The sequence below is a fragment of the Caballeronia sp. GAWG1-1 genome, assembly GCF_023631465.1.
In the GTDB taxonomy this organism is placed as follows: domain Bacteria; phylum Pseudomonadota; class Gammaproteobacteria; order Burkholderiales; family Burkholderiaceae; genus Caballeronia.
Genome location: NZ_JALQDB010000026.1, coordinates 57,672 through 108,715 on the forward strand (window position 1 = coordinate 57,672; position 51,044 = coordinate 108,715).

The 51,044-nt window shown below is 61.3% G+C and carries 44 protein-coding genes, 1 tRNA gene and 1 CRISPR repeat array (1 of these 46 only partly in view); of the genes, 23 read left to right on the forward strand and 22 right to left on the reverse strand.

All coding sequences use genetic code 11. From position 1 onward, the window contains the following. Both glgA and NCT03_RS16060 read right to left on the reverse strand, forming a co-directional pair. Positions 1 to 623, reverse strand: partial view of a glycogen synthase GlgA gene (glgA, locus tag NCT03_RS16055; RefSeq protein ID WP_250493122.1) — the start only. It extends 1,009 nt beyond the left edge of the window; 623 of the gene's 1,632 nt are visible here — the first part of the coding sequence; its start codon is at positions 621 to 623; its stop codon lies beyond the left edge, outside the window. A 326-nt stretch (positions 624 to 949) separates the two neighbouring features. After that, the gene (locus NCT03_RS16060; RefSeq protein WP_244829153.1) at positions 950 to 1,603 is read right to left on the reverse strand and encodes a DUF1345 domain-containing protein; all 654 of its coding nucleotides are present in this window, start codon (positions 1,601 to 1,603) and stop codon (positions 950 to 952) included. A gap of 175 nt (positions 1,604 to 1,778) precedes the next feature. Between NCT03_RS16060 and NCT03_RS16065 the strand changes: the two genes are divergently transcribed. Next, a complete protein-coding gene (locus NCT03_RS16065; RefSeq protein ID WP_250493123.1) occupies positions 1,779 to 2,516 on the forward strand; it encodes a metallophosphoesterase in 738 nt (245 codons plus the stop codon). Between the two features lie 72 nt (positions 2,517 to 2,588). After that, positions 2,589 to 3,917, forward strand: coding sequence for a DNA topoisomerase IB (locus tag NCT03_RS16070; RefSeq protein ID WP_250493124.1), 1,329 nt, complete (start codon positions 2,589 to 2,591; stop codon positions 3,915 to 3,917). Positions 3,918 to 3,921: 4 nt separating this feature from the next. Here the strand turns inward: NCT03_RS16070 and NCT03_RS16075 are convergent, their stop codons facing one another. From NCT03_RS16075 to NCT03_RS16085, 3 genes are all read right to left on the reverse strand, one after another. Next, on the reverse strand, positions 3,922 to 4,653 hold the full coding sequence (locus NCT03_RS16075) for an RES family NAD+ phosphorylase (RefSeq protein ID WP_370652224.1): 732 nt from the start codon (positions 4,651 to 4,653) through the stop codon (positions 3,922 to 3,924). Next, on the reverse strand, positions 4,653 to 5,090 hold the full coding sequence (locus NCT03_RS16080) for an MbcA/ParS/Xre antitoxin family protein (RefSeq protein ID WP_250466503.1): 438 nt from the start codon (positions 5,088 to 5,090) through the stop codon (positions 4,653 to 4,655). The genes NCT03_RS16075 and NCT03_RS16080 overlap by 1 nt, the downstream gene beginning before the upstream one ends. Before the next feature lie 67 nt (positions 5,091 to 5,157). Further along, positions 5,158 to 5,427, reverse strand: a complete 270-nt coding sequence (locus NCT03_RS16085; protein WP_250493125.1) for a DUF2866 domain-containing protein — start codon at positions 5,425 to 5,427, stop codon at positions 5,158 to 5,160. Positions 5,428 to 5,701: 274 nt separating this feature from the next. Between NCT03_RS16085 and NCT03_RS16090 the strand changes: the two genes are divergently transcribed. Continuing rightward, positions 5,702 to 5,926 (forward strand): hypothetical protein, encoded by a 225-nt coding sequence (locus tag NCT03_RS16090; protein WP_250466504.1) that lies wholly within the window; start codon positions 5,702 to 5,704, stop codon positions 5,924 to 5,926. Between the two features lie 17 nt (positions 5,927 to 5,943). Beyond that, the gene (locus NCT03_RS16095; RefSeq protein WP_250493126.1) at positions 5,944 to 6,279 is read left to right on the forward strand and encodes a hypothetical protein; all 336 of its coding nucleotides are present in this window, start codon (positions 5,944 to 5,946) and stop codon (positions 6,277 to 6,279) included. Between the two features lie 137 nt (positions 6,280 to 6,416). On the opposite strand, the gene NCT03_RS16100 is transcribed toward NCT03_RS16095, so the two are convergent. Further along, on the reverse strand, positions 6,417 to 6,575 hold the full coding sequence (locus NCT03_RS16100; RefSeq protein WP_244829161.1) for a DUF3309 family protein: 159 nt from the start codon (positions 6,573 to 6,575) through the stop codon (positions 6,417 to 6,419). A gap of 324 nt (positions 6,576 to 6,899) precedes the next feature. Continuing rightward, on the reverse strand, positions 6,900 to 8,486 hold the full coding sequence (locus NCT03_RS16105) for an inorganic phosphate transporter (protein ID WP_250493127.1): 1,587 nt from the start codon (positions 8,484 to 8,486) through the stop codon (positions 6,900 to 6,902). Between the two features lie 194 nt (positions 8,487 to 8,680). Between NCT03_RS16105 and NCT03_RS16110 the strand changes: the two genes are divergently transcribed. Beyond that, complete coding sequence (locus NCT03_RS16110; protein ID WP_250493128.1) at positions 8,681 to 9,505, forward strand: TOBE domain-containing protein; 825 nt, start codon at positions 8,681 to 8,683, stop codon at positions 9,503 to 9,505. A 34-nt stretch (positions 9,506 to 9,539) separates the two neighbouring features. Here NCT03_RS16110 and NCT03_RS16115 read toward each other — a convergent pair whose 3' ends face one another. Then, on the reverse strand, positions 9,540 to 10,229 hold the full coding sequence (locus NCT03_RS16115; protein ID WP_244829164.1) for a phosphatase PAP2 family protein: 690 nt from the start codon (positions 10,227 to 10,229) through the stop codon (positions 9,540 to 9,542). A 335-nt stretch (positions 10,230 to 10,564) separates the two neighbouring features. Between NCT03_RS16115 and NCT03_RS16120 the strand changes: the two genes are divergently transcribed. Together NCT03_RS16120 and NCT03_RS16125 are read left to right on the forward strand one after the other, a co-directional pair. Continuing rightward, positions 10,565 to 11,734 (forward strand): extracellular catalytic domain type 1 short-chain-length polyhydroxyalkanoate depolymerase, encoded by a 1,170-nt coding sequence (locus NCT03_RS16120; RefSeq protein WP_250493129.1) that lies wholly within the window; start codon positions 10,565 to 10,567, stop codon positions 11,732 to 11,734. A gap of 140 nt (positions 11,735 to 11,874) precedes the next feature. Continuing rightward, on the forward strand, positions 11,875 to 12,048 hold the full coding sequence (locus NCT03_RS16125) for a DUF3563 family protein (RefSeq protein WP_244829166.1): 174 nt from the start codon (positions 11,875 to 11,877) through the stop codon (positions 12,046 to 12,048). Between the two features lie 121 nt (positions 12,049 to 12,169). Here NCT03_RS16125 and NCT03_RS16130 read toward each other — a convergent pair whose 3' ends face one another. From NCT03_RS16130 to NCT03_RS16150, 5 genes are all read right to left on the reverse strand, one after another. Next, a complete protein-coding gene (locus NCT03_RS16130) occupies positions 12,170 to 12,589 on the reverse strand; it encodes an organic hydroperoxide resistance protein (protein ID WP_250466510.1) in 420 nt (139 codons plus the stop codon). A 153-nt stretch (positions 12,590 to 12,742) separates the two neighbouring features. Beyond that, positions 12,743 to 13,195, reverse strand: coding sequence for a MarR family winged helix-turn-helix transcriptional regulator (locus tag NCT03_RS16135; RefSeq protein ID WP_250493130.1), 453 nt, complete (start codon positions 13,193 to 13,195; stop codon positions 12,743 to 12,745). A 78-nt stretch (positions 13,196 to 13,273) separates the two neighbouring features. After that, positions 13,274 to 14,095, reverse strand: coding sequence for a BPSS1780 family membrane protein (locus tag NCT03_RS16140; RefSeq protein ID WP_244829169.1), 822 nt, complete (start codon positions 14,093 to 14,095; stop codon positions 13,274 to 13,276). A 15-nt stretch (positions 14,096 to 14,110) separates the two neighbouring features. Beyond that, positions 14,111 to 15,079, reverse strand: coding sequence for a homoserine kinase (locus NCT03_RS16145; protein ID WP_250493131.1), 969 nt, complete (start codon positions 15,077 to 15,079; stop codon positions 14,111 to 14,113). Positions 15,080 to 15,192: 113 nt separating this feature from the next. Continuing rightward, a complete protein-coding gene (locus tag NCT03_RS16150; RefSeq protein ID WP_250466513.1) occupies positions 15,193 to 15,591 on the reverse strand; it encodes a hypothetical protein in 399 nt (132 codons plus the stop codon). A gap of 219 nt (positions 15,592 to 15,810) precedes the next feature. Here NCT03_RS16150 and NCT03_RS16155 point away from each other — a divergent pair, with 219 nt between their 5' ends. After that, on the forward strand, positions 15,811 to 17,337 hold the full coding sequence (locus NCT03_RS16155; protein WP_250493132.1) for an AMP nucleosidase: 1,527 nt from the start codon (positions 15,811 to 15,813) through the stop codon (positions 17,335 to 17,337). Positions 17,338 to 17,586: 249 nt separating this feature from the next. Here NCT03_RS16155 and NCT03_RS16160 read toward each other — a convergent pair whose 3' ends face one another. Further along, positions 17,587 to 18,336 (reverse strand): LOG family protein, encoded by a 750-nt coding sequence (locus tag NCT03_RS16160; RefSeq protein WP_244829174.1) that lies wholly within the window; start codon positions 18,334 to 18,336, stop codon positions 17,587 to 17,589. A gap of 1 nt (position 18,337) precedes the next feature. Here NCT03_RS16160 and polA point away from each other — a divergent pair, with 1 nt between their 5' ends. The 3 genes from polA (at position 18,338) to NCT03_RS16175 (ending at position 23,690) form a co-directional block, all read left to right on the forward strand. Further along, entirely contained in the window at positions 18,338 to 21,076 is a 2,739-nt protein-coding gene (gene polA, locus NCT03_RS16165) for a DNA polymerase I (RefSeq protein WP_250493145.1), read from the forward strand. A 180-nt stretch (positions 21,077 to 21,256) separates the two neighbouring features. Further along, positions 21,257 to 22,630: an NAD(P)/FAD-dependent oxidoreductase gene (locus NCT03_RS16170; RefSeq protein ID WP_250493133.1), complete on the forward strand. Its 1,374-nt coding sequence runs from the start codon at positions 21,257 to 21,259 to the stop codon at positions 22,628 to 22,630. 184 nt (positions 22,631 to 22,814) lie between these two features. Continuing rightward, entirely contained in the window at positions 22,815 to 23,690 is an 876-nt protein-coding gene (locus tag NCT03_RS16175) for a dienelactone hydrolase family protein (protein WP_244829177.1), read from the forward strand. Positions 23,691 to 23,706: 16 nt separating this feature from the next. Here the strand turns inward: NCT03_RS16175 and NCT03_RS16180 are convergent, their stop codons facing one another. Both NCT03_RS16180 and NCT03_RS16185 read right to left on the reverse strand, forming a co-directional pair. Further along, positions 23,707 to 24,576 carry a sulfurtransferase gene (locus NCT03_RS16180; RefSeq protein WP_250493134.1) on the reverse strand — a complete coding sequence of 290 codons (870 nt, stop codon included), beginning with the start codon at positions 24,574 to 24,576 and terminating at the stop codon, positions 23,707 to 23,709. A 178-nt stretch (positions 24,577 to 24,754) separates the two neighbouring features. Beyond that, the gene (locus NCT03_RS16185; protein ID WP_244829179.1) at positions 24,755 to 25,861 is read right to left on the reverse strand and encodes an aromatic ring-hydroxylating oxygenase subunit alpha; all 1,107 of its coding nucleotides are present in this window, start codon (positions 25,859 to 25,861) and stop codon (positions 24,755 to 24,757) included. Between the two features lie 309 nt (positions 25,862 to 26,170). On the opposite strand from NCT03_RS16185, the gene NCT03_RS16190 reads away from it, so the two are divergent. From NCT03_RS16190 to folE2, 4 genes are all read left to right on the forward strand, one after another. After that, positions 26,171 to 26,506 carry an exodeoxyribonuclease VII small subunit gene (locus NCT03_RS16190; protein WP_250493135.1) on the forward strand — a complete coding sequence of 112 codons (336 nt, stop codon included), beginning with the start codon at positions 26,171 to 26,173 and terminating at the stop codon, positions 26,504 to 26,506. After that, on the forward strand, positions 26,503 to 27,390 hold the full coding sequence (locus NCT03_RS16195) for a polyprenyl synthetase family protein (RefSeq protein ID WP_250493136.1): 888 nt from the start codon (positions 26,503 to 26,505) through the stop codon (positions 27,388 to 27,390). The genes NCT03_RS16190 and NCT03_RS16195 overlap by 4 nt, the downstream gene beginning before the upstream one ends. A gap of 79 nt (positions 27,391 to 27,469) precedes the next feature. Next, entirely contained in the window at positions 27,470 to 29,386 is a 1,917-nt protein-coding gene (dxs, locus tag NCT03_RS16200) for a 1-deoxy-D-xylulose-5-phosphate synthase (protein WP_244829182.1), read from the forward strand. Between the two features lie 147 nt (positions 29,387 to 29,533). Continuing rightward, a complete protein-coding gene (gene folE2 / locus NCT03_RS16205; RefSeq protein WP_244829183.1) occupies positions 29,534 to 30,337 on the forward strand; it encodes a GTP cyclohydrolase FolE2 in 804 nt (267 codons plus the stop codon). An 8-nt stretch (positions 30,338 to 30,345) separates the two neighbouring features. Here folE2 and NCT03_RS16210 read toward each other — a convergent pair whose 3' ends face one another. Further along, positions 30,346 to 31,263 carry a LysR substrate-binding domain-containing protein gene (locus tag NCT03_RS16210; protein WP_250493137.1) on the reverse strand — a complete coding sequence of 306 codons (918 nt, stop codon included), beginning with the start codon at positions 31,261 to 31,263 and terminating at the stop codon, positions 30,346 to 30,348. Positions 31,264 to 31,369: 106 nt separating this feature from the next. Here NCT03_RS16210 and NCT03_RS16215 point away from each other — a divergent pair, with 106 nt between their 5' ends. Both NCT03_RS16215 and NCT03_RS16220 read left to right on the forward strand, forming a co-directional pair. Next, the gene (locus NCT03_RS16215) at positions 31,370 to 32,614 is read left to right on the forward strand and encodes an MFS transporter (protein WP_250493138.1); all 1,245 of its coding nucleotides are present in this window, start codon (positions 31,370 to 31,372) and stop codon (positions 32,612 to 32,614) included. Between the two features lie 31 nt (positions 32,615 to 32,645). Next, positions 32,646 to 33,272, forward strand: coding sequence for a glutathione S-transferase family protein (locus NCT03_RS16220; RefSeq protein WP_250493139.1), 627 nt, complete (start codon positions 32,646 to 32,648; stop codon positions 33,270 to 33,272). Between the two features lie 205 nt (positions 33,273 to 33,477). Here NCT03_RS16220 and tsaD read toward each other — a convergent pair whose 3' ends face one another. Continuing rightward, positions 33,478 to 34,506: a tRNA (adenosine(37)-N6)-threonylcarbamoyltransferase complex transferase subunit TsaD gene (gene tsaD, locus NCT03_RS16225; protein ID WP_244829187.1), complete on the reverse strand. Its 1,029-nt coding sequence runs from the start codon at positions 34,504 to 34,506 to the stop codon at positions 33,478 to 33,480. A 69-nt stretch (positions 34,507 to 34,575) separates the two neighbouring features. Between tsaD and NCT03_RS16230 the strand changes: the two genes are divergently transcribed. The 5 genes from NCT03_RS16230 to NCT03_RS16250 all read left to right on the forward strand — a co-directional run bounded on the left by NCT03_RS16230 (position 34,576) and on the right by NCT03_RS16250 (position 41,139). Continuing rightward, positions 34,576 to 35,787 (forward strand): BaiN/RdsA family NAD(P)/FAD-dependent oxidoreductase, encoded by a 1,212-nt coding sequence (locus tag NCT03_RS16230; RefSeq protein ID WP_244829188.1) that lies wholly within the window; start codon positions 34,576 to 34,578, stop codon positions 35,785 to 35,787. Positions 35,788 to 36,104: 317 nt separating this feature from the next. Next, positions 36,105 to 36,551, forward strand: coding sequence for a GatB/YqeY domain-containing protein (locus NCT03_RS16235; RefSeq protein WP_244829189.1), 447 nt, complete (start codon positions 36,105 to 36,107; stop codon positions 36,549 to 36,551). 19 nt (positions 36,552 to 36,570) lie between these two features. Beyond that, positions 36,571 to 38,460 carry a DNA primase gene (gene dnaG / locus NCT03_RS16240; RefSeq protein WP_244829190.1) on the forward strand — a complete coding sequence of 630 codons (1,890 nt, stop codon included), beginning with the start codon at positions 36,571 to 36,573 and terminating at the stop codon, positions 38,458 to 38,460. Positions 38,461 to 38,876: 416 nt separating this feature from the next. Continuing rightward, positions 38,877 to 40,937 carry an RNA polymerase sigma factor RpoD gene (rpoD, locus tag NCT03_RS16245; RefSeq protein WP_244829191.1) on the forward strand — a complete coding sequence of 687 codons (2,061 nt, stop codon included), beginning with the start codon at positions 38,877 to 38,879 and terminating at the stop codon, positions 40,935 to 40,937. A 125-nt stretch (positions 40,938 to 41,062) separates the two neighbouring features. Next, positions 41,063 to 41,139, forward strand: a tRNA-Ile gene (locus tag NCT03_RS16250). A gap of 180 nt (positions 41,140 to 41,319) precedes the next feature. Here the strand turns inward: NCT03_RS16250 and NCT03_RS16255 are convergent. Continuing rightward, positions 41,320 to 42,270, reverse strand: a complete 951-nt coding sequence (locus NCT03_RS16255) for a M23 family metallopeptidase (RefSeq protein ID WP_250493140.1) — start codon at positions 42,268 to 42,270, stop codon at positions 41,320 to 41,322. A 575-nt stretch (positions 42,271 to 42,845) separates the two neighbouring features. Here NCT03_RS16255 and NCT03_RS16260 point away from each other — a divergent pair. After that, entirely contained in the window at positions 42,846 to 44,558 is a 1,713-nt protein-coding gene (locus NCT03_RS16260) for an OmpA family protein (protein WP_250493141.1), read from the forward strand. A gap of 433 nt (positions 44,559 to 44,991) precedes the next feature. Here the strand turns inward: NCT03_RS16260 and ompA are convergent, their stop codons facing one another. The 3 genes from ompA to NCT03_RS16275 all read right to left on the reverse strand — a co-directional run bounded on the left by ompA (position 44,992) and on the right by NCT03_RS16275 (position 50,880). Next, complete coding sequence (gene ompA / locus NCT03_RS16265; protein ID WP_250493142.1) at positions 44,992 to 45,657, reverse strand: outer membrane protein OmpA; 666 nt, start codon at positions 45,655 to 45,657, stop codon at positions 44,992 to 44,994. 310 nt (positions 45,658 to 45,967) lie between these two features. Further along, complete coding sequence (locus NCT03_RS16270) at positions 45,968 to 46,327, reverse strand: putative hemolysin (RefSeq protein ID WP_350030151.1); 360 nt, start codon at positions 46,325 to 46,327, stop codon at positions 45,968 to 45,970. Positions 46,328 to 46,871: 544 nt separating this feature from the next. Next, positions 46,872 to 49,966: direct repeats of the CRISPR family, unit length 28 nt; unit sequence GTTTGCTGCCGCGTAGGCAGCTGAGAAA. 455 nt (positions 49,967 to 50,421) lie between these two features. Beyond that, positions 50,422 to 50,880 carry a hypothetical protein gene (locus NCT03_RS16275; RefSeq protein WP_250493143.1) on the reverse strand — a complete coding sequence of 153 codons (459 nt, stop codon included), beginning with the start codon at positions 50,878 to 50,880 and terminating at the stop codon, positions 50,422 to 50,424. Positions 50,881 to 51,044 lie beyond the last annotated feature (164 nt).

The window sequence follows — 51,044 nt, forward strand, 5'->3', positions numbered from 1 at the left end:
TTCATCAGACTGAGCGCGCCATAGAACTCGATGCTTTGCGGATCGGTCAACGCATTTGCCAGCCACTTTTGCGGCACGCCGAGCGACGCACCAAGCGAGAGCGCGTAATTGCCCTGGAATGCCAGATTGTGGATCGTGAATACGCTTTTCGCGTGCACGCCCGCATCTTTCATCAAGAGCGGCGTGAGGCCGGTGTGCCAGTCGTGCGCATGGACGATATCGGGCTTTTTCACGCCCTTGATACCCTGCGCGATACGCACGGCGGCGGCCGAAAGCGTCGCGAAGCGCACGGCGTTGTCGGGATAATCGCGGCCTTGCGCGTCCTGATACAGACCCGTGCGGGCGTAGAGCGCGTCGCAGCGCAGCATCAAAACCGGCACGCCGGTGTCGGGCATGCGGCCACGTATGAGCGTCGCGTCGCCACCAGGCAAGCCTGTGAGCACCGCGACGCGGACGAGATCGGTCGCCTGGGCGATGGCGTTTGGATAAGCGGGCAGGAGAATGGTGGCATCGACGCCGGCTTCACGCAGCGCGGCGGCGTAAGCGCTGACCATGTCGCCGAGACCGCCGGTTTTGGCGAGTGGCACGGCCTCGGAGGCGACCAGCAGAACGTTCAAGGGCAAAGTGGGCTCCAGTGCGGAAGTCGCGTGGCGATGGCCTCGCGCTCTTCGATGCCAGAGCGGGATACCGGGCCGCGCATTCGCGGTGCTGATCAGGGTTTCTATCTAATTCACTGGCGCAGTGCAGCAATCGCCGTGCCATGCGCGCACGAAACGTGTGCGTATGGCCACGATCATTTCCGCCTTTGTCGCGAATGAGCAGACTTGAAGGCGCCCGAAGCCCTGGATTTCGAGCCGTGTAAAAGTGACAGCGCCGCGCGCCGCGTTTTTACATGCGGCGTGCGGTCAGCTTATTTGGAAGGTGTGACAGTCGCGTTGCGTGGATGCGTTCAGCCGCCGACCATGCTCGCCGCGATATTGACCGAGAGGCCGAGCACCGCGAGATTGAAGAAGAACGAAAGCACCGATTGCGCGAGCGCCGTCTTGCGCGCGCTCTTCGAGCAGACGACGACATCCGAAGTCTGCGATGCCACCGCAATGGTGAAGGAGAAGTACAGCAAGTCCCAGTAGTCCGGCTTCAGATGCCGGTCGGGAAATCGGAGCGCGGGTTCGCCTTCGGTCGAGCGATAGTAGTGGCGCGCATAGTGCAGCGTGAACATCGTCGGAATGAGGAACCACGCGCCGAGCATGGTCGCGCCCGTCAGCAAATACTTCGGCAGCCCATGCGAGCCCATGCTCTTCGCCGCCGATAGTTCCACGACGATGGCGACCAGACTCGCCAGCGCCGCGACGCTCACGATCATCAGCACGGCGGCCGCGTTTTCGTCTTCGCGCTCGGCGAGTTGCTGCACGTTACTCTGGTCCGCGGTCGCCATCTGTATCCAGATGAGCAGCAGATAAAGCCACACGGCCGTGTCCCAGCCAATCAGGACTCGCACGGTCGGCGTGACGTCGAGGGGAATCAGCGCGCTGACCGATATGCCGACCAGAAGGCCGATCAGGGCGCGCGGGCGGTTGCGCAAAACGGTTGGGAGAATGATCATTGTCTTTTTGCGTTGGCGTGAGCGCGGGCGACTTTCGCAGCGATTATTGCCGATGCGCCTTTCAGCCAGCCTTGGGTGACGCAGATTCCGGGAACCGGTATTCCAACCGTCATTTGCGTGATGAAAGCGACCCACGCCGCACACGCCCCGTTTAACTGACGCTAAGATCGCTCGAATGAATGGTCCTACTTTACCTGCCGTTTGCCGGCACCCAGCCAACGAGACTGGCCGCGATTTCGTGGTCGGCGACCTGCACGGCTGCGTGGACGCGCTGCGCTATCTCCTGCGCGAGATAGGCTTCGACGGCGCCCGCGACCGGCTGTTCTCGGTCGGCGATCTGATCGATCGCGGCACGGATTCGCTCGCCGCCATCGACCTGATCGACAAGACGTGGTTCTATCCGGTGATGGGCAATCACGAGGAATCGCTGATCGCGGTTGCCACCGGCACCATGCGCCGCGAGGCGTGGTATGCCATTGGCGGGGCGTGGGCGCAGACGCTCGGGCACGATCAGCTCGAAGCGCTCGCGATTCGTTTGGCGAGGCTGCCGCTCGTGCGAATAGTCGGCAGCGGCGCGCGGCGCTTCAACGTGCTGCACGCGGAATTCTTCGGCAGCGACGCCGATCTCGACACCGCCGATTTCTCCGACCAGGCGCGTACCGACATGCTTTGGGGCCGCGGCCTGGCGCTCGGCAGCGTGGACCCGGCGCGCCAGCGCGGACTTTCGCCCACGTACTGCGGACACACGCCGCAGCGCGTGGTCAAGCAAGTCGGCGCGCAGATCTTTATCGATACCGGCGCGTTCGCATCGGAAGGGCGGTTGACCATCGTCCAGCCGGGCACCGATGAACGCTGGTCGGTCAAAGAGCGCTGGGCCGCCTCCGAAGGCGCGCGGGAGCTGGCGCTGCCCTGATCGCGCACGTGCCCGAGGCACGCACGTTGCTCGATAGCCTGCCATCGACATGAGCAGACAAGCGAGGCAGACGTGGCGCGGATTGCGAAAAGTAATGAAGCAGGCGGCGGCGCGAGCGTCGCCGAAGTGCTTTCGGGCAGCGGCGCGCAAGGCTGTCCCGAAGATCTGCCGCCCGGACTTCGGTATGTGGACGATTCGCGTCGCGGCTACACGCGCGAATGGATCGACGGGAAATTCGCCTTCTTCAACACGCAGGGCAAGCGTATCGACGATGAAGCGGAGATCCGCCGCATCAGCGCACTGGCCATTCCGCCCGCTTATATCGATGTCTGGATCTGTCCGGACGCGCACGGCCACTTGCAAGCCACCGGCCGCGATGCGCGCGGTCGCAAGCAATATCGCTATCACCCGCAATGGCGCGAAACGCGCGATGCCACCAAATACGAGCGCATGCTCGCGTTCAGCGCGGTGCTGCCTAAGCTGCGCGCCCGCGTCACGCGCGATCTTGCCCTCGACGGCATGCCGCGCGACAAGGTGCTCGCGACGGTCGTGCGCTTGCTCGATACGACGCTCGTGCGCGTTGGCAGCGAGGAATATGCGCGGGAAAACCAGTCGTATGGACTGACGACGCTGCTCAAGCGCCATTTGAAGGTGTCGTCGGGGACGCTGCGCTTCCGGTTTCGCGGCAAGAGCGGGATCGAGCACGACGTTTCCGTCAGCGATGCGCGCGTGGCCAAGATCGTGAAGCGCTGCATGGATTTGCCGGGGCAAGACCTTTTCCAATACCTCGATGCCGATGGCGAGCGCCACGCGGTGAGTTCATCAGATATCAACGATTATCTGCGCGAGATCACCGGCGCGGATTTCACGGCGAAGGACTATCGCACGTGGGCCGGCAGCGTGTTCGCGCTCGCGGCGCTGCGGCGGCTGCAATGGGAAACGGTGACGGAGGCGCGCAAGCACATCGTCGGGACCATCAAGGAAGTGTCGCAACTGCTGCGCAATACGCCGGCGGTGTGCCGTAAGTGCTATGTGCATCCGGCGGTGATCGAGGCGTTCGAAGCGGGCGAACTGGCGGAATCGATGCCGCCTTCGCGTCGCCACGGCCTCAAGACCGACGAAGCTGCGCTTGCCATCTTCCTCGAAAAAGATGCGAAGCGTCGCGCCCGCGAAGCCGCGCGCAAAAACCGCAAGGGTACCGTTCCGAACGATGCGCGGCTGACCAACCTTCTCGCCGAATCGAGCAAAAAGGCGCGTGCGGGCGGCTTGAAGGCGAGCGGCAAGAGTGCGGCGGCGCAAGCGGTATCTACCGTGGCGCGCAAGACTCGGCCGAAAGCGGCGCGGCCGGCCGCGAAGAAGCTAGCGCGTACGCGGTCGCCGGCCGCCGTGGCGATGAGTTGATTCGCTAGCCCACTTGATTCAACTCGAACACATAGTCGACTGTCTCGCCGTTCCAGTTGTATTCCAGGTACGCCGCGTGATGACAGTCGCGCAGCATCGTGGTGTGCAGCGCGGCGAGGCATTCGCCCTGCGTATCCCGCACGGACGGATACGCAATGCCCGGCACGCCCGCCGCCCGGATAGCGCGTCCGAGCGCCTTGCCGGGCGCGTAGTCGTCGGGATCGAGGATGCGCGCATCGAGTCCCGCTTCCGCGATGCGATTTCCACGCAGATCGACCACTTCGCCATGCGCGATCACCGTGTACAGGCGCATCTGCTGACGAAGCGGCGCTTCCTTGGTTGCAGCGAGAAATAGCCCCGAGTGATAGCGCGTCTCCGCAATAGCCGTCTGCCGTTCGCGTCCGCAATAAAACACGCCGTAGCTGCCGTCGGAAAAGCGGCTGCCATTGGGGTTCAGATGCGTGAACGCGGCCATGATCGGCCCGCAGCCCGGCCCGAAGCAGCGCTCGTCGGGCGGAACGAGATCGAGATCGCCGACTTCGGTACGCAGGCGGTCGTTCGTCATCGCTTCCAGCGCGTAGAGCGCTTCGAAGTCTTCCGGGCGCGCGACGCGATCGAACAGATTGACGGCGGGAAACCGCGTGGGAATTACCCGATATGCCGGCGACCAGTCCAGTTGGCCGTGCGGCCAGCGTGTGCGCCAGTCCGCGGCTTGAATCACATCCTTGTTTTCGATCACGCCCATCCGCCTCGCATTGCATCCAGATATTGCCGAACCGCCAGAAGGTCGCTGATATTGCCCGCCAGCATGCGAGCAAGCGCAGGTCTGCCGCCGAACGGCGGCGCGGTATTGGGGCGTTTGATCCAGGTATCGGCGGCGGCCGGCTCAGGAAGCAGAATCTGCAGCGCCTTGTAGATGCCGAGAATCAGCGAAAGGCGTTCGAGTGTGTCGCGCGTGAGCCGCGCCGAGTCGGGCGCATTCTTCCATTTGAAGAAGGTCGAGCGGCCCGGCGAGCCGAGCAAAACGATCTGCTCTTCGATGGATAGCGACCAGTCCCGCGCGATGTTCAAAAAAGCGCGCAGACCGGCAGCGGATAGCTCGCCCAAGCCGGGAGCCAGACGCGGCGGCGGAAGCCCACTCTCCGGCGAGGCGATGCGTGCAGCAGATGGCATTATCTTTGAGTCTCTAAAGGAACTTGAGACTCATAATAGTCCATTTATGGATTAGTACAAGGCGTTTTTAGTCTTCGTCCGATGGACCGTAGCACCGGCCGGGCACGTGCGACCGTAGTGTTTCAGCCAATTCGGAGGCGGTGCAGTCGGCCGGAACCACCCGTCGCTGCACGCGCGGATCGCTTTTCAGCGACCATTCGATCGTCCGATACGCCGTTCCCCACGGCGGTTCGACCGGCTCCGACAGGCGGCATTCCTGAAGCTTGAGCGCGGACTGCTTGCGCATCGTCGATGCAATGTTGGCAAATGACTGACGCGCGGCGTTATTGGCGGGCATGGCACATTCCTCATCTGATCGGCTCGTCGCCTAACGGTTGAAGGCGGCGCTGGTTCGGGCGCGATTGGAGTTTGTGCGTCGAAAATTAAGCGCGGCTTAACGCGAATGCTTGTCGACATGCACGCGGCGAAATGCCGTCTTCAAACGTGAGAAACGGCGGCCGCGCGCCGGTCAAGCGATGTTTGGCATTTTTGCCACGCCGCGTGCGGAGTGTTTTGCATCCCGCCGGGTTACTGTATATTCGTACAGCTTGTCCGCAACAAGGAGTTTGCCGATGAACCCACGCAACGAGTCGCTCGAAGCCGCCGCGCTCGAACGTTTCATGCGCGCGACACGCGCCGTCAACGCGGCTTTCGACGCCACTCGCGTCGAACCGGACGACCAACAAGACGGCCAGTTCGCCGCCCGCGCGCTCGACCGACTGGACGCCGCGCTGCTGGAACTGGACACTTCCGAGCGGTCGCTCGACGCCATCCTCTCGCGCAGAGCGGATCACTAATTCACGGAGCGGACCTCTTGAAGCTCGCATTGCTTACCATCGCTGTCTTGCTCGGTTCATCCACGGCTATTGCTGCCGAGCGTTACACGGAAGTCTGGAATCCGCCTGAGGTCCAGGCCACGAAGTCCAAGAACAAGGTGCGTGTGCCGACGCAGAACACCGCGCAGAGCACGGCGAAGAAGAAACGCAAAGGCGCCACGGCCGTCAAGCAGGTGGCGGATAAAGGCACGGTCGAATCGTCGGGCGCTGCTGCGGTTCCAAGCAGGCCGTCGGCGTCATCGTCATCGCGCAAGCCGGCAGAACCGGTGATTCCGCGCAAGATCGAACCAAACGGACAGGTCATGCGGGTTTGAAACGCGAGTTTTAATCGCGGGTTTAAGTCGCGGGTTTAAATCGATTCGCTACAAAAGCAAAGGGGCGCTCAACATTGGTTGAGCGCCCCTTTTGTTTGCGGTCTGTCTCGAACGTTGTTTGCAAACCGTTCAGGCGGTTATATGCGACCCATGAGCAACAGCACGATGACCACGATCAGCACGATGCCCAAGATACCGCTCGGCCCGTAACCCCAGCTACGGCTGTGCGGCCACGACGGGATTGCGCCCACCAGCAGCAAGATCAGGATAATCAGCAGTATGGTTCCGATCGTCATTTTGTCTTCTCCTTATCGAAAGATCGCCTTGAACCGGCCCCGCCATGGTCTCCCACGCAGCGACACGTCGAGTGGCGGCTTTCGGCCGCCAGCCGGTCGGGTTGCGATCGACGAGTGGTGTATAGCAATAGCTGTGCCGCAGCGGCTCAGGCTTATGGATAAAGGCTAGGCGCGCAATCGAACGGTTGCGCGGTTAAGGCGGATTGTCGAAAAGGGAGTCGATGCAGATGGGGGTGGGCAAAACTTGCACGGCGCGGATCGAACTCTGCGCCGTGCAATTGCGTGGGATGCGAAAGGGATGCGAAACGGATGCGAAACGAACGCTTAGAAGATACCGCGGAAGGCCCAGAAAAGTCCGCCCGCGAGGACGATCGACACCGGCAAGGTCAGCACCCAAGCCAGCGCGAGACTACGCACGGTGCGCCATTGAAGACCGGAGCCGTTCGCGGCCATCGTGCCCGCGACGCCCGACGACAGCACGTGTGTCGTGCTCACCGGCAAGCCGTAAACGTCGGCGGCGCCAATGGTCAGCATCGCGACCAGTTCCGCCGAAGCGCCTTGTCCATATGTCAGATGCGTCTTGCCGATACGCTCGCCCACCGTCACCACGATGCGCTTCCAGCCGACCATCGTGCCAAGCCCGAGCGCGACGGCCACCGCAACCTTCACCCAGGTCGGGATGAACTTGGTGGCGTGATCGATCTGCGCCTTGTAGTTGGTGAGCACGGCGGAATCGTCATTCGTGAAGGCCGGCGCTTTTTGCTTTTCCATCAGACGCAGCGCTTCCGATGCCACGTACATGTCGTTACGCACGTTGCGCACCGTTCCCTGCGGCAAATTGGCGATGGTTTCGCTCGGACGCACTTTCGCATCGATGGAATCGATCAGATTTTTCAGCGACGGAACCGTGTCCGGCGCAAGCGTCTTTGTCTGCACGTAATGCTCGACGGCGCCGCGTGAATCCGTGGCGGCGGGCTTGCCATCGGCGTAACGCTGCAGCACTTCGGATGCGTTATGGCTAACCGAGAGGAAGGTCTGCGTTTCCTCGGCCGTGACGGCCTTGTTGAGCGCGTAGGCGGTCGGCACCGTGCCGATCAAAATCAGCATGATGAGGCCCATGCCTTTCTGGCCGTCGTTGGAGCCGTGCGCGAACGAAACGCCCGTGCAGGTGAGAATCAGCAGGCAGCGAATCCAGAAGGGCGGCGGCGTGTTCTTTTCCGGTTCCTTGTAGAGCGCGGGCACGCGCACGACCAGTTTCATCACGTAGAGCAAAAAGCCCGCGGCGATAAAGCCGACCAGCGGCGAAAGCAGCAGCGACTTGCCGACCGAGGTCGCTTGCGCCCAATCGACGCCCGACGTTCCGTTCGCGCCGTGCAGCATCTGGTTCATCAGCCCGACGCCGATCACGGAGCCGATCAGCGTATGCGAACTGGACGACGGCAAGCCGAGCGCCCACGTGCCGAGGTTCCAGATGATCGCCGCGATCAGGAGCGCAAAGACCATCGCGAAGCCCTGCGAGCTCCCCACGCCGATGATCAATTCCACGGGCAGCAGTTGCAGGATACCGAAGGCCACCGCGCCGCTCGAGACCAGCACGCCGACGAAGTTCCACGCGCCGGACCAGACGACAGCCAGATTCGGTGTAAGCGAGTGCGTGTAGATGACGGTGGCGACGGCGTTCGCGGTATCGTGAAAGCCATTGACGAACTCGAAGCCGAGCGCGATCAAAAGCGCAATGCCAAGCAAGATGTACGGAAACGCTGACGATTCGCGCACGGGCGAGAGGTCTTCGAAAAGATGCGTGACGCAATAAACGGCGCCTCCCGCGATGGCGATTAGAAAGAGCAGCAGGGCGAGCCGTTGCCCGGTGGTGCGGCCCTGACGGCCTGTAGAAAGAGCAAAGTCGTTCATGTCGCGTCCTTGGCTTGAGCGGGGCTTGCGCGAATCGGTGAAAGCGCAATGCGCCATGTTTCACTCGCCGTGTGTCGATTTCGTGACTGCGAGAATGATTGGCATTCGTATGAATTGAAACGGCTTTCTGACCTATCGTTCGTGGCCGTGTACGCGCGCCGATATAATGCGCAACGCGATGCGGGAGGCAATCGATGAACGAAACAGCACCCTCCGCCACGGCCGATTCATTGGCAGTTGGTGGCGCTGTCTGGCTGCAAAGCGGCGACGCGACTCTTGGCGGCGCGGCGCGTATTGCGCTGCTCGCGGCGATTCGCGATAACGGATCAATCACGGCGGCCGCAAAGGCCGTCGGCATGAGCTACAAGGCGGCCTGGGATGCGGTCGACACCATGAACAATCTCGCTGGCGAGCCACTCGTGATTACCGCAAGCGGTGGGCGGGGCGGAGGCGGAACCACATTGACATCGGCGGCGCGGCGTCTCATCGAAACCTACCAAGCGGTCGAACGCGAGCATCGCAAGTTTCTTCAACAAGCGGGCATGGCCATAGAAGGCTTCGCTCGCGACTGGCAACTCATAGGGAGACTAGGAATGAAAACGAGTGCACGCAATCAATTAGCGGGGAAAGTCACCAAAGTCACACGCGGCGCGGTGAACGACGAAATCGAACTGGGCTTGCCGGGTGGACAGACGATCGTTGCCGTGGTTACGCACGAAAGCACCGAATCGCTCGGTCTCAAGGAAGGCAGCGAAGCGTTCGCGCTCATCAAGGCGTCGTGGGTCATGCTGATGGAAGACGCGCCCGCGAAGATTTCGGCACGCAATCAGTTGCGTGGCACGGTGGCGAGTGTGACGAAGGGCGCCGTGAACGCCGAAGTGACATTGACGCTGGACGACGCAACCACGGTGACCGCGATCATCACGAACCGCAGCGCCGATACACTTGGCCTCGCAGAAGGTCAGAAAGCCGTTGCAGTGATCAAGGCTTCCAGCGTGATCATTGGTGTGAACGACTGAGGCTTGCAGAGAGTGCGGCTGCTCAGGCGGCCGCTCAAGCAACCGCGAACGGCACCGCCAGCGCCTCGGTCCGACGCGCTGGAATTCGATAGTTTTGCACTTTCCAGCGCGCCCGGATATACGGCCGCTCGTGGCCGGACAGTTCCAGCGCGATCTGCGTAATCCACTGCTGAGTAGGCACCGGCACGCCATGCAACGCAATCACGACCGCAGCCAGGCTCGCCGCGACCGGTCCCGGTGATAGCGTTTTCGCCGCTTGCGCCCGCCACGCGATGCACGCGAAAGCAACGGCCACCACTGCGCCAAGCAAACCTCCCGCGACCACTTCCGAGATCGAATGCGCGTTCAGCACGACACGCGACACGCCCACCATTACACCGATAACAAGTCCCAGCACGATCGCTGTGACGCGCAACGACGCGCGCATCGACAACGCGGCGACGAATAGCGCAACCGGCAGTACAGCCGTCGACATCAACGCATGACCGCTGATGCCGGTGAAATCCAGATCGCGCACGCCGATTCCCCAACCGATAAACGCGATCTTGCTCAACGCCACGAGTCCGCTGGCAACACCGAGCAACCCGAGCCACGCGCACGCGTATTTCCATCGGTAGCCGACGGCGAGCCACGCCGCAACCACGACCGCCAACGGCGCCATGACGCCGACGCTGCCAAAAGCGGTAACGAAAAACCAGGTTGAGGCTGATGGAACAAGGTTCATTTCAGAGCTTGGGAATAGAGGTTGCTGCAGTGCGACATGGAGCGTGCATCTCGCACCGGCTGTCACGACTGCGTGGAGAAGACCTTGGAGTATACCTGCTGGGACAATCCCTAATTATGCGACTCGGCCGAAAAGATGATGTCAGTTACGTCGTGTAACTTCGGTTAAAAATTCTCTTTCGCCTTGATTGCCTTTGAATTCGTCCCGTTATATGAGTTTTCGAGTCGCTCGAAACCGTCTTTTTGATGCTATTGTGCGATGCACAACTGGGCACGTCTTGTCATCATCACTGCAGAGTGCCTTCTGATTCGCTTATTTGTAGAGGACCCAGCCAAATGTCGAAAAGCCTTACCAAGCTCTGGTTGCGTGGCTTGAGACGCCTGGTCGCCAGTCAAGTCGAACCCTTGCGTGTGCCGAAGTCGCGTCCCCCAACAACGCCAGCCCGACCGAAAAGCGTCAAGACGAAACTCAAGTCGGGCGCTGCTACCAAGGCAGCCACTGTGCGCAGTGGCTCAGGCGTTGGTGCGCAGCCGACGGTGCGGGAGTCGCGAGTTCGTCCGCGCGCCTCCGCCTGGGCTTTGGGGAAGTGGATGCGTTCCTATCATTCCGCGCCGCCGACGGGCGGACGCTTCGTCAACCATGTTTCGTACGCGCTGTACACGCCGCCGCAAGCCGAACTCGACCGAGTGCCGCTCGTCGTCATGTTGCACGGCTGTCAGCAGAATGCCGATGATTTTGCGCAAGGAACGCGCCTCAATCTTCTCGCCGACAAATTTGGTTTCGCCGTGCTGTATCCCGAACAGTCTAAGCATGATCATGCGCATCGTTGCTGGCGCTGGTACGACGCGTCCGGCAATGGAGGCGGCGGCGAGGCGGCGTCGATCGTATCGCTGGTCAAGGCGGTCGTCGCCGAGCATGGTTTCGACGCCGAGCGCGTCTATCTCGCCGGCATGTCGGCGGGTGCTGGCATGTCCGCCTTGTTGGCGGTGCGATATCCGCAACTGTTCGCCGCTGTCGGCTTGCACTCTGGGGTAGTGTTCGGCGAGGCTAGTTCGGCAATCGGCGCGATGGATGTCATGCGTCGCGGCAGTCGCAACGACCCCGTCACGCTCGTCGATGCTGCCGTCGACACGCGCGAATATCCCGGAATGCCGGCGATCATCGTTCACGGCGAGCTGGATTCAGTCGTGTCGCCGTCCAACGCCGAACAATTGACGCAACAATTTTTGCGTCTCAACGGTTTCGTCGATGCCGCCGGTGCTCCGCGCGCAGGCGAATTGCGTGAAGAGAAGCAAGCGGATGGCGTCGTGCGCGACTACTTCAAGAATGGCCGACGCGTCGTCAAGAGCGTGGTCGTTCGCGGATTGGGCCACGCGTGGGCGGGCGGCGACGATACCGTGGCTTTCCATTCAGCCAAGGGTCCGGACTCGTCAGCCGTGATGTGGGAGTTCTTCAAACATCAACGCCGCTCCAGCGAGTCCGCGCGCGCGGCTTTCGTTGCTTAGAGCAGTCCGCGCGACAATTTCAAGTGTTGCAAATTAGTCTTTAGTATCAGGAATCTAGCCGATAAGACTTGCGTCGGATCAGGGATTACCCTATAGTTACATCCATAGGTAGTTACCCCAGTATCCAAGCGAGGCCCACCATGTTCCTGCTCAGCCGCATTTTTCTGTTTCTGACGAAGTCCGCCGACCAACGTGATCGCGAACGCGACGACGCATATTTGGCCGAAGCCACCGACATTTACGATCTCGAATATCGCATGAAGCGCCTGGATCAGCGTGCTGGCACGCGTCATCCGACGTGGATGGCGAACTGAGCAGTATGCTTTCAGAGCGTTAATAAAAAAGCCGCAGGAATTGTCCAGCGGCTTTTTTCATTTGCAACGCCCAAGAAAATGCCGGTTTCGCGAGCCGGCATTTTCTTTTTGTTCGATTCGCTCAGACGAGCTTCACGCGCACATCGACGTTATTGCGCGTCGCGTTCGAATACGGGCAGACCTTGTGAGCCGCATCGACGAGCGCTTGTGCTTCCGCTTGGTCAAGTCCCGGCAGCGCGATGCGCAATTCGATATCCAGCGCAAAGCCGCCCGCATCATTCGGGCCGACGCCCACGTCGGCGGTGACGGTCGTATCCGCCGGAACCGTACGCTTTTGCTGGCCGGCGACGAATTTCATCGCGGAAAGAAAGCACGCCGAGTAGCCCGCCGCGAACAATTGTTCCGGATTCGTTCCTTCCGCGCCCGTGCCGCCCAAGGCCTTCGGTGCGCTCAACTTCACGTTCAGTTGTTCGTCGGATGACACCGCGCGTCCGTCGCGTCCACCGGTGCTCGTCGCGGTTGCCTTGTACAGGATGCTCATCGCTTTTCTCCTTGAATTCGTCGCCTTGTTCGGCGCGGAAGGGTTGGACTTGACTGTCGGGTCATCATTGCATCGACCACGGATAGAAATATATCGCGCTAATCATTAGCGTGCAAATTAAATTTTGGTCAAGATGCGATTAGGGAATGGCTATCAGCGTTCAAGATACTCGTTGAGCGATGCCCGCAGCCTGACCAGATCGCTGCGCAGGCGCGCTAATTCGTCGACATCCGATCCAGCCGCGCAAAAGATCTCAGGCGGAATGGCACGCGCGGATTGCCGCAGCGACCGGCCTTGCGCCGTCAAGCGCACGTGCACCTGCCGTTCATCCTCGACGCCGCGCATGCGCTCGACGTACCCCTGCGCCTCCAGGCGCTTGAGCAGCGGCGTGAGCGTGGCGGAATCGAGCGACAAGCGCGCGGCGATTTCCTTCACGGTGAGATTGTCGCGTTCCCACAGCACCAGCATCGCCAAATACTGCGGATAGGTGAGGCCGAGTTTGTCGAGCATCGGCTTGTAGGTTTTCGTCATCGCGAGCGATGTCGAATAGAGCGCGAAGCAGATTTGCTGATCGAGTTCGAGCGGGAAGTCGTCGGGCGAGGTCATGGCGAGGCGCCGCAAAAGGCCGTATCGGCCAATGACGTTAGTGTACGGAAAACGCTTCGCGCGCGAGGATTCGGGGCATCAGATGCCCGGTGTATCCGATGCATTAGGCATATCCGGCGTGTCCGGCGACTGCACGCCGAAGCAGCCGCGATAGGTCGCATAGAACGAGCAGTAAAGCGCGGTCGTGACGAGAATCGACGCGGGCATGAGCACCGCCAACGCCATCTCCTGACTCACGCCGAGCGCCTGCATCAGCGCGGTCAGGCCGAACGATACGGCAAGCGCCACCGCAATCCACAACACGCCGTAAAGCACGAAGGCGCCGCGATTGCGCCAGCACGACACGAGGCTGAAGAACAGCGCCTTCGCGGGCGTCACGTCGTGCCATGCAACGAGAATGGGCGCGAACCAGAACAGCATGGCCACTGGGATGTAGCAGGCCATCGCCACCAGCACGGCGAGCGGGCTGAAGCTCGCGGCCACGGTTTCGGGGTCGCCGGCGGGGCCGTCGCCCATCATCAGGCCGAGCAGCGTGCCGCCGTCGACCAGTGCCGATGCCGCGAAGATCACTGCCATCGCCACGACGTAGATCGCGCCGAGCGCGAGCAGACGGCGCGCGACCACGGTGCCGTAGGAGCGGAAGCCATCGACGAGAACGGTCGGCCAAACGGGCTTGCCCGCGATGGTGTCGCGGCAGGCGGCCATGAAACCCACCGCGATGCCCGGAATGAACAGCAACGGCAGCAACGGTCCAATGAGCGGCACGCGCGAAATCAGCGTCATCACGAACAGATAAGCGAAGAACACGGTGAGGAACGCAAACGGATTGCGGCGGAACAGCCAGATGCCCTGGCGGAACCATACATAGCCGGTCTTGGCGGGAACTTCGATCAGTCGCATGAGCAGAGTGGAAGGTTACTGATTGAGGCTGGCAGCGGCTTTGACGCGCTCGCGCAGAATGCGTTCGAAATGGCCGGGATCGTGCGGTTTCAACATCTGCGCCTCGCGCGGACGGTAAAAATCGTACAGGCGCGAGACCCAGAAGCGCATGGCGCCGGCGCGCAGCATGTCGTTCCAGTGGCGTTCCTCGGCGGGCGTGAAGGGGCGCACGGTTTGATAAGCGCGCAGCATTGCGTCGATACGCGCGGGGTCGAGCGCGCCGCTTTCGAGATCGACGCACCAGTCGTTCACGGTCACGGCGACGTCGAAGAGCCACTTGTCGACGCCCGCGAAGTAGAAGTCGAAGAACCCGCCGAGCCGTGCGTGATCGCGGCCCGGCGCGAACAGCACGTTGTCGCGAAACAGATCGCAGTGGCACGGTCCGTCCGGCAGCGCGGCGTAGTCCGCCGACGTGAAAAACGCGGCCTGATGCACAAGCTCGGATTCGATCAGTTCGCGCTGCGGCGCGCTCAGGAAGTCAACGATGGCCGGCAAGTTCTCCTGCCACCACGCGAGGCTGCGCAAGTTCGGCTGATGCCGCGGAAAATCGCGCCCGGCGAGATGCATGCGCGCGAGCATCTGACCGACTTCGATGCAATGCGCGGGCGTCGGCTTGAGTTCCGGCGCGCCTTCGAGTTTCGTGACGATGGCAGCGGGCTTGCCGTGCAGCATGCCGAAGAGCGAGCCGTCGCTGCGCGGCATGGGATCGGGAACCGGCACGCGATGCGCCGCCAGATGGCGCATCAGATCGAGATAGAACGGCAGTTGCGTCGCCGTGAGATTCTCGAAGATCGTGAGCACGTATTCGCCGCGCGTGGTCGTGAGAAAAAAGTTGCTGTTCTCGATGCCCGACTGGATGCCGCGCAATTCGACGACATCGCCGAGATCGTAGTGTTGCAGCCAGTCGCCGAGTTCGGCGTCAGAGACGGGGGTGAATACGGCCATGCAGAAACTTGGGTCAGGTTGAGAAGCCCGTGGCGGGCCGGTGAACGGCGCAGTCGCGTGAGCACTGCGTGAAGATGCCCGCTCAGACGAGCGGGCGCAAATCGACCCGTGGATCAATAGCGCACGCTCACCGATGGCAGGCGCGTGCTTGCCTTGCCGTTATCGCGGACTTGCGGCGAGGTGTCGTAAGGCGAACTCATCTGATAGCGCGTGCCGAAGTTCGAATGCACGTTGATCTCGACGGGCTTGCCCTTGTCGCGATACTCGGTGATCTCGGTGCCGTTGGTGCTGAGTTCGTGGAAGCTCGGCATGCGCGGCGGCGAAATCTCGACCTTCGAACTCGCGTTCGCGGGCGGGCGGTTGATGGCCTTCAGATCAGGCAGGCCAGCGGCTTCTTCCTGCGACATTTGTGGCTGTGCGCCCGCCTGCTCGGCCTGGAGGGTTTGCGCCGTGGCGCCTACACTTGCGACGGCAAGGACGGCCGCGGCGGCGGCGAAATAGAGCGGCTTCATGTCAGTTCTCCAGGCGATGGCCGGATTCTAGCAAAACGCGAACCCCATGCCGGCGCAACGCCTTATTTTGCGCTGCTTCGCGGATTTCGGCCGGAACGTTCAAAAAGCTGTTGCGCGCCGTGTTCGCACGCACTTGCGCGGCGCGGGGGCTTCATGGTTCTTGCATGCTTCCGTGTTAATGTCGATGACTACGAGGGCATCAGACACGCATACAAGATCATGACAAACGACCGGACTCAGACCACTCAGGGAACGCCTGCAAACGACTTCCCGACCGAATCATTCGACGACCCCGCAGCCGCCGTCTCGCGGGTCTCCGCCATCTACGAAGCCAACACCGCTTTCCTGCGCGACGCGTTCGCGCGGTATCGGCGCAACGAGCAGTTCACGCATCGCGTGCGCGCGTGCTATCCGTTCGTGCGCGTGCGTACCGAGCTCAACACGCAGATCGACTCGCGGCGCTCGTATGGTTTCGTCGCCGGGCCCGGCATCTTCGAGACTACGCTCACGCGTCCGGATCTCTTCGGCGATTATTATCGCGAGCAGTTGCGGCTCTTGACGAAGAACCATCATGTGGGCATTGAAGTGGGCGTGTCGGCGCAACCCATTCCTATTCACTTCGCGTTCGCCGAAGGCATCCATCTCGAAGGCGATCTCGACCGCGATCGCCTGCTCGCCATGCGCAATGTCTTCGATACCCCGGACCTCGCGCTGCTCGACGACCGCATCGTGAACGGCACGTATGAGCCCGCCGCGGGCGAGCCTCATCCGCTTGCGCTCTTCACGGGGGCGCGGGTGGATTTTTCGCTGCATCGGCTGCGGCACTACACGGCGACTTCCCCCACGCATTTTCAGAACTACGTGCTTTATACGAACTACCAGTTCTATATCGACGAGTTCGTGAAGCTCGGCCGCACGCTGATGTCGCGCGCGGATGACGAGGAAACGCGCGCGTATCGCTGCGAGTATTCGTCGTTCGTCGAACCGGGCGATGTCGTCACCTACAACGCCAATCTCGGCGAGCAACCGGAGGAAGGCGCGCCAATCGCGCGTCTGCCGCAGATGCCGGCGTATCACCTGAAGCGCGCGGATGGCAGCGGCATCACGATGGTGAACATCGGCGTGGGGCCGTCGAACGCAAAGACCATCACGGATCACATCGCGGTGCTGCGTCCGCACGCGTGGGTCATGCTTGGGCATTGCGCGGGCTTGCGGAACACGCAGCGTCTGGGCGATTACGTGCTGGCGCACGGCTATGTACGCGAGGATCACGTACTGGATGACGACCTGCCGCTGTGGGTGCCGATTCCCGCGCTGGCGGAAGTGCAGGTCGCGCTCGAGAAGGCCGTGGCGCAGGTGACACAGCTCGAAGGCGTGGAACTGAAGCGCGTGATGCGCACGGGCACCGTCGCGAGTGTGGACAACCGGAATTGGGAATTGCGCGATCATCGCGAGCCGGTGCAGCGGCTGTCGCAAAGCCGCGCGATCGCGCTCGATATGGAAAGCGCGACCATCGCCGCGAACGGCTTCCGGTTCCGCGTGCCTTATGGGACGTTGCTATGCGTGTCGGACAAACCGCTGCATGGCGAACTCAAGCTGCCGGGCATGGCCGATCAATTTTATCGTGCGCAAGTGGATCAGCATTTGCAGATCGGCGTGAAGGCAATGGAACTGCTGCGCATGAATGGCCTGTCGCGGTTGCACAGCCGGAAGTTGCGCAGCTTTGCGGAGGTAGCGTTTCAGTGAGACGTCGAAACGCGAAGAAGCGAAGCGGGCGGTCTTCTTCAAGGCGGCTCGTGCGTGGCTGAAGATTGCGATGCGCCATGCAGCGGCTCGACAGCGAACGCCTATGCGGGCGCCGGCAAACTCCAGTATTCGATTCGGAAGACTACGCTTTATGGGCGTGTGTCAGAGAGATGCTGCTCGTGAATGAGGCGATAGAGGGGAAAGGGCGAGAGGGAAGATAGCGATTCCGCTCGCCCGACAGCCTTCGAATCACAAATAAAACATCCGGTCCTCATCCGACTTACCTTCCGCCGGTTGCTCTGCCGCGCCTTCGCGATCTTCATAGAAGCGCAGCACCGCATCGAGCACTTGATCGGGGTCGTCGATCACTTGCATGAGTCCAAGATCTTTTTCGCCGATGACGCCATTGGTCAACAGCGTGTTCTTGAACCAGTCGAGCAAGCCGGCCCAAAATTCGGCGCCCACCAGCACGATAGGCACGTGGCGCGACTTCTTGGTCTGAATGAGCGTGAGCACTTCGGCCAGTTCGTCAAGCGTGCCGAAGCCGCCCGGCATCACGACGACCGCATCCGAATTCTTGACGAACGTGACCTTGCGCGTGAAGAAGTGACGGAAGCGCAGCGAGATGTCCTGCCATTGATTGCCCGACTGCTCGTGCGGCAATTCGATGTTGAGACCCACCGACGGCGACTTGCCCGCATGCGCGCCTTTATTGGCTGCTTCCATGATGCCGGGACCGCCGCCGGAGATCACGGCAAAGCCTGCATCGGAGAATTTTTGCGCGATTTCAATGGTCCGCTGATAGTACGGCGACTCGGGTTTGAGACGCGCGGAACCGTAGATGCTGATGGCAGGACGGATCTCCGAGAGGTACTCGGTAGCCTCGATAAACTCTGCCATAATCGTGAACATCTGCCACGATGCGCGAGCCTTTTTGGCCGTCGCGCGCTCTTGATCTGCGAGCGATCGCAGACTCGGAATCACTTTTCTCTTGTTCATAATGCCTGAAGAACGAAGTCTTGAAGGTAAGACCCTGCTATTGGTCGACGGTTCTAGCTACTTGTACCGGGCTTACCATGCCATGCCTGACCTGCGCGGCCCCGACGGCGGGCCGACCGGCGCACTGTATGGAATGATCAACATGCTGCGACGCCTTAGGCGTGAAACCAATGCAGAGTATAGCGCGTGCGTCTTCGACGCCAAAGGCAAGACGTTTCGCGACGACTGGTACGCCGACTACAAGGCCAACCGGCCTCCCATGCCCGAAGACCTTTCGAAGCAGATCGAGCCTATTCACATCGCCGTGCGTGCGCTCGGCTGGCCGCTCGTGATGATCGAAGGCGTCGAAGCCGACGACGTCATCGGCACGCTCGCGGTTCAGGCCGAAAAGCGCGGCATGAAAGTGATCGTCTCGACGGGCGACAAGGATCTGGCTCAACTCGTGACGGATCATGTCACCCTCATCAATACGATGACCAACGAAACGCTCGATCGCGCCGGCGTCATCGCCAAGTTCGGCGTGCCGCCGGAACGTATCGTCGATTATCTTTCGCTCATCGGCGATACGGTCGATAACGTGCCGGGCGTCGAAAAGTGCGGCCCCAAGACTGCGCTCAAGTGGCTCACGCAATACGACTCCCTTGATGGCATCGTAGAACATGCGGGCGAGATCAAAGGTGCGGTAGGAGACAATCTGCGCAAGGCTCTGGACTTCCTGCCCATGGCTCGCAAGCTCGTTACCGTACACACGGAATGCGACCTGGCGTCGCAGATCGCGTCGATCGACGAAACGCTCGAAAGCCGTCCCGAGTCGCGCGACGAATTGCGCGACGTGTTTCTGCGTCACGGCTTCAAGACTTGGCTGCGCGAAGTCGAAATCGCGGATGCCGTCGAAGGCCCGACCGACACGCCGCCCGCCGAAGTCACGGAGATCGTCCACCACTACGAGACGGTGCAGACGTGGGAACAGTTCGGCGCGTGGCTCGAACGCATCGATGCCGCCGAGATCACTTCGTTCGATACCGAAACCACCGCGCTCGACCCGATGACCGCGCAGATCGTCGGCTTGTCCATCTCGGTCGAACCGGGTCATGCCGCATATGTTCCGCTCGCGCATCGCGGGCCGGACGCACCCGTGCAACTGCCGCGCGATGAAGTGCTCGCGAAGCTCAAGCCGTGGCTCGAAGACGAATCGAAGAAGAAGGTCGGCCAGCATCTGAAATACGATGAGCAGGTGCTCGCCAATTACGGCATCGTCATGCGCGGCGTCGAGCATGACACGTTGTTGCAGTCGTACGTGCTGGAGTCGCATCGGCCGCATGACATGGACAACCTCGCGCTGCGGCACTTGGGCGTGAAGACCATCAAATACGAGGACGTCGCGGGCAAGGGCGCGTCGCAAATCGGTTTCGACGAAGTCGCGCTCGACAAGGCGGCCGAGTATGCCGCCGAAGATGCGGACATCACATTGCGTCTGCATCAGGCGCTTTACCCGCAAGTCGTGCAGGAAGAGGGCTTGTTGAAGGTATATCGCGAGATCGAATTGCCGACTTCGCGCGTGTTGCGCAAGATGGAGCGCAACGGCGTGCTGATCGATCGCGCGAAGCTCGACACGCAGAGCAACGAGATCGCCAAACGGCTGATCGACTTGCAAACGGAAGCCTATGAACTGGCGGGCGGCGAATTCAATCTCGGGTCGCCCAAGCAGATCGGACAGATCTTCTTCGAGAAACTCGAACTGCCGGTGGTGAAGAAGACGCCGAGCGGCGCGCCTTCCACCGACGAAGAAGTGCTGCAAAAACTCGCCGAGGATTATCCGCTGCCGAAGGTGCTGCTCGAACATCGCGGGCTGTCGAAGCTCAAGTCCACTTATACGGACAAGCTCCCGCGCATGGTGAATGCATCGACGGGACGCGTGCATACGAACTATGCGCAGGCTGTCGCGGTGACAGGGCGCTTGTCGTCGAACGAGCCGAACTTGCAGAACATTCCGGTGCGAACGGGCGAAGGCCGGCGCATTCGCGAGGCGTTCATCGCGCCGCCGGGTTGCAAGATCGTATCGGCGGATTACTCGCAGATCGAGCTGCGCATCATGGCGCATATTTCGGGTGACGAATCGTTGTTGCGCGCGTTCAAGGAAGGCGAGGACGTGCACCGCGCGACCGCGTCGGAAGTGTTCGGCGTGACGCCGATCGAAGTGTCGAACGACCAGCGGCGTATCGCCAAGGTGATCAATTTCGGCTTGATCTATGGCATGAGTTCGTTCGGACTCGCGTCGAATCTCGGCATCACGCGCGACGCGGCGAAGCTTTATATCGACCGCTATTTCGCGCGTTATCCGGGCGTTGCCGACTACATGGAGCGCACACGCGTGACCGCGAAGATGAACGGCTACGTGGAGACCGTGTTCGGCCGGCGTCTGTGGCTGCCGGAGATCAACGGCGGCAGTGGTCCGCGTCGTCAGGCGGCCGAACGCGCGGCCATCAACGCGCCCATGCAGGGAACGGCCGCTGATCTCATCAAGTTGTCGATGATCGCGGTGCAGGACTGGATCGAGGCTACGAATATCCACGCGAAGATGATCATGCAGGTACACGATGAGCTCGTGCTCGAAGTTCCCGAAGAGGAACTGCCCGAAGTCAGGAAGCGCTTACCCGAATTGATGTGTGGCGTCGCCAAGCTGAACGTGCCGCTCGTGGCTGAGGTGGGCGTCGGCAATAACTGGGAAGAAGCACACTGAGCAAAAAGAGCGCGCTGAATGCCGGACATGCGAGGCCGGCCATTGCAAGTGCGCCGCGCGTTCAAGCAGAATGGTTTTTGGAAGGTGAGACATCGGGCCGACATGTCGTCGAACGTACGTGCGGTCCGAGGCTCGGTAAGTTGATTACTCCGCGTGCGGAGAAAAATTCGGGAGAGCTTTATGCATCGATTCATCATCGTCGGCGGAGGGGCCGGCGGTCTCGAATTGGCGACTCGTCTCGGCGACCGTTTCGGTACGACGGACAGTAAAACGGCACCGCGTGCGCAAGTCACGCTGGTGGACCGTAATCCCACGCATATCTGGAAGCCGCTTCTGCATGAAGTGGCCGCAGGCAGCATGGACCCGTTCACGCAGGAACTCGAATACGCCGCGCAGGCCATGTGGCACGGCTTCGAGTTTCAGCAGGGCGAGTTGATCGCGCTGAACCGCGCGACAAAACGCATTACCATCAGCGCGTTGCGCGACGACGAAGCGGGCGAGGTCTTGCCGCAGCGCGAGCTGGAATACGACACGCTCGTCATTGCCATCGGCAGCACGACGCATTTCTTCGGCGTCGAAGGCGCGCAGCAACATTCCATCGCGCTCGATACAGTTGGCCAGGCCGAGCTCTTTCGCAAGCGGCTCATCGCGGCATGCATGCGCGCCGAGCACTTCGCGCCGGAACCGGTGGCGGCGGGCATCGACGATTCCGAAGGGCCGCCCGTGCCGCTCGGTTCGCTGAACGCGCCGCGCATTCAGGTGGCGATCGTCGGCGCGGGTGCGACGGGCGTGGAATTGTCGGCGGAACTGCGCAACACGGCGCACGTGCTTTCCGCGTACGGTTTGCACAAGCTGGATCCGAAGCACGACATCGGTATCGTGCTGATCGAAGCGGGGCCGCGCATTCTGCCCGCGCTGCGCGACACCGTATCGACCGCGACGGCCGAGCTATTGACGAAGCTGGGCGTGTCCTTGATGACGGGCGAAACCGTCGCGGAAGTCTCGCGCGATTCCATTCGCACGGCGAGCGGCAAGACCATTCGCGTGGACCTCACGGTGTGGGCGGCGGGAATCAAGGCGCCGGCTATTCTCTCGCAGCTCGACGGCTTGCCGACCAATCGTCTCGGCCAGCTCATCGTGCGCCGCACGCTGCAAACGGAAGCCGACGACAACATATTCGCCCTGGGCGATTGCGCCGCGTGTCCGTGGCCCGGCAACGAGCGCGGTGTGCCGCCGCGCGCGCAGGCGGCGCATCAGCAGGCGAGCTTTCTCTTCAAGGCTTTCGAGCGCCGCATGAACGGCAAATCGCTGCCGGAATACACGTACCGCGATTTCGGTTCGCTCGTGTCGCTCGGTCGCTATAGCGCGGTCGGCAGCCTGATGGGCGGGCTCATCGGCGGCAACATGATGATCGAAGGCCTCTTCGCGCGCTTCATGTACATGTCGCTGTATCGGCTGCATATCGCCGCGCTCCACGGCTACGCGCGCATGGTGCTCGACACCATCGCGCACTGGCTGCGCCGGTCCACCGCGCCGCGCGTCAAGCTGCACTGAGCTGCATCGACGCTGCAAAGCTGTTTAGAATGAGCGGCGCGCCTTGTAATGTGTCGGGCGCGTTCGCTTGGGAGTCGTACAGCGCCGCGCGTCGTGAAGCCTTGAACACGCTCGCGCGGTTCCAGAATCCATGCCGCCGGCCGCGCGAATCGACGCCTGCCGGCGCTTGCCGCGGGAGCTTTGCATGCTTACCCCTGAAGTCGACAGCCTCATTCCCCACGTTCCGTTCGACCGTCGCAACTTCATCAAGGCAGCTTTCGGCACAGGCTTCGCAGCGTGCGTGCTGCCCGTGTCGGCACAAACCATTCATACCGATGACGCCGGTCTCGAAGCCGGCGCCGTGGGCGTGCGCGGCGCGGATGGCGTGCTCGTGCCGGCGTATCGCGCGCAGCCGAAGGGCAAGACGCATCTGCCGGTGGTCATCGTGATCCACGAGATTTTTGGGGTGCACGAGCATATCGCCGATGTCTGCCGGCGCTTCGCCAAGCAAGGCTATCTCGCCATCGCGCCGGATCTCTACACGCGTCAGGGCGATGCCTCGGCGTACAAGTCCATGCAGCTTCTCAACGAGCAGCTCGTCTCGAAGGTGCCTGACTCGCAAGTGATCTCGGACATCGACGAAACCGTCAAATGGGCGGGCGAGCACGGCGGCGATCTGAAGCGGCTAGGTATCACCGGGTTCTGCTGGGGCGGGCGCATTACGTGGCTTTATGCGGAGCACAATCCGCACGTGAAGGCGGCGGTTGCATGGTACGGGCGCGTCACGGGGAACAAGACGGCGAACACGCCGAGCAACCCGATCGACAACGCGGCCGAGCTCAATGTGCCTGTGCTCGGGCTATACGGCCGGCAAGATCAGAGCATTCCGCAGGACACGCTCGAACAGATGAAGCAGGCCGTGGCGAATGGCCAGCCGAAGGCGCGGGAGTCGCAGATCGTCGTGTATGACGACGCGCCGCACGCGTTCTTCGCGGATTATCGGCCGAGCTATCGCAAGGAAGACGCGGAGGATGGCTGGAAGCGCGCGCTCGCGTGGTTCCGCGAGCACGGCGTCAAGTGACGGGGCTTTACGAGCCTCAAGGTTTCGCGCCGGTCGCAACGGGCCTGCCCGGATCGGCGCTCCATTCGCTCCACGATCCCGGATACAACGCCGCGCCGTGCAGACCGGCAATCTCCATGGCGAGCGCGTTATGACATGCCGTCACGCCCGAGCCGCATTGCAGCACGATGCGGTCGGTGGGCGTGGCGCCGATCAGCGAGCCGAACGCATCGCGTAATTCGTGCGCGGTCTTGAAGCGGCCCTCCGGCGTCAAATTGTCCTTGAAGAAGCGATTCAGCGCGCCGGGAATGTGACCGCCGACGGGATCGAGCGTCTCGTTCTCGCCGCGATACCGGTCCGCGGCGCGCGCATCGATTAGCAGATGGTCGCGCGTGCCGATGCTGCGTTCGATCGCCGGAGCATCGATGGTGACGGCAAGCGGCGCGGCGGCCTTGAACGTGCCGTTTGTCTTTTGCGGCGCGACGGTATCGAGTGGCTGACCTGCTGCCTCCCACGCGGGCAAACCGCCGTCGATCAGCGCGACGGAATCGTGACCGAGCCAACGCAGCAGCCACCACAAACGCGACGCGTACATGCCGCCTTGCGCGTCGTAGGCGACGACTTGCTGGCCTTCGTTTAGCCCGAAGCTCGCGAGTTTTTCGACGAGCGCGCCGCGTTCGGGCAACGGATGGCGTCCGTTCGCCCCCGTCTTGACGCCGGACAAGTCGCGGTCGAGATGAAGATAGTGCGCGCCCGGAATATGACCTTGGGTATAAGCCGCTGCGCCGGATTCAGGCGCGGCGAGGTCGAATCGGCAATCGAACACGAGCACGCTGCCGGGCGCGGCGGCGCGCCGTTCGGCAAGATTCGTCGCCGAGATGAGCGTGGTGTAGTGGGTGTGCGGCATGACGGCTCCTGTGTCGGACAGAGTGTGCGCTTCGGCGCGCGACCCCGATCCCTTGCAAGCGTCCGCGCCCGGTCGTGTCAATCGCCGCGCGCGTGAAGTGGGATACAGCTAGTCTAAACAAAAAGGCGGACTCGAAAGCCCGCCTTTTCATGATTCCCGCGCGATAGCCGAGCAACGTTCAGATGGCCCCGAGCTGATGCCGCAGAAACTCGTGGAAATGCTGCATGCCGGATTCCATCGGACTCTGATACGGCCCGACCTGATTCTCGCCACGCGACATGAGCGCGCGCCGGCCGGCGTCCATGCGTTCGGCAATTTCATCGTCCTCACGCGCGGTTTCCATATAGGCCGCACGTTCCGCCTCGATGAACTCGCGCTCGAAAAGCGCAATCTCCTCGGGATAGTAGAACTCGACGATGTTGGTCGTCTTCTGCGTGCCCTGCGGGATCAGCCACGAGACCACCAGCACGTGCGGATACCACTCGATCATGAGACCGGGGTAATACACCATCCAGATGGCGCCGAATTCGGGCGGCGTACCGTTACGGAAGCGCAGGACTTCGTCGTGCCACTTGCGATACGTCGGGCTGCCCGGCTTCTCCAGATTCTTGTGCACGCCGACGGTCTGGACGCTGTACCAGTCGCCGAATTCCCACTCGAGGTTGTCGCACGACACGAAGCTGCCGAGTCCCGGATGGAACGGCGCGACGTGATAGTCCTCCAGATAAACCTCGATGAAGGACTTCCAGTTGTAGTTGCACTCGTGCACTTCGACGTGATCGAACATATAGCCCGAAAAGTCGAAATGACGCGCCGTGCCGAGTTTCGCGAGATCGGCCGCGACATTGCGACCCGCGGCCTCGAAGAGAAGGCCTTGCCAGTTTTGCAGCGGCGTGGCGCCGAGATTCAAGCAGGGCTTGTCGGCGAAATGCGGCGCGCCGAGCAACTGGCCGTTCAGATCGTACGTCCAGCGATGCAGCGGGCAGACGATGTTGTCCGCGCTGCCGCGACCGTTCAGCATGATTGCCTGGCGATGGCGGCACACGTTCGACAGCAATTCGATATTCGACTGCTGATTGCGCACGAGCACGCGCCCTTCGCCCTCGCCAGGAAGCGCGAAATAGTTTCCCGCTTCGGGAACCATGAGTTCGTGCCCGACGTAGCGTGGACCAAGCTTGAAAAGTGTTTCGATTTCGCGCGTAAGAAGCGCTTCGTCAAAGTAAGCCGTGACTGGCAACTGACTGTGAATGGCATTCAGTTGCAATGCATTGCTCAGATTGGACATTCCCACTCCCGTTAAGACGTGAAAGCAGTGAACAACCCAACCATCGAAGATTCGATTTAGGGAGCCCGCGATTATACCGAAATCCGCCACACTCGGGCGTATAAGGTCTTGATTTGGGTATAAATTGTTGCAGGAGTTCCGTTCAAAGTCGGCGCGAGGGCGTCGCGTCCCTACGCCGGGCGGCTGTGGCGCAAGCTCAAGGATTAGCCGTCTCCACGCTTTGCGACGGACGTGTTTCGGGTCGAAAAACTGGCTTTTGCCGTAGAATGTGCGACTTGGTTCCAAAATACATTTGCACATCCACGATTCATGGCGAAGACCGCTGTCCCCGATACACGCGAAGAAACCGGTGCAGGCGCGCTTGCCAACGACGCCGCGCCGCTTCCGGAAAACTACGAAACAGCGCTCGCGGAACTCGAATCACTCGTCGGCCGCATGGAAGCGGGCGCGCTGAGTCTCGAGGAGTCGCTCGCGGCATACCGGCGCGGCGCCGCGCTTGTGGGCTTTTGCCAACAACAGCTCGAAAAAGTCGAGCAGCAGGTGCGCGTGCTCGATGGCGAGACGCTCGAGCCGCTGCCCGTCGAGGTACAGCGCGCGACCCAGGGTGCAGGAGCCACCAACGACCGAGGGGACGACGACCTATGAGCTTCGAACAATGGATGCGTGCCACGCTCGATCGCGTCGAGACCGCGCTGGAGCACTATCTGCCGGGCACGGATATCGCGCCGGCGCGTCTGCACGAAGCCATGCGGTACGCGGTGCTGGGCGGTGGCAAGCGCGTGCGACCGCTTCTCGTGCACGCCGCGGGCGAACTGACCCACGCGAGCGCGCCGGCCGTCGAAGCGGCAAGCGCGGCGCTCGAAATGATTCACGTCTATTCGCTCGTGCATGACGATATGCCCGCAATGGACGACGACGCGTTGCGTCGCGGCAAGCCCACGGTACACGTGCAATATGACGAAGCGACGGCACTGCTCGTCGGCGACGCGTTGCAGTCGCAGGCGTTCGTCGCGCTGACATCCGAAGGCAATGGTCTGAGCGATACCCAGCAGGCCGCGCTCGTGCGCGAACTGGCGCTCGCAAGCGGCTCGCTCGGCATGGCGGGCGGTCAGGCCATCGATCTCGAAAGCGTCGGGCGCAAGCTGTCGCGGCCGGAGCTCGAAACCATGCATCGCAAGAAGACGGGCGCGTTGCTGCGCGCCTCGGTGCGCATGGGTGCGCTCGCAGGCGAACGTCCGGACGCCAAGGCGCTCGCGGCGCTCGATCATTACGCCGCCGCGGTCGGCCTCGCGTTTCAGGTGGTGGACGATATCCTTGATGTCACGGCGGACTCCGCCACGCTTGGCAAGACCGCGGGCAAAGATGCGCAGCACGACAAGCCCACGTATGTTTCGATCATCGGGCTGGACGCGTCGCGCGAACTCGCCGCGCAACTCGGCCGCGATGCGCACGCTGCAATAGAGCCGTTCGGCGCGCGCGGTCAGCGCCTGGCCGACCTTGCCGACCTGGTTGTGAACCGGGTGCACTGAACGTTGAATGCGTGACGAACCCCACGGCGCAATGACCGCGTTGAACGAATCACGCCAGTTTTCCTAAAATGGGACGACGATGTACGACTTGCTGAAAACCATCGACGATCCGGCCGACCTTCGCGCCCTTGATCGACGCCAACTGCAGCCGCTTGCCGACGAACTGCGGGCCTATGTGCTCGACAGCGTGTCGCAGACGGGCGGCCATCTCTCGTCCAATCTCGGCACGGTAGAGCTGACGATCGCGCTGCATTACGTATTCGATACGCCGAATGACCGTATCGTCTGGGACGTCGGCCATCAGACGTATCCGCACAAGATCCTGACAGGCCGGCGCGACCAGATGCACTCGTTGCGTCAGTTGAACGGCATCTCGGGCTTCCCGCGCCGCAGCGAGTCGGAGTACGACACGTTCGGCACGGCGCATTCGAGCACGTCGATATCGGCGGCGCTCGGCATGGCGATCGCCAACAAGCTGCAGGGCGACAACCGCTATTCCATCGCCGTGATCGGCGACGGCGCGATGACCGCGGGCATGGCCTTCGAGGCAATGAACAACGCCGGCGTCGCCGACGACGTGCCCTTGCTCGTGATCCTCAACGACAACGACATGTCGATCTCGCCGCCCGTGGGCGCGTTAAATCGTCATCTCGCGCGTCTGATGTCGGGCCGCTTCTACGCCGCCGCGCGCGCCGGTGTCGAACGCGTGCTGCGCGTCGCGCCGCCCATGCTCGATCTCGCCCGCAAGCTCGAAGAGCACGCGAAGGGCATGATCGTGCCAGCCACGCTCTTCGAAGAGTTCGGCTTCAACTACATTGGGCCAATCGACGGTCACGATCTCGATTCGCTCATTCCGACGCTGCAGAACATCAAGGAACTGCGTGGTCCGCAATTCCTGCACGTCGTGACCAAGAAAGGCCAAGGCTACAAGCTCGCCGAAGCCGATCCGGTGCTCTACCACGGTCCCGGCAAATTCAATCCGGCCGAAGGCATCAAGCCGTCGACGGCGCCCTCGAAGAAAACCTACACGCAGGTGTTCGGCGAATGGCTGTGCGACGCTGCCGCGCAAGACTCGCGCGTAGTTGCCATCACGCCTGCCATGCGCGAAGGCTCGGGCATGGTCGAATTTGAAAAGCGCTTCCCGGATCGTTATTACGATGTCGGCATCGCCGAGCAACATGCGGTGACGTTTGCGGGCGGCTTGGCTGCAGACGGCATGAAGCCCGTCGTCGCCATCTACTCGACTTTCCTGCAGCGCGCGTACGACCAGCTGATCCACGACGTCGCGCTGCAGAATCTGCCAGTGGTGTTCGCCATCGACCGCGCGGGTCTCGTCGGCGCGGACGGTGCGACGCACGCGGGCAATTACGACCTCGCGTTCCTGCGCTGCATCCCGAACATGACGGTGATGGCCGCATCCGACGAAAACGAATGCCGTCAGATGCTCTACACCGCGCTTCAGCAGCCGAACCCGACAGCCGTGCGGTATCCGCGTGGCGCGGGCACGGGCGTGGCAACCGTTAAGCAAATGACCGCCATTCCGCTTGGCAAGGGCGAGGTGCGCCGCGAGTCGTCGCAGAAACTCGGCTCGGGCAAGCGCATCGCCGTTCTCGCGTTCGGCACCATGGTCGCGCCGTCGCTCGTTGCCGCCGAAGAGTTGGATCTGACGGTGGCCAACATGCGCTTCGTGAAGCCTGTCGACGCCGACTTGCTGCGCGAACTCGCCGCCACTCACGACGCGCTCGTGACCATCGAGGAAGGTGCGATCATGGGCGGTGCGGGTTCGGCATGCGTCGAAGCGCTGCTGGCCAGTTCGGTCGTGAAGCCCGTGCTTCAGCTTGGTTTGCCGGACGTCTTCATCGATCACGGCGATCCCGCGAAGCTGCTTGCAAGCGTCGGTCTGGACGGTGCGGGTATCGCGAAGTCTATTCGCGAGCGCTTTCTCAACGCGGTCGTGAGCGCCCAGCCGGGCAAGCTGGAAAAGCGCGTTGCCTGACGTTTCAGCCTGACGCGGCGCGCTCGGGGCGCGCCGTGCTTTGCACTTAGTCTCTACACGGCGCGGGCCGCAATCCGCGCCGTTTTCGCTTACGAGTTATGAAGCGCGCTTTCAGGAAAGACCGCGCGAGCCCAAGGACAAGAATCAATGAACCAGATGAATCCCGCCTTCGTGATGCCCGACGTTCAAAGCACGCCTGATACGCGTCAGATCGCCATTGCGCGTGTCGGCGTGAAGGGAGTGCGGCATCCGTTGTCGGTGCGGTCGGCAAACGGCGTGCAGCCGAGCGTTGGCGTATGGAACCTCGATGTGCATCTGCCCGCCGAGCAAAAGGGCACGCATATGTCGCGTTTCGTCGCGCTGCTCGAGGAGAATCGCGAGCCGCTCGATCAAACTTCCCTGCGTGCGCTGCTCGTCTCGATGCTCACGAAACTGGAGGCGCATTCCGGCCGTATCGAAGTGAGTCTGCCTTACTTCGTCATGAAGACCGCGCCGGTGTCGGGCGTGCAGAGTCTCCTGGATTACGACGTGAGCTTTATCGCTGAAAAGCGCGACGGCGAAACGCGCATGACCATGAAAGTGCTCGTCCCCGTTACGAGCCTTTGTCCTTGCTCGAAGAAGATTTCGCAGTACGGCGCGCACAATCAGCGCTCGCACGTGACCATCACGGCGGAGTTGGCGGGCGAAGTCGCGGTGGAAGAACTGGTGCGAATCGCCGAGGAAGAGGCGTCGTGTGAATTGTGGGGCTTGCTCAAGCGGCCCGACGAAAAGTTCGTGACCGAGCGTGCGTATGAAAATCCGAAGTTCGTCGAGGACCTCGTGCGCGACGTGGCCACGCGGCTGAATGCCGATACGCGCATCATCGCTTATGTGCTCGAAGCCGAAAACTTCGAGTCGATCCACAATCACAGCGCGTATGCGGTGATCGAGCGCGACAAGCGCCTCGGTTGAGCGAAGGCTCAAGCCGCCACGGTTTGAGTCGATGCGTGCATTTCGCGCACCGAATCCATCACGAGTGACGCGAGCCGGTCTACCACGGGCGATCCCGCGCCCGATCCGCGATGCAGCGCGAGCGGAATCGACGGCAGCGACGGTAAGCCGCTCTCATCGCATTCGAGGGCGCGCACCGTGGTTGGCACGCCATAGGCCGTGCGCACCGTCACGCCGAGACCTGCGGCGGCGGCCGCCCACAATCCCGACAGACTCGGACTCGTGAACGCGATGCGCCACTTGATGCCCGCGCGATCCAGCGCCGCGGCGGCGGCGCTGTGAAAGAGACACGGGCGGTCGAACGCGATCAACGGTAGCGGCTCGTCCAGATCGAACTGCCACGGTACTGTCGATGACACGATCCAGCGCATCGGCGGCGCGGCGATCGGTTGAGGGAGGCTGGTCGCGTTGCCAACGTCGGTTGCGCTGCCTGCGCCCCAGACGAGCGCGAGATCGAGCTGACCCGCCTCGATGCGCTCCAGCAATTCGGTGTTGCGCGCCACCCGCGCTTCGATCCGCACTTTCGGATGCGCCCGCGCAAAGCGGCCCAGCACTTCCGGCAGCAGAACTTCGCCGAAGTCTTCCTGCAGACCGAGCCGTATCCAGCCTTCGAGATCGACGCCGCGCACCGCGACCGCCGCTTCATCGTTCAATTCGACGAGACGGCGCGCATAGGCGAGCATCACCGCGCCCGCGTCGGTGAGCGCGAGCCCACGTCCCGATTTACGAAAAAGCGGCGTGCCCGCCTGCTCTTCCAGCTTGCGGATCTGCGCGCTGACGGCGGAAGTCGAGCGACCGACGCGGTCCGCGGCCTTGGCGAAACTTCCCAAGTCCATGCCCGCGACGAAGCTGCGAAGGACCGCGAGGTCGAACGTGGTTTGAGTCATGGCAACAATCCTGTTTTATCGAACGATCGATGCAAAACTTTGCTATTTTCAGGATGATCGTATGCCGTCACACTGGGTTCAGTCAAATTGAGAACAGGGTGGCGACATGGCAACTCCTTTAACTTTGAACGCAGCGTCGCGTTCGAGCGCGCATCGATGGAAAGTGCTCGGCGTGGGCGTTGCCGCCAACGCGAGTTTTTCGGCGGCAATCGGCGGCATTCCGACGACGGCCGTCTGGATGCGCAGCGGCTATCACTTCGGCAACGGCGAAGTCGGACTCGTGCTCGGCGCGCTCGGGCTGGGGCTTGCGGTATCGGAACTTCCTTGGGGATTGCTCACCGACCGCTGGGGCGACCGGCCCGTCTTGCTGACGGGACTGTTCGCGACGTCTGCCGTGCTGCTCGGCATGAGCGTCTTCGCGGTGCCGTCGGGCTTCGGCGCGGCGCCCGCGCTCGGCTGGCTCGTTTTCGCGATGTTCCTGCTCGGCACGCTCGGCGGCAGCGTCAACGGATCGAGCGGGCGCGCGGTCATGGCGTGGTTCGGCGAAGGCGAGCGCGGTCTCGCGATGAGCATCCGCCAGACCGCCGTGCCGATGGGTGGCGGTCTGGGCGCGGCGTTGCTGCCGTGGCTCGCTTCATCGCACGGTTTTGGCGCGGTGTTCGGCACGCTCGCCGCAATGTGCGCGATCTCCGGCGCATTCACCTGGCGCTGGCTGCATGAGCCCCCGGAAAGGTCGCATCGCGCGGACGCGGGGGTATCGCAGGCAATGACGGTTGCGCCGTTGAGAGATGCGCGGATCTGGCGCGTGGTGCTCGGTATTGGCGTGCTGTGCGTGCCGCAATTCGCGGTGCTGACCTTCGCGACGGTTTTCATGCACGACGCGGGACACTTCGGCGTCGCGGCGATCAGCGCGACGATGGGCGCGCTGCAACTCGGCGCCATGGTTATGCGCGTCTGGAGCGGCCGTCATACGGATCGTCGCGGCAACCGGCGCGCGTATTTGCGCGGGTCGGTGGTGGTCGCGTCGGTGTCGTTCGTGGCGTTGGCGGCGGCGACCGCGCTGGGCGTCGCGCAGCTTCCGTACTTGCTCGCGGCGATGCTGGTCTTCGCGGGCATTTGCGTATCGGCATGGCATGGGGTGGCGTACACCGAACTCGCCACGCTTGCCGGCATGCAGCGCGCCGGCACGGCGCTCGGCATGACCAACACGGCCGTCTACGTGGGCTTGTTCGTGACGCCGCTCGTCATTCCGCATGTGCTGGCGGCCACTTCGTGGCCGGGCGTGTGGCTGCTGGCGGGCGTGTGCGCGTTGCTCGCGTGGCCATTGTTTCCGAAGCCCGCGCGCGCTTAAACTGTTCGACCCGAACTTTGCGGAGTGCGTCGTGATTCTCATCGGCCAATACGATTCCCCGTTTGTCAGACGCGTGGCCATTGCGCTGAATCTTTATGGCATTGGCTACGAGCATTGGCCGTGGTCGACTTTTGGCGATGCCGGCAAGATCGCGCCGTTCAACCCGCTCTCGCGCGTGCCGACGCTCGTGCTGGAGTCGGGCGACACGGTAATCGAGAGCGCGACGATCCTCGACTATCTCGATGAACTCGTCGGCGACGACCGCGCGATGATTGCGCAAAACGGCGCGCAGCGTCGTGCGGCGCTGAAGGTGTGTGCGCTCGCGACGGGTCTCGCGGACAAGGCTGTGGCGCTGGTCTACGAGCGCGTGATGCACGCGGAAAAGTCGCAGGCTTGGGTCGAGCGCTGCACGGGGCAGATCGAACGCGTGCTCGACGTGCTGGAAGCGGATCGCGCGGCGCGTCCGACGCCTTTCTGGTTCGGCGATGCAATCGGTCACGCGGATATCGCCGTTGCGTGCGCGCTGCGGTTCGTGCGCGAAGCGCATGGGGCGTTGGTCAGCGGGAATCGCTGGCTGGCGTTGATCGCGCATGGCGATCGGTGTGAGGCGCTGCCGGCGTTCGGGGCGGTTGTGCAGGCGTTCGATCCGCCGAAATGAACGTTGGAGCGACGCCCTTTCCTCATTTGGCGATGCATTGGCCGCGCGATATTGCCGTGCGTGCCGCGCTTCGCGCGCAAGGCGCATGCGTTGCTCATTCGTGAGCGCGTTGGTCGCGTGTTGCAATCCGTGTGGGCCTTGGCTGTGTCGAGACTGTCGTGCGGTCAATTCAGCAAACCAGACTTCGCACGAAGCCACGCAAAGATCAAACTCGCGCCAGCGAACTCAAATCCCATCTGGGCTTCACCGTAAATGCATAATCCCGCCCGGCCTGCTCCGGCCAGCGGGCAAGCCGCAACGCGCCCGCCAGCGCGATCATCGCGCCGTTATCGGTGCAAAGCGCCAGGTCGGGGTAATGCACGTCGAAGCGCCGCTTCCTTGCCGCAGCCGACAACGCCTCGCGCAACTGCCGGTTCGCGCCGACGCCGCCCGCCACGACCAGCCGCTTCAACCCGGTCTTCTTGAGCGCCGCGAGCGACTTGGCGACGAGCACGTCGACGGCTGCATCGACGAAACCTCGCGCCAAATCCGCCTTTGCCTGCTCGCAGACATTCGCGCCGAGCTTGCGGCTTTGAGTCAGCACGGCGGTCTTCAAGCCGCTGAAGCTGAAGTCGAGATCGCCTGAATGCAGCATCGGACGCGGCAGCGTGACCGCGCCCGGCGTGCCGAATTCCGCCAGCCGCGACACTTCCGGCCCGCCCGGATAACCCAGCCCGAGCAGCTTTGCGGTTTTGTCGAAGGCTTCGCCCGCCGCGTCGTCGAGCGTTTCGCCGAGCGTCTCGTAGACGCCGATATCGGTGACGCGCATCAATTGCGTATGGCCGCCCGATACGAGCAGCGCGACGAACGGAAACGGCGGCGGGGCATCGACGAGTAGCGGCGACAACAGGTGTCCTTCGAGATGATGGATGCCGACAGTGGGTTTGTCCCATGCCATCGCCAGCGCATTGGCGATGCTCGCGCCCACCAGCAGCGCGCCCGCGAGCCCCGGACCTTGCGTGAACGCGATGGCATCGATGTCGGCGCGCGCAGCGTGGGCCTCGGCCATGACTTGTTCGAGGAGCGGCAGCGCCCGGCGGATGTGATCCCGCGAAGCCAGTTCGGGCACCACGCCGCCGTACTCGCGATGCATCGCGATCTGCGAATGCAGGGCGTGCGAGAGGAGGCCGCGCTCCGTGTCGTAGAGGGCGAGGCCGGTTTCGTCGCAGGAGCTTTCTATGCCGAGAACTAGCATGGGTTGAGCGCTTGAAGGGAACAGAAAAGTATAGCAGTGTAACGACGCCCCCCAGTTACAATGCGCGCCATGGAATCCTTCGATATCGCCGTGATCGGCGCGGGCGCGGCCGGCATGATGTGCGCGGCAGTCGCCGCCCAGTCGGGGCGTCGCGTCGTGCTGATCGACCACGCCGAGCGTCTCGCCGAAAAAATCCGTATCTCGGGCGGCGGCCGCTGCAACTTCACCAATCTCAACGCGCAGCCGGCAAACTTTTTGTCGGCGAATCCGCATTTTTGCCGCTCCGCGCTCGCGCGCTACACGCCGCGCGACTTTCTCGCGCTCTTGAAGCAGTACCGCGTGAAATGGCATCAAAAGCACAAAGGCCAGCTTTTTTGCGACGATTCGAGCGAAACCATCATCGACGTGCTCAAAAGCGAGTGCGATGCCGGCAGCGTCGCGTGGCGGCGCCCGGTGAGCGTCCACGAGATCCGGCACGACGGCGCGCGCTTCACGCTCGACACCTCGGCGGGTGCAATCGACGCGGCCGCGCTCGTCATCGCGACGGGCGGCTTGTCCATTCCGAAGATCGGAGCGACGGATTTTGGGTATCGCGTGGCGAAACAGTTCGGCCACAAGCTAGTCGAAACGCTTCCCGCGCTCGTGCCGCTCACTTTCACGTCCGCCGACTGGGCGCCGTTCGCGGCGTTGTCGGGGCTGTCGCTGCCGGTTCGCATCGGCACGGGCAAGGGCAAGACGCGAGGTGAATTCGACGAGGACTTGCTGCTGACGCATCGCGGGCTGTCCGGTCCGGGCGTGCTCCAGATTTCGAGTTTCTGGAATACGTCGGAGCCGATCCACGTCGATCTCCTGCCCGACGCCGACGCCACCGAACTCCTGCTCGAAGCCAAGGCGGGATCGAAGAAACAAATAGGCAACTTTCTCGCGGACCACGTTCCCGCACGGCTCGCGCACGCGTGGCTCGAAGCGCAGCATGTTTCCGTCGATGCCCGCCTCGCCGATCTCCCCGACCGCACGCTCAAGGGCCTTGGCGCGTCGTTGTCGGACTGGACGATCACGCCGAGCGGCACCGAAGGTTATCGCAAGGCCGAAGTCACGCGCGGCGGCGTCGATACCCGCGAACTCTCGTCCACGACGATGATGAGCGAGCGCGTCGCGGGCTTGTATTTCATCGGCGAGGCCGTCGATGTGACGGGCTGGCTCGGCGGCTACAACTTCCAATGGGCGTGGGCTTCCGGCGTCGCGGCGGGCAAGGCCGCGGCGGAGTTCGCGCACGCCTGAGACGGGGCGTTCCGGCCGCCGTGGCGCGGTCTCGAAACGCCATCGCGCCTGCTATACTCGAACGGTTATCGGAGGATTCCGTAGTTGTTCGAAGGCGCCTCGAAACGCGCGTTCGGGCACGGATTCTTTCGCTCCGGCTGACGTCACGATGGCCTCAAGCTTCGCCGCGGTTTCAACGGCCTCGCTCAAAGTCCCGCTTGAGGAAGCATTCCCAAGCGGGTTTTTGCTTTAGCGGAAAGGGTCGGGAGCCGCACGGGCACGCGTCGCGCCAGCCGGGTTTTCAATATCGCGAATTTCGCAATTGCACCGGGTGAACGATGAGCCTCAAGGATCAGATCAACGACGACATGAAAAATGCCATGCGCGCGCGCGAAACCGAGCGCCTCGGCACCATTCGCCTGCTGCTCGCAGCCATCAAGCAGCGAGAAGTCGATGAGCGCATCACGCTCGACGACACGGCCGTCGTCGCCGTCGTCGACAAGATGATCAAGCAGCGCAAGGACTCCATCAGCCAGTTTCAAGCGGCCAGCCGCGACGATCTCGTGGCGAAGGAAAACGCCGAACTCGCCGTGCTCGCGGCGTACATGCCCGAACAGCTTTCCGCCGATGCCATCGCCGCTGAAGTCGAGGCCGCCATCGCCGCGACGGGCGCAGCCGGCCCGCAAGACATGGGCAAGGTCATGGGCGCGCTGAAACCGAAGCTCGCGGGCAAGGCGGATATGACGGCCGTTTCCGCGCAGGTCAAGTCCGCGCTCGCCAAGTAATCAGCGGCGTTCGCCTACGTTGATACCGCACGCTTTCCTGCAGGATCTGCTCAACCGCGTCGATATCGTCGACGTGGTGGGCCGTTACGTCCAATTGAAGAAGGGCGGCGCGAACTTCATGGGTTTGTGTCCGTTCCATAACGAAAAGAGCCCGTCGTTTACGGTCAGTCCGACCAAGCAGTTCTATCACTGCTTCGGCTGCGGCGCGCATGGCACGGCCATCGGTTTTTTGATGGAGCATACGGGGCTGACGTTTCCCGAGGCCGTGAAGGACCTCGCGCAGTCGGCGGGTCTGACCGTGCCGCAGGAGCCGTCGTTTCGCGGCGGCGCGGGTGGCGCGGGCGGTGACGCCTATGCCAACGCGCCGAGCAAGGCCGTCAGCGTCGCGCTCACCGAGGTCATGCAGACCGCCTGCGACTTCTATCGCAAACAGTTGCGCGGCGCGCCTAACGCCATCGGTTATCTGAAAAAGCGCGGCTTGACTGGCGAGATCGCGGCGCGCTTCGGCTTGGGCTACGCGCCCGACGGCTGGCAGAATCTCGAAAGCGCGTTCCCCGATTATCGCCATGAAAATCTGGTGGAAGCAGGGCTCGTAATCGTCAGCGAAAAAACCGACGCGCAAGGACAAGCGCGCCGCTACGACCGCTTCCGCGAACGTGTGATGTTCCCTATTCGAAATGTGAAAGGCAACGTCATTGGCTTCGGCGGACGCGTGCTGGACAGCGGCGAACCGAAGTATCTGAATTCGCCGGAAACGCCTTTATTCAGCAAAGGCAGCGAGCTTTACGGCCTTTTCGAGGCGCGTCTTGCCATTCGTGAACTGGGTTATGCGCTCGTCGTCGAAGGTTATATGGACGTGGTCGCGCTTGCGCAGCTAGGTTTCGCGAACGCCGTCGCCACGCTCGGCACGGCTTGCACGCCGGTCCACGTACAGAAGCTTTTTCGACAGACGGAAACGGTGGTCTTCAGCTTCGACGGCGACTCCGCCGGCCGGCGCGCCGCGCGCCGCGCACTCGAAGCCGCGCTGCCGCACGCAGCGGACAACCGCACGATAAAATTTCTGTTTCTACCGAAAGAGCACGATCCGGACAGCTATGTGCGCGAATTCGGCGCCGACGGTTTTGGTGAGCAAGTCGACCGCGCAATGCCGCTGTCGCAATTTCTGCTCAACGAGGTGCTAAACGACAAGGAACTCGACCAGCCCGAAGGCCGCGCGAAGGCCCTGTTCGACGCGAAGCCGCTGTTGCAGGCGCTGCCCGCCAACGCGTTGCGCGTGCAGATTCTGCATATGCTGGCCGACCGCCTCGCTACGCCGTTCACGGAAATCGCCGCGCTTTGCGACATCGACTCGCGTGCCGCCGCTGTCGCCCGCGCGATGGTGCCTAGAAGCGAACGCCGGCGTGTCACGGGTCAGGAACAGCGCGCGCTACGCAATCTGGTGATGTATCCGGGCATCGCGGCATCGCTCGATCGAATCAGCGAACGCACGCTCGTCACCATGACCGAGCATGGCGAACTGTTCAGCGAAGTCATCGCGCATGCGCGCGAACTGGGCGCGAGCGCGGAATTTCAGATGCTTTCAGACATCTTGAGAAATGCAGCAAACGCGCCCACCTACGAGGATATCTTCCAGGAAATTCTCGCCTATGATGAAAACGTGCGGGATTTACTGATGCGCGATCCGTCCGACGAGGACGCCGCGCAGCGTGTGGAAGAGCAGAAACGCCTGCTCGCCGAAGAGTTGCAGGCGACGGTACTGAAATTGCAACACGACAGTTATCGCGCGCGGCTGGATTTGCTGGCGCGGCAGCCGGGACTTTCGCCGGAAGAGGTGGCGGAGTTCTCGGAGCTTTCGGCGAAGATCGCGCAGATCAAGGCGGGACGGGCGGCTAGCCCTGAAGCCGGATAGCGAGATGCTATAATAAAATGTTAAAAAGTAGTTGCTTTTTGTCAATTCCTCTCCCGTTTCGAAGGGTGAAATCCCTTCATTGGTGCGTGGAATAGTTAGCGAAGGAAGCAGGGAAGTTGCAGCAAGGCGCTGGCCGAATCGGCTGTGGGACTCATGTAAAAGCGGTGCGCAGCACGCGTTTGAGCATTGCTCCGACACGAAACGGACAGGAAAGCACGCCGACGTACAGACGGGCGCAAGGGAAGCGGCTGCTATCGTGGTGAAGGGCGTATGACGAATTCGCCGTGATGAACCGCGACGGATTCAACCGCGATGGCGCCCCGGGCAGGGCACGCAGGACGATGCAGCGTGCGCATTTGGTATTTACGGTTCCATCGGCTGTTGTCCAGCAGCCGCGAGTCGAGACTAAAGCCTGTATGGCGAACTCCATGACGAAAAAGCTGAACGATGTACCCGTCGAAGACGACGCAACGCAAACTGCGGAGCCCACCGCCGCGCCTGCGGCGAAGGTCGAAAAGGCCAAGGCTCGCGACCGCCGTGCGAAGGAAAAGGCGCTTCTGAAGGACGCGTTCGCGTCGAGCGCGCCCGGCACTGTCGAGGAGATCGAGGAGCGCCGCTCGAAGCTTCGCGCGCTCATCAAACTCGGCAAGGAGCGCGGTTTCCTCACGTATGCCGAAATCAACGATCACCTGCCCGATAACTTCACGGAAACCGAGGCGATCGAAGGCATCATCAGCACGTTCAATGACATGGGCGTGGCGGTGTACGAGCAGGCGCCGGATGCCGAAACGCTCCTTCTGAACGACAACGCGCCGAACGCTTCTTCCGACGATGAAGTCGAGGAAGAAGCCGAAGTCGCGCTCTCCACCGTCGACTCCGAATTCGGCCGAACGACCGACCCGGTGCGCATGTACATGCGCGAAATGGGCACGGTCGAGTTGCTGACGCGCGAGGGCGAAATCGAGATCGCGAAGCGTATCGAAGACGGCCTCAAGCACATGGTCATGGCGATCTCCGCATGCCCGACGACCATTGCCGACATTCTCGCGATGGCCGAGCGTGTGCAGAACGAGGAGACGCGCGTCGACGAACTGGTGGATGGCCTCATCGACCCGAACGCGGAAGACACCGACGGTTTTTCCGAACAGGAAGCCGAAGCGATAGAGACCGAGGACGTAGAGCAGCAATCGGACGAGGAAAGCGACGAGGAAGAGGACGACGACGATGGCGCGGCGCAAGCCAGCGCGAACGCCGCCCAACTCGAAGCGCTCAAGCGTCAGTCGCTCGAAAAGTTCTCGCTCATCAGCGAATGGTTCGACAAGATGCGGCGCGCCTACGAGAAGGAAGGCTACAAGTCGAAGGCCTATCTGAAGGCGCAGGAAGCCATTCAGACCGAACTCATGAGCATCCGCTTCACCGCGCGTACCGTCGAGCGTCTGTGCGACACGCTGCGCGCGCAAGTGGACGAAGTGCGCCAGGTCGAGCGGCAGATTCTGCACACGGTCGTCGACAAGTGCGGCATGCCGCGCGCGGAGTTCATCACGCGCTTTCCGGGCAGCGAGACGGATCTGGAGTGGGGCGACAAAGTAGTGGCCGAAGGGCACGACTACAGCGCCGTGCTCGAGCGCAATATCCCTGCTATTCGCGAGCAGCAGCAGCGTCTCTTGGACCTTCAGGCGCGCGTCGTGTTACCGCTCAAGGACCTGAAGGAAACCAACCGTCAGATGGCGGCGGGTGAACTGAAGGCGCGTCAGGCGAAGCGCGAGATGACCGAGGCGAATCTGCGTCTCGTGATTTCGATTGCGAAGAAGTACACGAACCGTGGCTTGCAGTTCCTCGACCTGATTCAGGAAGGCAATATCGGACTGATGAAGGCGGTGGACAAGTTCGAATATCGGCGCGGCTACAAGTTTTCGACATACGCGACATGGTGGATTCGTCAGGCCATCACGCGCTCGATTGCGGACCAGGCGCGCACCATCCGCATTCCGGTTCACATGATCGAAACGATCAACAAGATGAACCGCATCTCGCGGCAGATTCTGCAGGAAACCGGGCTGGAACCGGACCCGGCGACGCTGGCCGAGAAGATGGAGATGCCGGAGGACAAGATCCGCAAGATTATGAAGATCGCGAAGGAGCCGATCTCCATGGAAACGCCGATCGGCGACGACGACGATTCGCATCTTGGCGACTTCATCGAAGATACGAACACGGTGGCTCCCTCCGATGCCGCGCTGCATGCCAGCATGCGCGATGTCGTGAAGGACGTGCTTGATTCGTTGACGCCGCGCGAGGCAAAAGTGTTGCGGATGCGCTTTGGCATCGAGATGAGTACGGACCACACGCTGGAAGAAGTCGGCAAGCAATTCGACGTGACGCGTGAGCGGATTCGGCAAATCGAGGCGAAGGCGTTGCGCAAGCTGCGGCATCCTAGCCGTTCGGACAAGCTCAAGTCATTCCTGGAAGGGAACTGATCGGATCAATGGGCTTGTAATGGAAGGCGTTGTGAGGCAAACTCGCAAACCTTCAGTTGTCGCGCAACGTTTGTATTAGAGAAAGCGCCGCCATGGCGCTTTCTTTTTGCCCTCTGCTTTCAAAAGGGCCGGAAGCTTAACTGGTATAAGCTGTCGACTCATAATCGACCGATAGTGGGTTCGAGCCCCACCCGGCCCACCAGCATTTTCTCTCCGACGGGCCGTTTCACCTTGCCTCGCCCGGTTGCTCTCCTTAATCGCTTCGACGACTCGCAATCCCCGCAGCCGGCTGGCTCAACACAGAATGCGACCGGCCGCCTTACCGACGAAGACTGGCCGAAGCTCACGCACGCGCAGACAAGCCGTCAACGCGCCCATCACCTCATGCATCCGCGTTGCTCGAAGACAGCGAAAGATAGTCCGCCGGGTTGACCGGTTCGCCATGCACCCGGACCTCGAAATGAAGATGCGGACCCGTCGAGCGACCGGTAGAACCAACCTTGGCGATCGGCTCGCGCGGCAGCACCTTCTGCCCGACGCGCACCTCGACCTTCGATGCGTGACCGTAGAGCGTGAAAATGCCGTTCCCATGATCGATCTCGACCGCGTTGCCGTAGCCCGGCATCGGTCCGGCGTGGATCACGCGACCGCCGGCGGCCGCGAGTATTGCTGTGCCCGTCGGCGCGACCAGGTCCATGCCGGGGTGGAAACTGAGGTGATGCGTGAAAGGGTCCAGGCGGTTGCCAAACGGCGAACTGGTGCGCCCGAGCACGAGCGGACGGCGGTCCGGAAAAGCCTCCCACGCCGTTTCGTGCCGTGCCGCGCGCTGTTCGAGCGTCGTAAGTGTCGCCGAGACGCAGTCGAGTTCGCCGCGGATGACTTGCGCGTCCGCCTGCACCTCGCTCGTTCGACAAGGTCGTGGCGGCAGTTCGGGACCGCCCGCCGCATCGCTGCCAGACCGGCGCGTTGATGTCGCCGCCGCCCGGATGGCAGGCGCACGCGGCTGCGCGCGCAGGCGCTGGTTCAATGCGCTCAAACTGTCCAGCTGATTGGTGAGGCGCTCGGCGCGCGCATTCAGCGAAGCACTAGCGGCCTGCAGCCGCGTGAATTCGGCGGCCGCATAGGGAGATTGCGCTGGAGCAGCGTCGGCAATGGAGGACCCTTCGGACCCGTGGCGAGCATGTAGCGGCTGGAGACCGTAGTGCCCGAGCGCGAGCCCGGCGGCCAGCGCAAACGCGACCGCCGATCCCGCCGAGCCAACGATCGTGCGCAGCGAGCCGCGCCGCATCACGATATACAGATCGTTTTTCGAGCCCAATTTGATTGAAGCCATCTCTTTCTCCCAGCAATTAGCACGCGTTTTTGAGATAGTACGGATGCGTCGGCTCTACCCCTATCAGACAAGTCAGAGAAATTTGAGATAAATGCGCGTCCGGCTCGAATTCTTAAAAACACGATAAAACGCACGATCTACGACATCGATGGCTGAAAGCAAGGCGCACCACCACATAGAGGATTTTCGGGTCCAATGCTGCCAGACCGCCTTCTCCCGGCGGTGTGTATAATCCGCGCGCTGTCAGAGAGAGGTCGGTAGTTGTCGAAGCGCAATCAGGAACTCGACTCCTCACGAGTCAATCATTCGATTTACCCGCATGCTCCTCCAATCGCGGTATAAAAGTTTCAAGCCGCATCCGGATCGCCATTAATTTTAGTCACTAAATCATGTGGTTGGCTTTGCCAGAAGCCAAGAGGCCGCCTAGTCGCCAAGTCGTACTTACGCTTCCCATTGATTCAACCCCAGCGATTTCACTCGCAATCCGACATCTTAAAAAATAGCGGAGACGTATTAAGGACGTGTCAAGTGTCACGTCTGTATATCAAGTAGTTTGCACTTCAAGGTTATTTGCAATGAGCATCAATATTTTTCAAATCCTGGAAACGGTTTTGAACGGCGACGTCATCAATACTCTTTCCGCAGAACTCGGAATCGAGCCTGACCTAATAAGCCAGGTAACGAGTAAAGCAGCCCCGGCGCTCGTCGCGGCCCTTACAAACCGCGCCAGCACGACCGAAGGTGCGCGCCACGTTTTTGCGGCAATCGTGTCGCCCGAGGCGAACGGTCAGATTGCCAGCCAGATCTCTCAGTCGATCGCAAGCCCGGCGAAGCTGGCGGCATTCGAAGCCGGCGGTCGCGAATTGATCGGCAAGGCGACGGGTGCGGACACCAACGCACTGGCCGAAGCCATTGCGCGGCATTGCGGCACGTCGCCATCGGCGAGCCTTTCGTTGTGCGGCGTGGTCGGTGCAGCCTTGATGGGCATCCTGAAGCAGCACTTCACCCAAGCGCGTGGGTCGGTCGTGCAACTGCCTACGCTGCTCGGGCATCAGTTGCCGGAGGTTTATGCGCACCTGACGGATCACATCGCGAGCGTGCTCGGACTTGGAACCGTGACCACGTTCGGCGCGGCGATTCTGTCGAAGCTCAAGGATGTGTCGGCACATTTCGAGCATCCGCAACCCGAACCGGCTCCGCTGCCGGCCCGAACCATCTTGGCGCAAGTCAAACAAGAACGCAAAAAGCCGACGCACAAGCGCTCGCATGCGTGGCTGTGGTGGTTGCTCGCGCTTGCCGCGCTCGTGCTCGCAATTTTCGCGCTGCGTTCGTGCAACAGCGAAAGCTCGACTGCGCCGGTTGCACGCGCTGAACCGGCCAGTAACGCGGCCGTTGCTTCGACTCCCGCCGTTGCGTCTGCACCGGTTGATGCTTCGGCCGCCTTCGTAGCGAACGCCTCGGACGCTTCGGCTGCCGTTGCAGCGTCGGCGCCCGCGGCGACGCAGGACGCGCGCGTGTCGTTCACGGTCGATATCACCGGGATGCCGACGGTCACGGCGACGGTTGGCAGCGAAGCCGAGAAGGCGCAGTTGCTCGACGCCCTGACGAAGAAATTCGGCGAAGGCAAGTTCACAGCCAACATCACTGTCGATCTGGCAACGAAGCCGGCAGACTGGCTGACTCACCTCGACGGCCTGCTGCCGCTGATGGCCGTGCCGGGCGCTGAAGTGAAGGTCGTCGGGTCGCACGTCGAACTGGGTGGTTCGGTTGCCGATGTGAAGGCAGGCTGGCTCGACAAGCTCAAGGCGCTGTTCGGCTCGGGCTACGACATTAGTGTGTTCAACGTGCAGCAGGCCGTCGCGAGCGCGACGCAGTCATTCCGTGATGCGGTGAAGGGCTTCTTTGGCGCGAACGCATCGTGCGCGAATGCCGACGTGGCGAAGCTGCTCAACCTGCAAGTCATCAATTTCGCGACGGGCAAGTCGATGGTGCCGGTCACGGCAGCAGAAGATCTGCGTCAGTCGGCGAAGGTGCTGAAGACGTGCGCGAAGAGCAACAAGGCCGTCCAACTCGAAGTGGCGGGCTATTCGGACAACGTGGGCACGCCGGCGATGAACCTGGCACTGTCACGTCAGCGTGCGCAAGCAGTGCGCTCATATCTCGTCGCACACGGCGTGTCGGGATCGATGCTGAACGCGCAAGGCTATGGCGAAGCGACGCCTGTCGATAGCAACGATACGGAAAGCGGCCGCTTTCATAATCGCCGCATCGAGTTTCTGGCGAAGTAGTGAGGTTATGTAGATGACGAAAACTGCCCGGTGAAAGCCGGGCAGTTTCGTTTTGACGGCTGGTTCGCAGTGTGTCGTTGGATGGCGACAAAGTGCCCACCAATGGTGGTTGTCGCTAGCCTGTTGTAAGAAGCACTTACGCTTCGAGCTTGTTGCGATTCAAGAGTCTTCGAAATCGCGTCTGTTCAAACGCTCTTCGACGGACGAAGAAAGTATCGAACGAAATCGGCGACGAGTGCGCTGCATTCGTCGAGAGATTGACTTTCTTCGTTATCGCTATTGGGCCGGGCTAAACCCGCGTCTTGGGGATGGCCGGCCTGCCAAGATTCCAGCGAAAGATAACAAGCAAGTCAGATGCAGCACTGGCGGCAGCGTGGCGATGCACTGCTCACACGGTCGTACCCATCAATGTGCATCTGAAATGGACTAACCCTTACTGCTGCGTCTGACGCTGCGTGCCAACCACTTCGACTTCCACGCGACGATCCGGCGCGAGGCAGGCGATAAGTTGCTTGCGGTTCTTCTGGTTGCAGCCCGTGGTGATCGGGTTGCGCTTGCCCTTGCCTTCCGCGTAAATATGGCTGGCGTCGATGCCCTTGCTGACGAGGTAAGCCTTGACAGCTTGCGCGCGACGCAACGACAGACGATTGTTGTACTTGTCCGAACCGAGGCGGTCGGTGTAGCCGGTAGCAACCACCACTTCCAGATTCACCGTGCCGAGTTTCGTCGCGAGATCGTCGAGCGCGGTCTTGCCAGCGGGCTTCAGAACTGCCTTGTCGAAGTCGAACAGCGCGTCAGCCTGATAGCTAAATCTGGTGTTCCCAATAATAGGCGCTGTACTAGGCGGTGCATCGGTCGGTCTCTGTGGCACGGCTGCTAACACCAGCGCCCCATCGCATTTTGCGTTGGCCGTAGCCGGTGTCCAAAATGCGTCGCGCCAGCAGAGTTCGTTCGTGCCGTTCGTCCACACGTACTCGCCCGTACCGTTCACCCAGTTGTCGTTCACGGCTTGTCGTGTGGCCGGTACGGACTGCGCCGAAGCTGATGCGGTGATAATCGCGGTAGCCGCAATGAATGCGAGCTTTGAAAGTTTGATCATTTTCTTTTTTCTAAATGAAGTTCTTGAGCGCCAATTGCCCTTTACTGCGCGAGCGATTTTCGCATTGGAGCGCAATCTAATTGGTCAAGAAAAGTCACGGCATCGAATACGTTTCATGACAGTCGCAAAGTTCTTGCGAACGTGATTCGAAGGTGCTAAATCGTCCGGCAGTGGGTTCGTAAGCAGGCGGTTGCGTTGGCGCATGCAGTGTCGAATGTCATCGCCGGTTACCTGCAGCTTGTGTTCGATTCAGCGAATCTGCAAACTAACGCTGATTGCTGACCTATTGCGATACACGGTGTGTACAGCGTTATTTCTGACCGGGCGAGCATTGGCCGCGAAGTAGCGCCCATTCCTCGCAGGACTGACCCCCAGGGAAATGGCACATTCCGACCTGGCCATTGACGGTATCGACGATCTGAAGCGTTCCGCCTTGGCGAGTGCAGTTGACGGAAGCCGGATTGGCCAGTCCTATCCGCGAAGCAGGTTGATCCACCGTTGCGCCCGCAGCCGATGACGATGGCTGCGCGCAGGCAGTCAACATGAAGACGCCGGCAAATAGCGCAGTAAGAAGCTTGAACATGGTTGATCGATCTCCGATGCAAAAATCAGGAGGCTGACTATACCAACCGTCATGCAATTTATTCGACGGCGCTATGTTTTTGTACATTAGACGCGGCTTGCCGGTGCGCTTGTCTGTGGCATTCGTTGGGATGCCACTAGTTGATGTGCGCGTGTTGTATTCGAGATGGCGGCGGCAAGTTGGTGATCGACGGCGTCAGTTAGAAGACGAGGCGGTCAAGAGCGCGCGACGCTATGGAAGTTGGCATAGGGTTATTCATCTTTGACGCCCAAGGTTGCGTGTTTGCGGCTGCAAACGCTGGTCGTCGGAGTGCGGATGCCGACTTGTTGTTTCTGCTGGGATCGTCGCTTTGTGATGCGAGCCGCTGGCGATGCGATATGAGATCGAATGAGGAAGTGGGCTTCGATTTGCGTGTCGGCGGGATAGAATCTTTCGCGACGGAGCGGGGTACGCGGTTTGAGGTGGTGTGTACGCCAGTCCGCTGTTTGTAGTTGCGCGTTACCCTTTTTTTGAGGCGGTTCTTCGTTGCTTGAATTATCAATGACTTAGGGTTGGGCTTTAGAATTAGGTGGCTTGGGCTGTAGTGGCGTCTTTCTTTTACGGATCAAGAGGATAGCAGTTGGATCGTCTAGTTTGCTGCCGCGTAGGCAGCTGAGAAAGGACGATGGCGGCGTGAGCTACACCTTGGAACGTTTGCTGCCGCGTAGGCAGCTGAGAAACGCCGCGCCGCCGGGGCCGACGAGCTTGTAGAGTTTGCTGCCGCGTAGGCAGCTGAGAAAGCCCGGACGGCGCGACCGACTTCAACGACCTGGTTTGCTGCCGCGTAGGCAGCTGAGAAATACGACACGCGAAGACACCAGCGCGTGCAAATGTTTGCTGCCGCGTAGGCAGCTGAGAAATACGACACGCGAAGACACCAGCGCGTGCAAATGTTTGCTGCCGCGTAGGCAGCTGAGAAATACGACACGCGAAGACACCAGCGCGTGCAAATGTTTGCTGCCGCGTAGGCAGCTGAGAAATACGACACGCGAAGACACCAGCGCGTGCAAATGTTTGCTGCCGCGTAGGCAGCTGAGAAACGCGCAACTCGCTGCACTCGTCGCTATCGCGAGTTTGCTGCCGCGTAGGCAGCTGAGAAAACTTCGCCAAACTGATGCACGCGTGCGACGCGGTTTGCTGCCGCGTAGGCAGCTGAGAAAGGCAGAAAGATTTTCGCCGCCGAACGTCTTAATGTTTGCTGCCGCGTAGGCAGCTGAGAAATTCGCGTCTTTGATGCCGTCCCAAACATTGCCGTTTGCTGCCGCGTAGGCAGCTGAGAAAGATTGCAACATTCGCGCGGGCGCTGAGTTCGGGTTTGCTGCCGCGTAGGCAGCTGAGAAATCTCAGTCGCGTCCACGGGACGCGAGCGAGCCGTTTGCTGCCGCGTAGGCAGCTGAGAAAATTATTGGGGAAGGCTGGCTGTACGTGCCGAAGTTTGCTGCCGCGTAGGCAGCTGAGAAAATTCGGCACGCATGCGCATAGTCCGCGACGATGTTTGCTGCCGCGTAGGCAGCTGAGAAACGCGCCGCAGATCGCTCACCTCGATAGCTTGAGTTTGCTGCCGCGTAGGCAGCTGAGAAAGCACTCGCGCCACGGCCGACCTAAGCCCATAAGTTTGCTGCCGCGTAGGCAGCTGAGAAAGCCGCGACGTTGGACTTGTCCGCATCGAGCTCGTTTGCTGCCGCGTAGGCAGCTGAGAAAATTTTCAGACCCCCAACATTTGCGCGACGAAGGTTTGCTGCCGCGTAGGCAGCTGAGAAAGTTGACGACGTGTTGCACTTCGGATGCGGCGAGTTTGCTGCCGCGTAGGCAGCTGAGAAAGCGCTGACAAGCGCCGCAGCGACGATCACAACGTTTGCTGCCGCGTAGGCAGCTGAGAAAAACGTGTTGCCCACCTGTCCAGCGCCGCTCACTGTTTGCTGCCGCGTAGGCAGCTGAGAAAATTTGAGCCAATGATTTGCGCTTGCGCGTGTATGTTTGCTGCCGCGTAGGCAGCTGAGAAAGCAGGACGAGGATACCGCGGCCGCGTGATGTTTGCTGCCGCGTAGGCAGCTGAGAAAACTGCGGCCGATAAATCCCGCAACCCTGCGACGTTTGCTGCCGCGCAGGCAGCTGAGAAAATGAATTCCATCTCCCGAGCGCGTTGTTCAAGGTTTGCTGCCGCGTAGGCAGCTGAGAAAGTCTGGGTCGTACTCAGCGCTACCGAAGTAGCGTTTGCTGCCGCGTAGGCAGCTGAGAAATATGCAGAACGCATGCGCGCGCACGGCGTCGTGTTTGCTGCCGCGTAGGCAGCTGAGAAATCGCTCGAATACTCAGACTGAATCGACTTAATGTTTGCTGCCGCGTAGGCAGCTGAGAAAAGTCTTGACGTTGCCGGAATCTTCTCTCTTCGGTTTGCTGCCGCGTAGGCAGCTGAGAAATTTAAATCTGGCCACGCCAGGCGACGCGTTGGGTTTGCTGCCGCGTAGGCAGCTGAGAAACCGGGCGCGATGGATCGACGATCGGCGTTGATGATTGCTGCCGCGTAGGCAGCTGAGAAATCGGTCACGTATTCGAGCACCGTCGTGTCTGTGTTTGCTGCCGCGTAGGCAGCTGAGAAATCAACGGTACGAATGATTGTCGCGGTGGTCTTGTTTGCTGCCGCGTAGGCAGCTGAGAAAGCGTCGGTCGCTCAAGCGCAGCGACGAGTCGAGTTTGCTGCCGCGTAGGCAGCTGAGAAATCAACAACGAGACATGCGACGTTTCGATCAAAGTTTGCTGCCGCGTAGGCAGCTGAGAAAAGGTCGCAAATGCCGTCGTGGTGGAGCTGGGTGTTTGCTGCCGCGTAGGCAGCTGAGAAACGGTATGGCGTTACAAAAGCTGAGATCACGGTCGTTTGCTGCCGCGTAGGCAGCTGAGAAAACCGGCCGCATGTTCGACGGTCCGCTAACTGCGTTTGCTGCCGCGTAGGCAGCTGAGAAACACAGCGTCGCGGCAAGCGTGCGTAAGGCGATGTTTGCTGCCGCGTAGGCAGCTGAGAAAGCTCAGGATCATCTATCGTGGTATCCCAATGCAGTTTGCTGCCGCGTAGGCAGCTGAGAAAAGAGTCCGTGACTACCGAAGCTGAGCCGAAGGGTTTGCTGCCGCGTAGGCAGCTGAGAAAGCTCAAGCGAATCAGGAGAACGCGCAATGACGGTTTGCTGCCGCGTAGGCAGCTGAGAAAATGAACGTCATGCATGCGTTACTTCGCGCCGCGTTTGCTGCCGCGTAGGCAGCTGAGAAACGACTTCGCCCACACGTGTGCAGCACAGCGGGAAGTTTGCTGCCGCGTAGGCAGCTGAGAAACGCGATGTCGCGAATTGAAATTCCATCGGAACGGTTTGCTGCCGCGTAGGCAGCTGAGAAAAGAAACTTGCAGTGCGCGATTTGCGCGGGTTGTGTTTGCTGCCGCGTAGGCAGCTGAGAAAATGACTTGCTGCACTCCTCAGATTCCATTGGAGTTTGCTGCAGCGTAGGCAGCTGAGAAAATCCAGCCGCGGTGATGTGCCGCGATTTCAACGTTTGCTGCCGCGTAGGCAGCTGAGAAATGAGAATCGAGCGCGGTATCCGGCTGACTGGAAGTTTGCTGCCGCGTAGGCAGCTGAGAAATCGGATGCGCGGTTAGCTGCGAGGGCGGCGTCGTTTGCTGCCGCATAGGCAGCTGAGAAAGCATAAATTGGGAATGGTTCGGTTCCCACGTACATAACGCGGGGTGTTAAACATACTCTCCATCGAGCGTTACCATGGTGTCCACAAATGCGTTGCTTCGTGAATGATCGTAGATACTCTAGAGTCGGCATAAGCGCTCCAATCCCGCATTATGCAGAACGCCTTACTTACGGCAAAAGTGCGCGTTCTAGTATCCGGCGCGCAAACGTGCGCTGCCTCGCCGCGCGTGTCTCTCGCCGCCTGAAAAACAAAACAAATGCCCCGCAAGCAGCGTTGAACGATACGATCTTGCCATCGGGACATTGAGATCATCGAAACCGAAACGGAGGGCATCGTTGAACTCCGCAACTAGACCAACGGGCGGGCCTGGAAGAAGACGAAGCAGGATGGCAATAGAGAAGCCCGCTCGAAAGCGGGCTTGAGTGGACCTGGGCTTCTACACCGCTGGCGAAAGTTTAACCGCAAGGGTTTTCGCCAGGCAGGAACTCGATGAGCAATCGATCGCGCTCTGAAGAAGGAACTGTCGCTTCTCCCTTCAACTGCTCAACATCTCTGTTTAGCCTTGCGTCCGATACACCTAGTTGCCGTAGATATGCGATTGCAGAGTCTACTCGCATGTTCGCAATTGCACGTGCGCTTGGCCGATCAGCCTCGATGAAGCCATAGACAACAACGGCTCCATTTCTAGCAGCACTGTTCTTTGCGTCGATGAAGAGCTTCGCTATTTCCACGCGATCAAGATTGGAGATAGTCGCGTCGTTCGGTTCAATCTTGGCGGCATATTGCATCGAGAAACTGCAAGCGTCTGCGTTCTCAGTGTGCAAAAGCAAGCCAAGCATAATGCTACTCGTCAGCGCTGCAAACGTACCATGCAATATTATCCGCATTTTTAATCGCCATGTTTGGTTCTTCAATTGCGAGTCTCTGTGCCATGAATTGACCATAGTAGATGGATTTATAATCAACAGTTGCAAAGGTATCTTCGAAATGCGAGCATTCGTGGGACTGTCAGATTTTTTGTGTTTGAGGCAGTTAAGGCAACCCGCTTTTCAGCGGGTAGCGGTTTGAGGATCTTTCA

Excerpts from the sequence above, each read along its gene's own strand:
- NCT03_RS16190 (WP_250493135.1), top strand. The coding sequence starts at position 26,171 with ATGGCGAAGACCGCTGTCCCCGATACACGCGAAGAAACCGGTGCAGGC.
- NCT03_RS16195 (WP_250493136.1), top strand. The coding sequence starts at position 26,503 with ATGAGCTTCGAACAATGGATGCGTGCCACGCTCGATCGCGTCGAGACC.
- NCT03_RS16135 (WP_250493130.1), bottom strand. The coding sequence starts at position 13,195 with ATGACCTCGCCCGACGACTTCCCGCTCGAACTCGATCAGCAAATCTGC.
- NCT03_RS16235 (WP_244829189.1), top strand. The coding sequence starts at position 36,105 with ATGAGCCTCAAGGATCAGATCAACGACGACATGAAAAATGCCATGCGC.
- NCT03_RS16170 (WP_250493133.1), top strand. The coding sequence starts at position 21,257 with ATGCATCGATTCATCATCGTCGGCGGAGGGGCCGGCGGTCTCGAATTG.
- polA (WP_250493145.1), top strand. The coding sequence starts at position 18,338 with ATGCCTGAAGAACGAAGTCTTGAAGGTAAGACCCTGCTATTGGTCGAC.
- NCT03_RS16255 (WP_250493140.1), bottom strand. The coding sequence starts at position 42,270 with ATGGCTTCAATCAAATTGGGCTCGAAAAACGATCTGTATATCGTGATG.
- NCT03_RS16140 (WP_244829169.1), bottom strand. The coding sequence starts at position 14,095 with ATGCGACTGATCGAAGTTCCCGCCAAGACCGGCTATGTATGGTTCCGC.
- rpoD (WP_244829191.1), top strand. The coding sequence starts at position 38,877 with ATGGCGAACTCCATGACGAAAAAGCTGAACGATGTACCCGTCGAAGAC.
- NCT03_RS16145 (WP_250493131.1), bottom strand. The coding sequence starts at position 15,079 with ATGGCCGTATTCACCCCCGTCTCTGACGCCGAACTCGGCGACTGGCTG.
- NCT03_RS16115 (WP_244829164.1), bottom strand. The coding sequence starts at position 10,229 with ATGAACCTTGTTCCATCAGCCTCAACCTGGTTTTTCGTTACCGCTTTT.
- NCT03_RS16175 (WP_244829177.1), top strand. The coding sequence starts at position 22,815 with ATGCTTACCCCTGAAGTCGACAGCCTCATTCCCCACGTTCCGTTCGAC.
- ompA (WP_250493142.1), bottom strand. The coding sequence starts at position 45,657 with ATGATCAAACTTTCAAAGCTCGCATTCATTGCGGCTACCGCGATTATC.
- NCT03_RS16130 (WP_250466510.1), bottom strand. The coding sequence starts at position 12,589 with ATGAGCATCCTGTACAAGGCAACCGCGACGAGCACCGGTGGACGCGAC.
- NCT03_RS16215 (WP_250493138.1), top strand. The coding sequence starts at position 31,370 with ATGGCAACTCCTTTAACTTTGAACGCAGCGTCGCGTTCGAGCGCGCAT.
- dxs (WP_244829182.1), top strand. The coding sequence starts at position 27,470 with ATGTACGACTTGCTGAAAACCATCGACGATCCGGCCGACCTTCGCGCC.
- NCT03_RS16120 (WP_250493129.1), top strand. The coding sequence starts at position 10,565 with ATGTCGAAAAGCCTTACCAAGCTCTGGTTGCGTGGCTTGAGACGCCTG.
- NCT03_RS16150 (WP_250466513.1), bottom strand. The coding sequence starts at position 15,591 with ATGAAGCCGCTCTATTTCGCCGCCGCCGCGGCCGTCCTTGCCGTCGCA.
- NCT03_RS16270 (WP_350030151.1), bottom strand. The coding sequence starts at position 46,327 with ATGTACAAAAACATAGCGCCGTCGAATAAATTGCATGACGGTTGGTAT.
- NCT03_RS16110 (WP_250493128.1), top strand. The coding sequence starts at position 8,681 with ATGAACGAAACAGCACCCTCCGCCACGGCCGATTCATTGGCAGTTGGT.
- NCT03_RS16100 (WP_244829161.1), bottom strand. The coding sequence starts at position 6,575 with ATGACGATCGGAACCATACTGCTGATTATCCTGATCTTGCTGCTGGTG.
- tsaD (WP_244829187.1), bottom strand. The coding sequence starts at position 34,506 with ATGCTAGTTCTCGGCATAGAAAGCTCCTGCGACGAAACCGGCCTCGCC.
- NCT03_RS16230 (WP_244829188.1), top strand. The coding sequence starts at position 34,576 with ATGGAATCCTTCGATATCGCCGTGATCGGCGCGGGCGCGGCCGGCATG.
- NCT03_RS16090 (WP_250466504.1), top strand. The coding sequence starts at position 5,702 with ATGAACCCACGCAACGAGTCGCTCGAAGCCGCCGCGCTCGAACGTTTC.
- NCT03_RS16065 (WP_250493123.1), top strand. The coding sequence starts at position 1,779 with ATGAATGGTCCTACTTTACCTGCCGTTTGCCGGCACCCAGCCAACGAG.
- NCT03_RS16080 (WP_250466503.1), bottom strand. The coding sequence starts at position 5,090 with ATGCCATCTGCTGCACGCATCGCCTCGCCGGAGAGTGGGCTTCCGCCG.
- NCT03_RS16160 (WP_244829174.1), bottom strand. The coding sequence starts at position 18,336 with ATGAACAAGAGAAAAGTGATTCCGAGTCTGCGATCGCTCGCAGATCAA.
- NCT03_RS16125 (WP_244829166.1), top strand. The coding sequence starts at position 11,875 with ATGTTCCTGCTCAGCCGCATTTTTCTGTTTCTGACGAAGTCCGCCGAC.
- folE2 (WP_244829183.1), top strand. The coding sequence starts at position 29,534 with ATGAACCAGATGAATCCCGCCTTCGTGATGCCCGACGTTCAAAGCACG.
- NCT03_RS16105 (WP_250493127.1), bottom strand. The coding sequence starts at position 8,486 with ATGAACGACTTTGCTCTTTCTACAGGCCGTCAGGGCCGCACCACCGGG.
- NCT03_RS16060 (WP_244829153.1), bottom strand. The coding sequence starts at position 1,603 with ATGATCATTCTCCCAACCGTTTTGCGCAACCGCCCGCGCGCCCTGATC.
- NCT03_RS16085 (WP_250493125.1), bottom strand. The coding sequence starts at position 5,427 with ATGCCCGCCAATAACGCCGCGCGTCAGTCATTTGCCAACATTGCATCG.
- NCT03_RS16260 (WP_250493141.1), top strand. The coding sequence starts at position 42,846 with ATGAGCATCAATATTTTTCAAATCCTGGAAACGGTTTTGAACGGCGAC.
- NCT03_RS16210 (WP_250493137.1), bottom strand. The coding sequence starts at position 31,263 with ATGACTCAAACCACGTTCGACCTCGCGGTCCTTCGCAGCTTCGTCGCG.
- NCT03_RS16180 (WP_250493134.1), bottom strand. The coding sequence starts at position 24,576 with ATGCCGCACACCCACTACACCACGCTCATCTCGGCGACGAATCTTGCC.
- NCT03_RS16155 (WP_250493132.1), top strand. The coding sequence starts at position 15,811 with ATGACAAACGACCGGACTCAGACCACTCAGGGAACGCCTGCAAACGAC.
- NCT03_RS16185 (WP_244829179.1), bottom strand. The coding sequence starts at position 25,861 with ATGTCCAATCTGAGCAATGCATTGCAACTGAATGCCATTCACAGTCAG.